At 36.0% G+C, this 57,671-nt stretch carries 44 protein-coding genes; 20 read left to right on the top strand and 24 right to left on the bottom strand.

Annotated features, from left to right (window positions below; all coding sequences use genetic code 11):
• Positions 1-205: 205 nt before the first annotated feature.
• Both eutC and AC07N0_RS20885 read right to left on the bottom strand, forming a co-directional pair.
• Positions 206-970, bottom strand: a complete 765-nt coding sequence (eutC, locus tag AC07N0_RS20890) for an ethanolamine ammonia-lyase subunit EutC (RefSeq protein WP_494590849.1) — start codon at positions 968-970, stop codon at positions 206-208.
• The gene (locus AC07N0_RS20885; protein WP_494590848.1) at positions 970-2,295 is read right to left on the bottom strand and encodes an ethanolamine ammonia-lyase subunit EutB; all 1,326 of its coding nucleotides are present in this window, start codon (positions 2,293-2,295) and stop codon (positions 970-972) included. Before AC07N0_RS20885 ends, eutC begins: the two co-directional genes overlap by 1 nt.
• Positions 2,296-2,573: 278 nt before the next feature.
• On the opposite strand from AC07N0_RS20885, the gene AC07N0_RS20880 reads away from it, so the two are divergent.
• Positions 2,574-5,384: a M16 family metallopeptidase gene (locus AC07N0_RS20880; protein ID WP_494590847.1), complete on the top strand. Its 2,811-nt coding sequence runs from the start codon at positions 2,574-2,576 to the stop codon at positions 5,382-5,384.
• Positions 5,385-5,625: 241 nt separating this feature from the next.
• Complete coding sequence (locus AC07N0_RS20875) at positions 5,626-7,164, top strand: YifB family Mg chelatase-like AAA ATPase (RefSeq protein WP_492801229.1); 1,539 nt, start codon at positions 5,626-5,628, stop codon at positions 7,162-7,164.
• A 54-nt stretch (positions 7,165-7,218) separates the two neighbouring features.
• On the opposite strand, the gene trpA is transcribed toward AC07N0_RS20875, so the two are convergent.
• Positions 7,219-7,998: a tryptophan synthase subunit alpha gene (trpA, locus tag AC07N0_RS20870; RefSeq protein WP_494590846.1), complete on the bottom strand. Its 780-nt coding sequence runs from the start codon at positions 7,996-7,998 to the stop codon at positions 7,219-7,221.
• Positions 7,999-8,075: 77 nt separating this feature from the next.
• Complete coding sequence (locus AC07N0_RS20865) at positions 8,076-9,437, bottom strand: UDP-N-acetylmuramate--L-alanine ligase (protein WP_494590845.1); 1,362 nt, start codon at positions 9,435-9,437, stop codon at positions 8,076-8,078.
• Positions 9,438-9,688: 251 nt separating this feature from the next.
• On the opposite strand from AC07N0_RS20865, the gene AC07N0_RS20860 reads away from it, so the two are divergent.
• The 3 genes from AC07N0_RS20860 (at position 9,689) to AC07N0_RS20850 (ending at position 13,407) form a co-directional block, all read left to right on the top strand.
• Complete coding sequence (locus AC07N0_RS20860; protein ID WP_492801225.1) at positions 9,689-11,176, top strand: type III PLP-dependent enzyme domain-containing protein; 1,488 nt, start codon at positions 9,689-9,691, stop codon at positions 11,174-11,176.
• A 614-nt stretch (positions 11,177-11,790) separates the two neighbouring features.
• Complete coding sequence (locus tag AC07N0_RS20855) at positions 11,791-12,444, top strand: HAD family hydrolase (RefSeq protein WP_494590844.1); 654 nt, start codon at positions 11,791-11,793, stop codon at positions 12,442-12,444.
• Positions 12,445-12,468: 24 nt separating this feature from the next.
• Positions 12,469-13,407 (top strand): glycoside hydrolase family 43 protein, encoded by a 939-nt coding sequence (locus tag AC07N0_RS20850; protein WP_492801223.1) that lies wholly within the window; start codon positions 12,469-12,471, stop codon positions 13,405-13,407.
• Positions 13,408-13,569: 162 nt separating this feature from the next.
• Here AC07N0_RS20850 and AC07N0_RS20845 read toward each other — a convergent pair whose 3' ends face one another.
• Entirely contained in the window at positions 13,570-14,712 is a 1,143-nt protein-coding gene (locus AC07N0_RS20845; protein ID WP_494590843.1) for a tetratricopeptide repeat protein, read from the bottom strand.
• Positions 14,713-15,055: 343 nt separating this feature from the next.
• On the opposite strand from AC07N0_RS20845, the gene AC07N0_RS20840 reads away from it, so the two are divergent.
• Positions 15,056-15,442 carry a MerC domain-containing protein gene (locus AC07N0_RS20840; protein ID WP_494590842.1) on the top strand — a complete coding sequence of 129 codons (387 nt, stop codon included), beginning with the start codon at positions 15,056-15,058 and terminating at the stop codon, positions 15,440-15,442.
• Between the two features lie 78 nt (positions 15,443-15,520).
• On the opposite strand, the gene AC07N0_RS20835 is transcribed toward AC07N0_RS20840, so the two are convergent.
• The 6 genes from AC07N0_RS20835 to AC07N0_RS20810 all read right to left on the bottom strand — a co-directional run bounded on the left by AC07N0_RS20835 (position 15,521) and on the right by AC07N0_RS20810 (position 19,697).
• Positions 15,521-16,129: a hypothetical protein gene (locus AC07N0_RS20835; RefSeq protein ID WP_494590841.1), complete on the bottom strand. Its 609-nt coding sequence runs from the start codon at positions 16,127-16,129 to the stop codon at positions 15,521-15,523.
• A 15-nt stretch (positions 16,130-16,144) separates the two neighbouring features.
• Entirely contained in the window at positions 16,145-17,434 is a 1,290-nt protein-coding gene (locus AC07N0_RS20830; RefSeq protein ID WP_492801218.1) for an LVIVD repeat-containing protein, read from the bottom strand.
• A gap of 157 nt (positions 17,435-17,591) precedes the next feature.
• Positions 17,592-17,975 carry a hypothetical protein gene (locus AC07N0_RS20825; RefSeq protein WP_494590840.1) on the bottom strand — a complete coding sequence of 128 codons (384 nt, stop codon included), beginning with the start codon at positions 17,973-17,975 and terminating at the stop codon, positions 17,592-17,594.
• Positions 17,976-17,980: 5 nt separating this feature from the next.
• Positions 17,981-18,523, bottom strand: coding sequence for a hypothetical protein (locus AC07N0_RS20820; protein ID WP_494590839.1), 543 nt, complete (start codon positions 18,521-18,523; stop codon positions 17,981-17,983).
• 5 nt (positions 18,524-18,528) lie between these two features.
• Positions 18,529-19,164 carry a hypothetical protein gene (locus AC07N0_RS20815; protein ID WP_494590838.1) on the bottom strand — a complete coding sequence of 212 codons (636 nt, stop codon included), beginning with the start codon at positions 19,162-19,164 and terminating at the stop codon, positions 18,529-18,531.
• Positions 19,165-19,166: 2 nt separating this feature from the next.
• Positions 19,167-19,697, bottom strand: a complete 531-nt coding sequence (locus AC07N0_RS20810) for an RNA polymerase sigma factor (protein WP_492801214.1) — start codon at positions 19,695-19,697, stop codon at positions 19,167-19,169.
• 365 nt (positions 19,698-20,062) lie between these two features.
• Here AC07N0_RS20810 and gatB point away from each other — a divergent pair, with 365 nt between their 5' ends.
• The 4 genes from gatB to AC07N0_RS20790 all read left to right on the top strand — a co-directional run bounded on the left by gatB (position 20,063) and on the right by AC07N0_RS20790 (position 27,515).
• Positions 20,063-21,520 (top strand): Asp-tRNA(Asn)/Glu-tRNA(Gln) amidotransferase subunit GatB, encoded by a 1,458-nt coding sequence (gene gatB / locus AC07N0_RS20805; protein WP_494590837.1) that lies wholly within the window; start codon positions 20,063-20,065, stop codon positions 21,518-21,520.
• Between the two features lie 33 nt (positions 21,521-21,553).
• Positions 21,554-22,693, top strand: coding sequence for a redoxin domain-containing protein (locus AC07N0_RS20800; protein WP_494590836.1), 1,140 nt, complete (start codon positions 21,554-21,556; stop codon positions 22,691-22,693).
• A 132-nt stretch (positions 22,694-22,825) separates the two neighbouring features.
• Complete coding sequence (gene proC / locus AC07N0_RS20795) at positions 22,826-23,647, top strand: pyrroline-5-carboxylate reductase (RefSeq protein ID WP_494590894.1); 822 nt, start codon at positions 22,826-22,828, stop codon at positions 23,645-23,647.
• Between the two features lie 463 nt (positions 23,648-24,110).
• Positions 24,111-27,515 carry a transglutaminase family protein gene (locus AC07N0_RS20790; protein WP_494590835.1) on the top strand — a complete coding sequence of 1,135 codons (3,405 nt, stop codon included), beginning with the start codon at positions 24,111-24,113 and terminating at the stop codon, positions 27,513-27,515.
• Positions 27,516-27,611: 96 nt separating this feature from the next.
• On the opposite strand, the gene AC07N0_RS20785 is transcribed toward AC07N0_RS20790, so the two are convergent.
• Positions 27,612-28,484 (bottom strand): glycerophosphodiester phosphodiesterase family protein, encoded by an 873-nt coding sequence (locus AC07N0_RS20785; protein ID WP_494590834.1) that lies wholly within the window; start codon positions 28,482-28,484, stop codon positions 27,612-27,614.
• Between the two features lie 224 nt (positions 28,485-28,708).
• Between AC07N0_RS20785 and AC07N0_RS20780 the strand changes: the two genes are divergently transcribed.
• The 4 genes from AC07N0_RS20780 (at position 28,709) to AC07N0_RS20765 (ending at position 35,390) form a co-directional block, all read left to right on the top strand.
• A complete protein-coding gene (locus tag AC07N0_RS20780; RefSeq protein ID WP_494590833.1) occupies positions 28,709-29,386 on the top strand; it encodes an alpha/beta family hydrolase in 678 nt (225 codons plus the stop codon).
• 73 nt (positions 29,387-29,459) lie between these two features.
• Positions 29,460-32,033, top strand: coding sequence for a circularly permuted type 2 ATP-grasp protein (locus AC07N0_RS20775; RefSeq protein WP_492801208.1), 2,574 nt, complete (start codon positions 29,460-29,462; stop codon positions 32,031-32,033).
• Positions 32,023-32,898 carry a transglutaminase family protein gene (locus tag AC07N0_RS20770; protein WP_492801207.1) on the top strand — a complete coding sequence of 292 codons (876 nt, stop codon included), beginning with the start codon at positions 32,023-32,025 and terminating at the stop codon, positions 32,896-32,898. Before AC07N0_RS20775 ends, AC07N0_RS20770 begins: the two co-directional genes overlap by 11 nt.
• Positions 32,899-33,002: 104 nt before the next feature.
• Positions 33,003-35,390 (top strand): ribonuclease R family protein, encoded by a 2,388-nt coding sequence (locus tag AC07N0_RS20765; RefSeq protein ID WP_494590832.1) that lies wholly within the window; start codon positions 33,003-33,005, stop codon positions 35,388-35,390.
• A 46-nt stretch (positions 35,391-35,436) separates the two neighbouring features.
• Here AC07N0_RS20765 and AC07N0_RS20760 read toward each other — a convergent pair whose 3' ends face one another.
• A complete protein-coding gene (locus AC07N0_RS20760; protein WP_492801205.1) occupies positions 35,437-35,946 on the bottom strand; it encodes a D-glycero-alpha-D-manno-heptose-1,7-bisphosphate 7-phosphatase in 510 nt (169 codons plus the stop codon).
• Positions 35,947-36,246: 300 nt separating this feature from the next.
• Positions 36,247-36,684: a hypothetical protein gene (locus AC07N0_RS20755; RefSeq protein WP_492801204.1), complete on the bottom strand. Its 438-nt coding sequence runs from the start codon at positions 36,682-36,684 to the stop codon at positions 36,247-36,249.
• A gap of 138 nt (positions 36,685-36,822) precedes the next feature.
• On the opposite strand from AC07N0_RS20755, the gene AC07N0_RS20750 reads away from it, so the two are divergent.
• From AC07N0_RS20750 to AC07N0_RS20730, 5 genes are all read left to right on the top strand, one after another.
• On the top strand, positions 36,823-38,481 hold the full coding sequence (locus AC07N0_RS20750; RefSeq protein WP_494590831.1) for an amidase: 1,659 nt from the start codon (positions 36,823-36,825) through the stop codon (positions 38,479-38,481).
• Positions 38,482-38,484: 3 nt separating this feature from the next.
• Positions 38,485-39,339, top strand: a complete 855-nt coding sequence (locus AC07N0_RS20745) for a YybH family protein (protein ID WP_494590830.1) — start codon at positions 38,485-38,487, stop codon at positions 39,337-39,339.
• A gap of 25 nt (positions 39,340-39,364) precedes the next feature.
• The gene (gene nagA / locus AC07N0_RS20740) at positions 39,365-40,498 is read left to right on the top strand and encodes an N-acetylglucosamine-6-phosphate deacetylase (protein ID WP_494590829.1); all 1,134 of its coding nucleotides are present in this window, start codon (positions 39,365-39,367) and stop codon (positions 40,496-40,498) included.
• Positions 40,499-40,609: 111 nt separating this feature from the next.
• The gene (locus tag AC07N0_RS20735; RefSeq protein WP_494590827.1) at positions 40,610-41,755 is read left to right on the top strand and encodes a methionine aminotransferase; all 1,146 of its coding nucleotides are present in this window, start codon (positions 40,610-40,612) and stop codon (positions 41,753-41,755) included.
• 115 nt (positions 41,756-41,870) lie between these two features.
• Positions 41,871-42,257: a hypothetical protein gene (locus tag AC07N0_RS20730; protein WP_494590826.1), complete on the top strand. Its 387-nt coding sequence runs from the start codon at positions 41,871-41,873 to the stop codon at positions 42,255-42,257.
• Here AC07N0_RS20730 and AC07N0_RS20725 read toward each other — a convergent pair whose 3' ends face one another.
• The 10 genes from AC07N0_RS20725 to AC07N0_RS20680 all read right to left on the bottom strand — a co-directional run bounded on the left by AC07N0_RS20725 (position 42,258) and on the right by AC07N0_RS20680 (position 53,308).
• Positions 42,258-42,758 (bottom strand): energy transducer TonB, encoded by a 501-nt coding sequence (locus AC07N0_RS20725; RefSeq protein ID WP_494590825.1) that lies wholly within the window; start codon positions 42,756-42,758, stop codon positions 42,258-42,260. It lies immediately after the preceding gene.
• 285 nt (positions 42,759-43,043) lie between these two features.
• Complete coding sequence (locus AC07N0_RS20720) at positions 43,044-43,388, bottom strand: phage holin family protein (RefSeq protein ID WP_492801197.1); 345 nt, start codon at positions 43,386-43,388, stop codon at positions 43,044-43,046.
• 32 nt (positions 43,389-43,420) lie between these two features.
• Positions 43,421-44,020: a bifunctional phosphoribosyl-AMP cyclohydrolase/phosphoribosyl-ATP diphosphatase HisIE gene (gene hisIE, locus AC07N0_RS20715; protein ID WP_492801196.1), complete on the bottom strand. Its 600-nt coding sequence runs from the start codon at positions 44,018-44,020 to the stop codon at positions 43,421-43,423.
• A gap of 126 nt (positions 44,021-44,146) precedes the next feature.
• Entirely contained in the window at positions 44,147-44,917 is a 771-nt protein-coding gene (gene hisF, locus AC07N0_RS20710) for an imidazole glycerol phosphate synthase subunit HisF (protein WP_494590823.1), read from the bottom strand.
• A 204-nt stretch (positions 44,918-45,121) separates the two neighbouring features.
• Positions 45,122-45,844 (bottom strand): 1-(5-phosphoribosyl)-5-[(5-phosphoribosylamino)methylideneamino]imidazole-4-carboxamide isomerase, encoded by a 723-nt coding sequence (gene hisA / locus AC07N0_RS20705; protein WP_494590822.1) that lies wholly within the window; start codon positions 45,842-45,844, stop codon positions 45,122-45,124.
• A gap of 172 nt (positions 45,845-46,016) precedes the next feature.
• A complete protein-coding gene (locus tag AC07N0_RS20700) occupies positions 46,017-46,379 on the bottom strand; it encodes a four helix bundle protein (protein WP_494590821.1) in 363 nt (120 codons plus the stop codon).
• A gap of 147 nt (positions 46,380-46,526) precedes the next feature.
• Positions 46,527-47,111, bottom strand: a complete 585-nt coding sequence (hisH, locus tag AC07N0_RS20695) for an imidazole glycerol phosphate synthase subunit HisH (protein ID WP_494590820.1) — start codon at positions 47,109-47,111, stop codon at positions 46,527-46,529.
• Between the two features lie 373 nt (positions 47,112-47,484).
• The gene (locus AC07N0_RS20690; RefSeq protein ID WP_494590819.1) at positions 47,485-48,393 is read right to left on the bottom strand and encodes a DUF72 domain-containing protein; all 909 of its coding nucleotides are present in this window, start codon (positions 48,391-48,393) and stop codon (positions 47,485-47,487) included.
• An 84-nt stretch (positions 48,394-48,477) separates the two neighbouring features.
• On the bottom strand, positions 48,478-51,039 hold the full coding sequence (locus AC07N0_RS20685; RefSeq protein WP_494590818.1) for a zinc-dependent metalloprotease: 2,562 nt from the start codon (positions 51,037-51,039) through the stop codon (positions 48,478-48,480).
• Positions 51,040-51,148: 109 nt separating this feature from the next.
• A complete protein-coding gene (locus AC07N0_RS20680; protein ID WP_494590817.1) occupies positions 51,149-53,308 on the bottom strand; it encodes a ComEC/Rec2 family competence protein in 2,160 nt (719 codons plus the stop codon).
• Positions 53,309-53,453: 145 nt separating this feature from the next.
• On the opposite strand from AC07N0_RS20680, the gene AC07N0_RS20675 reads away from it, so the two are divergent.
• The gene (locus AC07N0_RS20675; RefSeq protein WP_492801188.1) at positions 53,454-57,233 is read left to right on the top strand and encodes an SNF2-related protein; all 3,780 of its coding nucleotides are present in this window, start codon (positions 53,454-53,456) and stop codon (positions 57,231-57,233) included.
• Positions 57,234-57,671 lie beyond the last annotated feature (438 nt).

The following is a 57,671-nucleotide window of genomic DNA, read 5'->3' as shown; positions in this document are numbered from 1 at the left end:
ATTTTATTAATTAGTTTTTTTGATAATTAATTGCTTGTAAGCAACCCATCTTTACAAAACTATTTTCAGATTTAATATTGTATTTTCTTGTTTGCAATATTAACTTATGTTAATTCCCTGAAAAATTCTTTGTTATCCCTTTTTTTGCCCATCATTAGCATTTATAATTTTAGCCAATCTTTACTACACAAAAAGACTCAATTTTTTAAAGTAATTTATGATTACCCATCTCGTCTTTTAGTTGTACGCCGCTTATTTTTTTTCCTCTTATTTCATTCAAAAGATAAAAAATCTTTTCTGAGGCTAGCGCATAATTTAATCCTTCCGGACGAATATTGGAGACACAATTTCTACTTTCGTCAGTCAGTCCCAATTGAGGTTGGTAAGTAATATAAGCGCCCATACTATCTGATGAAGTAAGCCCTGGGCGTTCGCCAATTAAAATAACGACGATGTTTGCCTTTAATAAAAAGCCTATCTCATCAGCAATCGCTACTCTCCCTTGTTCAACAATACAAATCGGTGCAATCTTCCAATTATCAGCTTGAAGTTTCGGAAGTAATCGTTGTAGAAAAGGAAAGGAATGTTCGTTAATAGCTTTCGCCGAAAGTCCATCTGCAATGACAAAACAAATGTCAGATGCAGAAGCCTCTTTTTCAATCAATGTTTCTCTAGATAGTTGGCAAATAGTTCTTCCTAAGTCGGGACGTTGAAGATATTGTGAGCGAGATTTCACCTCACTTTGCAAGGGTAATACTTCTATCTTAAATTTTGACATAAAAGCCTCTTGCAAACTGCTTATCTGAATTTCAGAATAAACAGCATCTCGTGCCTGAGCATGGTCGGATTGAAATTTCAATAATTCAGCAGTGGGCAAACTATGCCCAGCTCTCCCACGAGCAATGCGAGCGGGTGTATAGTTTTGTAAAAATTGCCATTGGTCGGCAGATACTGTTTTATTTATTTCCATTATCCTTCAATAAATCCAGTTACACTGCTGATTAATTGTTTATTTCCTGATTTCAAGCTCATTTTTTTATCAAAAATATTCATTTTCATAAGCCAAGCTTCAAACTCTGGGGCGGGTCTTAAACCTAATAAATGTCTGATATAAAGCGCATCATGAAAAGAAGTACTTTGGTAATGCAACATCACATCGTCTGCACCCGGAACGCCCATGATAAAATTACAACCAGCTGCACCTAATAGCGTCAGTAAAGTATCCATATCATCTTGGTCGGCTTCGGCATGATTGGTATAGCAAACATCTACACCCATTGGTAGCCCTAACAGTTTTCCACAAAAATGGTCTTCAAGACCTGCTCGAATAATCTGTTTGCCATTATACAAATACTCTGGGCCAATAAAACCTACTACTGTATTGACCAATAAAGGATTGAAATGCCTCGCTACTGCATACGCACGGGTTTCACAAGTTTGTTGGTCTAAGCCATGATGCGCATTTGCCGAAAGCGAACTCCCCTGCCCTGTTTCAAAGTACATTAAATTATTGCCTATTGTACCGCGTTTCAGCGAAAGCCCTGCTTCATAGCCTTCTTGCAAAATATTCAGGTTTACTCCAAACGAAGTATTGGTGGCTTCTGTGCCTCCAATAGACTGAAATACTAAATCGACGGGCGCATTTTGTTCTATCGCTTGAATGGTCGTAGTGATATGGCTAAGAATACAAGACTGCATCGGAATATCAAAGCGTTGACGAACACCATCTAACATATCGAGCAACCGAATAACGGTTGGAACATTATCAGTAGCTGGGTTGATACCGATAACAGCATCACCACTGCCATAAAAAAGTCCGTCAATCATACTGGCAGCAATTCCTTTAAAATCGTCAGTGGGGTGATTGGGTTGTAAGCGAGTAGAGAAATGGCCTTTTATGCCGATGGTATTTCTGAACTGCGTAATTACTTCACATTTTGAAGCAACAGTCACTAAGTCTTGAATACGCATTAGTTTACTAACAGCCGCTACCATCTCGGGGGTTAATCCCTTTTGCAAAGCTTGGAGAACCTTGGTATCAGTGGTTTCTTCCAACAAAAAATTCCTAAAATCTCCGACGGTTAAATGACTGATTGTACTAAAAGCTTTTATATCGTGAGTGTCGATGATTAACCGTGTAATTTCATCTTGTTCGTAAGGGACTAGGTGTTCTGTCAAAAACGTTTTCAAAGGCACCTCCGCTAAGGCCATTTGTGCTGCTACACGTTCTTCCGCTGAATGGGCAGCAACGCCTGCTAGTTCATCCCCAGAACGCAAAGGACTGGCCTTTGCCATTAAGGTTTTTAGGGTTGCAAAGTGATAAATATGGTTTCGAATACAGGCTTGATACATAGATTATCATTTTTAGCTTAGTCAATACAAAGAAACGCTATTTTATCATTCGCTCCATGATAATTTTTTCATATCAACCCCGTTATTCTACATCGGTAATGCTATCTTGCATTTTTATTAAATCTTTCATCAAATTTGTGTTTATTATTTGTGTAGCCCCAAGATAGAATAAACATTAAAATAAGCATCTTCTCTACGGGGTTAGAGAATTATCTATTATCATGAAAAAAATTACAACCCTTATCGCTGTTGTAGCACTGAGTTACTTCTCGGGATTTACGGCGATAGCTCAAGAAGATTTGAGTAAAAAGCTCCTTCCCATGGACCCAAAAGTAAAAGTAGGGGTTCTTCCAAACGGACTTAAGTATTATATCATGAAAAACGCTGAGCCTAAAAATAGAGCACAGTTGCGTTTGATAGTAAAGGCGGGGTCTGTATTGGAAAATGATGCGCAACAAGGGCTTGCACACTTTATGGAGCACATGAATTTTAATGGCACTAAAAACTTTCCCAAAAATGAGTTAGTTGATTTCCTTCAAAAATCTGGTGTACGCTTTGGAGCAGACTTAAATGCTTATACAGGTTTTGATGAAACAGTATATATGTTGCCAGTTCCAACGGATTCTATAGAAGTATTTAAAAAGGGTATTCAGATTCTGGAAGATTGGGCTCATAATGCTACATTAGACCCTACTGAAATCGACAAAGAAAGAGGCGTAGTATTAGAAGAATCTCGTACAGGTAAAGGCGCTCAGGCTCGTATGCGTGATAAGTTCTTCCCTATCATTCTAAACAATTCGCAATATGCCAAACGTTTGCCTATTGGGAAAGATGATATCCTACAGAATTTCAAGTATGATGTGCTGAAACAATTTCACCAAGATTTTTATCGTCCAGATTTAGAAGCCGTAGCCGTAGTAGGTGATGTAGATGTCGCGATGGTAGAAAAAATGATTATCGAGAAATTTAGCGGTCTTCAAAATCCTGCCAATGAAAAACCAAGAACAAAGTATAAAATTGATTTGAACGGTAGTACAGATGTAGCCATCATCACCGACCCTGAGCAACCTAATACGATTGTTCAGATTATGAATAAGCAGGAAAAACGCAAAGACGTTACTTATCAAGACCGTCGCGAAGGAATGCTTCGTTCATTATTCAATCAAATGCTTTCTGGACGTATCCAAGAGCTTACGCAAAAAGCTGATCCTCCTTTTCAATATGGTTATGCAGGTTATAGCGGATTTTTAGGAAACCTAGATGCTTTCAACACTGTGGTTGTGGCAAAAGGTGGAAATATAGAAAAAGGCTTAAAGGCAATTTTAGAAGAAGTATCTCGTGCTAAGAAATTTGGTTTTAATGCCTCTGAATTACAAAGAGCCAAAACTCAGTACATGGTAGGTCAAGAACAGGCTTATAAAGAAAAAGACAAAACAGATTCTGAACAATTAGTAGAAGGATTAGTGGGTGCTTTCTTGGAAGATGAAAACCTCACTTCAACTGAATTTGGGTATGAGTTTACCAAGCAGTATTTGGAAGGTATAAAGCTAGAAGAAGTAAATGCATTGGGTAATTTATTGATTACTGATACCAACCGTGCTGTGATTTTGATGGCTCCTGAAAAAGACAAAGCTACCTTGCCTACAGAAGCTCAAATCAGAGAATGGTTGAATTCAGCTGGAAAAGATGTAACAGCCTATGTTGACCAAACTGTCAATAAGCCTTTGATTGCGAAATTGCCGACGGGTTCTAAAGTAATTGCTACTAAACTAATTCCAGAAGTAGGTCTTACAGAATATACTTTTGCGAATGGTGTAAAGGCTGTTTTAAAACCAACAGATTTTAAAAATGATGAAATTTTGATTGGTGGTTATAGCTTTGGCGGGTCAAATTTATATGGTGCCAAAGATGCTGATAATGCTCGTGTAGCTTCTGCTATTGCCACTATTGGTGGCTTAGGAGATTTCTCTACAGTAAATCTCCGTAAAGCCTTAACAGGCAAAGTAGCGAGGGTTAGTCCATTTGTTTCAGGAACGACTGAAGGCATCTCAGGCTCTAGTAATCCTAAAGATTTAGAAACGGCATTACAGTTATTGTATAGTTATTTTACTCAGCCTCGTTTTGATGCTGATGTAGTAAAAGGTTTCTTAGCTAATCAGCGTGATGCTTTGGCTAGTCAACAAAAAACTTTGACGCCCGAGAAAGTGTATAGTGACTCTTTAACGGCAATTTTAAGCAATTATGCTCCTCGTAACTTACCAATGACGGTGGAAAGAATGGAGAAAATTGATGCTGCTCGTGCTTTCCAGATTTATAAAGAACGCTTTGCAGATGCTTCTGACTTTACATTTTTCTTTGTAGGGAATTTTAAAAATGAAGAGGTTAAGCCTTTGTTAGAGAAATACTTGGGAGGATTGCCATCAACTAAACGCAAGGAAACTTATAAAGATTTAGGTATTCGCCCACCAAAAGGAAAGGTTGAAAAAACACTTTATAAAGGTACAGAATCTAAAGCACGTGTTACATTGGTATGGTCTGGTGATTTTGATGGTACTACCGAAAGTGAAACACAGGTTGAAGCTTTATCAGAAGTATTGGAAATCAAATTGATTGAAAAATTAAGAGAGGAAGAATCAGGTGTATATGGTGTAGGTGTAAGTGGCAGTACTGCTAAGATTCCTGCTAAACGTTATAATTTCCGTATTGCTTTTGGCTGTGCTCCTGAAAACGTAGAGAAATTGGTAGCACGTACTTTGGCTGAAATTGAAAAAGTAAAAGAAAAAGGTGCTGAACAAACAGATATCGATAAGTTTAAGGTAGAAACGAAGCGTCAGACGGAAACACAATTGCGTGACAATGGTTTCTGGATGGGCTATTTACAATCTCAGTATCAAGAAGGTGACGATGTAAAATACATCTTGAAGGAAGAAGAAGCCCTTAAAAAAGTAACGGTTGAAAGTACTAAGACGGCTGCTAAAAAATACTTCGCTGATAATGTCATTAAAGTAATTATGTTGCCAGAGAAGAAGTAATTTTTTGAAGACTAAAGATTATGAGAGTTGAGGACAAAGGAAGAAATTCTTTTGTCCTCATTTTTTTAGTTAAAATAGTAGCACGAGTTTTCAACTCGTGAAAGGACAACCTCACGAGTTGAAAACTCGTGCTACAAATCATTCATAATTATTACGAATAACACCATCAAACAACGTAAAACTATCTTATCTTTGTTTAGCCAATTATTTATTCAACTAAGTTCTATAAAAACCATATTCTATGCTTGCAAAAACCTTCGGTAGTGCCGTTCATGGTGTTGATGCTACCATTATCACTGTTGAAGTGAGCGAAGGCCAAGGACAAAACTTCTTTATTGTTGGGCTTCCAGACGGAGCAGTTAAAGAATCTACTCATCGGGTGGAATCCGCCATCAAACAAACAGATTTTTTCTTTCCTCGTACCAAAGTCGTTGTAAATCTTGCTCCTGCTGATATCCGTAAAGAAGGTTCTGCTTATGATTTACCCATCGCTTTAGGGATTATCCATGCATCTGGACAAAGTAATTTAAAAAGCCTTGAAGACTACGTCATTATGGGCGAATTAGCCTTAGATGGTACTTTACGACCTATAAAAGGAGTTTTACCCATTGCTATTGAAGCCCGAAAAAAAGGCTTGAAAGGATTCATTCTTCCTATTGAAAATGCTTCAGAAGCTTCTATTGTTAATAATTTAGACATCATCGGTGTCAATACGTTAAGCGAAGCGGTTGACTTTTTGAAAGGAACACTTCAGATAGAACCTTTAGTTACTGATACTCGTGATATTTTCTTTAACTCTCAGAACAATTACGATGCAGACTTTTCGCACGTGCAAGGACAAGAAAATATTAAAAGAGCCTTAGAGATAGCCGCAGCGGGTGGACATAATGTTATTATGATTGGTCCTCCGGGTGCTGGAAAAACCATGTTGGCAAAAAGGATTCCTTCTATCCTTCCTCCGCTTTCATTACAAGAAGCCTTGGAAACCACAAAGATACACTCTGTAGCGGGGAAACTAGGGACGAAAGCTTCATTAGTTTCTACACGCCCTTATCGTTCGCCACATCATACTATTTCAGATGCCGCCTTGGTTGGTGGAGGAGGAAATCCGCAACCTGGAGAAATTTCATTAGCCCACAATGGCGTATTGTTTTTGGATGAATTACCAGAATTCAAACGTTCGGCTTTGGAAGTAATGCGTCAGCCTTTAGAAGAGCGAAAAGTATCTATTTCTAGGGCAAGATGGGCAGTAGAGTTTCCCTCAAGCTTTATGCTGATTGCTTCGATGAATCCTTGCCCTTGTGGTTATTATAACCATCCTGAAAAAGAATGTGTTTGTGGGCCAGGTGTAGTGCAAAAATACCTTAATAAAATATCGGGACCATTATTAGATAGAATCGACCTTCATGTGGAGGTAACACCCGTAAAGTTTGAACAATTATCGTCTAACAGAAAATCTGAAAGTTCTGCTGATATTCGAGAGAGGGTAATTAAAGCACGAGAAATACAAACTATTCGTTTTAAAGACCATCCTGCCATTTATTGTAACGCCATGATGCCTTCGCAAATGGTGAAAGAGATATGCGAAATTAATACGGCAGGCGTTGCTTTATTGAAAAAAGCGATGGAAAGGTTACAACTTTCGGCACGTGCTTACGACCGTATTTTAAGAGTAGCCCGTACAATATCCGACTTAGCAGGCACTGAAGACATACGTGCCGAACATTTAGCCGAAGCAATACAGTATAGAAGTTTGGATAGAGAGAACTGGGCGGGGTAGGAATGTTAGCTTTGTCAACTTTGGAAAGTTGACAAAGCTCCTGTACTAACAATTTTATTCTCCCTTCACCATTTTCACAAAGGCTTTGGTATCTCCATCTAAATCTGTTGAAGTACTTAGCATTTTAATAAAAGCACTACCTATAATAGCCCCCGCTGCATGAGAGGAAGCCTTTTTAAAGGTTTCATTATCCGAAATACCAAACCCAATCAATCGTGGGTTATTTAAATTCATGTTATTTACCCGTTCAAAATACTCTTCTTGGACATCCGAAATGCCTGATTTTGCACCTGTAGTACTTGCCGACGAAACCATATAAATAAAACCATGTGATACTTCGTCGATATGTCTGATTCTACTTTCGCTAGTTTGTGGGGTAATCAAGAAGATATTCAGAATACCATATTTATCAAAAACAGCTTTGTATTCTTCTTCATACACACTAGCAGGCATATCTGGCAAAATCAAACCATCAACACCTACTTCTTGGCATTTTTGGCAAAAAGCTTCTACTCCAAATTGTAAGACTGGGTTAATATAACCCATCAATAAGATAGGCACACTAATGCCTTCCTGACGGATACCTGCTAGTTGTTCAAACAAAAGCTTTACCGTCATTCCATTGTCGAGCGATACTTGGTTAGCTTGTTGAATAGTTTCACCATCTGCCACAGGGTCTGAATAAGGCATTCCTATTTCCACTAAGTCTGCTCCCCCATCTTGTAATGATTTCAAAATCAATTTAGTATCATTGATTTTCGGAAAGCCTGCTGTAAAATAAACGTTAAGTAAATTATTCTTTTTTACTGAAAAAAGTGCTGTAATACGGTTCATGATATGGTTTACCTCACCCCCGCCCCTCTCTGAAAAGAGCGGGACGCGTAGTCGGGCTGGGGGTGAGGTGTTATTTTTTATTGTAAAATTCCTTGAGATAATTCTTTAAAATCAAGTCCATCGAAAGTCCCTGATGACATCATTAACAAATTACTGTTACGCCATCGCTCGGCTAATAGAAAGTCTTTGAGGGAAGCATTATCTGTGAAAACTAATAAATTAGGGTTATTGAAATGAGTCTTAATATCCTCTGGCGTAATTGCTGGCAGTTTTTTATGTGCTAGCGTCTTCGGACTAAAATATACAATAGCAACATCTGCCGCATTCAATTTGTTGGCATATTCTCCTAAAAAGTCTTTGTTCAAGCTACTAAAAGTATGTAGTTCTAAACAGGCTACCAATTTACGGTTAGGAAATTGTGCTTTTACGGCCTTGGTCGTTGCTTCTACCTTAGACGGTGCATGAGCAAAATCTTTATAGATAATCGTTTCCGCATTTTCAGCGACCAATTCTAAGCGTTTGGCAGCACCTTTGAAAGATGGAATAGCTTGATAAAATTCATCCTCTTCAATACCAATCTGTGAAAGTACTAACTTAGCGCCAGTCAAATTTTTAAGGTTATGCTCTCCGAATACTTCAATGGCTAATTCTTTCTTATCGGGTAAAATCAACAATGTTTTGCCGTCTTTTACTTTGTGTGGATGGGCTGAATAAGGGAATTTTCTAACGCTTTCGTATTCTTTTGCTCCGATTTTATTGACCAATTTGTCTGTTTCATCATAAATAAAACTACCTGCCTTGGGAAGCAAGTCTGCTAGTAATTCAAACTGATGTACATAATTGTTAAAATCTGGATAGACATTGATGTGATCCCAAGCAATACCCGACATTAATACTACGTGGGGGTGATAATGTAAAAATTTAGGCTGACGGTCGATAGGTGATGATAAGTATTCATCGCCTTCAATTACAATCACAGGAGCATCCGAAAGGCTCGCCATTGTATCAAAGCCTTCTATTCTGGCACCCACCATATAGTCGAACTTGCGATGATGGTATTTCAGTACATGCAAAATCATAGAAGTAATGGTCGTTTTCCCATGACTTCCTGCAATAACTACTCTTTGTTTATGTAAACTTTGGCTATAAATAAATTCAGGATACGAATAAATTTTTATGCCTAATTCTTGGGCTTTAGCTAATTCTGGATTATCTACCCGAGCGTGCATTCCTAAAATTACACAGTCTAAATCATTCGTGATTTTATCAGGAAACCAACCTATTTCGGCAGGGAGCAAACCTTTTTCCCCCAACAGGGTTCGTGAAGGCTCATAGATTTCATCATCCGAACCTGTAATATGATAGCCTTTATTATGTAAATCAATGGCTAAATTGTGCATCGCTGCACCTCCGATAGCAATAAAATGTATTTTTTTCATGAAACCTGTTTACGGAAAGTACTCCCCGTAGAAACTAATTCTAAAAACGGAACGTTAAATATAGAATAAATCCAATTTTTATGCTTGCAAAGGTCATACTTTTATTGCACTTTTGCACGCTTTTTATGTAGCAGTTTCGTTAATAGTAAACAACAAAAATTTACCTTTACTAAAAAAACTTCTGAGATTAAGTTTCACGAAGATATAAGTATTTTTAATCAAAACCCCGCATTTATGCTTTTCGCAGTAGGATGAAAAATTACATTGACCTAATTGACCAAACCATTGAATTCCCAACCTTGGAATTCAACATTGACCAAGACAATGAACTTTTGTTCAATAATGTTCCGCTCATGGACATTATCCAGCAATATGGTACACCCTTGAAAATTACGTACTTACCCAAAGTTGGCGAGCATATCGAGAATGCCAAAAGGATGTTTAAGAACGCCATCAAAAAGTACAACTATAAGGGAAATTATACTTATTGTTATTGTACAAAATCATCCCATTTTAAGTTTATTGTCGAGGAGGTTCTGAGTCACAATGTGCACCTCGAAACATCTTCTGCTTTCGACATTTCACTTATTCGTGATTTGTACAGAGAAAATAAGATTTCTAAGTCTACTTATATTCTTTGCAACGGATACAAGCTACCTCTTTATACGCAGTATATCAGCGAGTTAATTAACGAAGGCTTTAATTGTATTCCAATTCTAGACAACCTTAAGGAGATTGACTTTTACGACAAATTTGTAACGACTGAAACCGTAAATTTAGGTATCAGAATCGCAACGGATGAGGAACCAGACTTTGCTTTCTATACTTCTCGTTTGGGTTTACGCTATTCAGATGTAATGGAATTGTACAAAGACAAAATCCAAAATAGTGAGCGTTATAAATTAAAAATGTTACATTTCTTCATCAATACAGGTATTAAAGATAGTGCCTATTATTGGTCAGAATTGAGCCGTTTTATCTATAAATATTGTGAACTAAAAAAGGTTTGCCCTGAACTAGATTCTATCGATTTAGGGGGTGGTTTACCTATCCAAACTTCTTTACAATTCAACTACGATTATCAGGCGATGATTGACGAAATTGTAGAGTCTATCTCATGGATTTGTAATAAAAGCAACGTACCTGTACCAAATTTATTTACTGAATTTGGCTCTTATACTGTAGGTGAAAGTGGTGCGGTTTTATACGAAATCATCGACCAGAAGCTACAAAATGATAAAGAATTATGGTACATGATTAATGGTTCTTTCATTACACAACTGCCAGATTCTTGGGGTATGAACCAAAAATACATCATGTTGCCAGTGAATAACTGGGGAAGTCCATACCAAAAAGTAAATTTAGGTGGACTTACTTGCGACTCGATGGATTTCTATAATACCGAAGCCCATAGTTCAGATTTGTATTTACCAATCTTTGAAGAAGGACAAGAACGCCAGTTTGTTGGATTCTTCCATACGGGTGCTTATCAAGAATCTTTGGGTGGCTATGGTGGTATTCAACACTGTTTGATTCCAGCACCAAAGCACGTAATTGTTGACCGACTAGAAAACGGAACGATTACAACTCGCCTCTTTGCTGACGAACAGGGTAAAGAAGGCATGATGACAATCTTAGGATATGGTGAAAAAGCTAATGAAGAAGGAGAAGAAAAAGTTTTTATTCTTAGCCAAGATGAATTGACATTGGCCGAAAACCTTTCGATGGTTGAACAGTAGTTTTATAAGTGATGAGTTTTGAGTGTGGAATGAGGAGTATTTTGTAATGTTCATTTCCGATTCATAAAGATAAAAGCTAAATCTCTAACGATGGAATTAATTCCCTCGTTAGAGATAGGAGACGGCAAGCTTTTTTGATTCTATCAATTTCAATGATTGGCTTTTAATTAAAAGCCGAAATCTGATGACTGAGAACCGACAGCCATCTTCACAATCCTTTGAAAATTAATCATTTGCGAAACAATATTTATTCCTTTTTTTCGTAATTTAACGTAAGAGTACCTTTATGTACCACTTACATTCAAATATTAATCATGAAAAAAGCTACTATTATTATTGGTTTTATGGCAGTTTTGTCTTTAGCATCATGTGCAAGGAAAAATAATTGCCCAGCATATGGAAGCACAAGTATTGACAAACCAACTTATAAAGGACGAAATTAATACTTTCCGCTAACGCATTTGAAGCAACAGTAAAGGTTATTCTCTTTACTGTTGCTTTTTCGTTTATTGAAACTTTGTTCAACTCAATAAATCGTGTTAAGTTTACACGATTTATCTTTTCATAAGATTTTCCCTTCCAAAAGCATTATAATTTACTGTAAAACAATACGTATGCAAGCATTTATTTTTGATATGGACGGCACAATGGTGGACAATATGATGGTACACCACCGTGCATGGCAACTAAAATTAAAGGAATTAGGACTTGATTTAACTATCGAAGAAGTAAAGGAACGTTGTCATGGAAAGAACGAAGAAATCATAGAGAGACTCTTTCCTAATAAATATACACCCGAAGAACGCTACCAGATTTCTTTTGATAAAGAAGTGCATTACCGTAAAGTATTCAAAGATGATTTAAAATTGATAGACGGACTTGAGGGATTCTTAGAAGAGGCAAAGGGTGCTAATATCGCTATGGGAATCGGTACTGCTGCACCTATCGAAAACATCAATTTTGTATTAGATAATTTAGGTATTCGCGACTATTTTTCATGCGTAGTCCATGCTGGAATGGTGGATAAAGGCAAGCCAGACCCCGAAGTTTTTGAAAAAGTAGCCAAAGGATTAGGTGTTTCTCTTGCAGAAAGTCTTGTATTTGAAGATTCGCCAACAGGCGCTAAAACAGCAGAAAATGCGGGTTGTACAGCTATTATTCTAACTACTACTCATCAAGAAGTCGAATTTGAAAAGTTCTCAAACATTAAATTATTTATAAAAGACTATACAAATCTTACGATTGAGCAAGTCAAAAACCTTTTTTAACACCCTTTAGCATTATTACCTCACATGAAAAAAAGTATCTTTTTATTAGTACTCCTTTTTACAATTGTTTATTCAAAAACACAGGCTCAAGATAAATTCTTATTGTTTTCTTACTTTGTGGATAACGGACAAGACGGACTGCATTTTGCGGCAAGTACGGATGGTTTAACATGGAAGACCCTAAAAGCGGGTAAGTCGTTCTTGAAACCAAACGTTGGCAAAGATAAATTAATGCGTGACCCATGTATTATTCAAGGGGCAGATGGCGAATTTAAAATGGTTTGGACAAGTGGTTGGAACGATAGAATTATTGGCTATGCTTCGTCTAAAGACTTAATCAATTGGTCTGAACAACAAGCCATTCCCGTGATGGAACATGAACCTACTGCCAAAAACTCTTGGGCTCCAGAGGTTTTTTATGATGATAAAACTAAGAATTATTTGATTTTTTGGGCAACTACCATCCCAGGAAGACATTCAGAAATTGGAGAAACTGAGCGTGAAAAAGGCTTAAATCACCGTATTTATTATGTAAAAACACGTGATTTTAAGACTTTTAGTGAAACAAAGTTATTCTTTAACCCTACTTTTAGTGCCATTGATGCGACTATTCTGAAAGATGGGAAATGGTATTATATGTTTGTAAAAAACGAGAATCCGAAACCAGCAGAAAAGAATATCAGGATTACACGTTCTAAAAAAGCAGAAGGCCCCTATCCTACTGAAGTATCAGCACCAATCACTGGAAATTATTGGGCAGAAGGACCTACAAGTGTAAAAATCGGCGAATATACCTATGTATATTTTGATAAATATACACAGCATAAGTATGGCGCTATCCGTTCTAAAGATTACAAGACTTGGGAGGATGTTTCAGACCAAATGACTTTTCCTAAAGGACTTCGTCATGGAACTGTCGTTGAAGTATCAAAAGCTGTTTTTGAGAAATTACAAGCTGAATAAAATGTTGGTTTTAAGTCAAAGTATTTGACTAATACAGCCTACTCACAATATTATAAACATCTAATAATCAAACCCTTATCCATATCCATAGCGATGGACTTAAGTCCATCGCTATGGATATGGATAAGGGTTTGATTACCTCGCTAGCAATAAATCCTATCTTTACGGCTTAGCCTTTGCAATATTGACCGTCTCCAATTCTTTTATTCGCTCAGTAGCTAAAGAAATATATTCGTTATTTTTTTTATTTTTAGATAGTATATACTGTTTATACAGTTTCAGCGTCTTTGTCTTATTTGGTGACTTCCAGTCATTTACTCGTGCTATTAAATATAAATAATCTGCTTTTCCTGAATACTCAAAAGCCTTTTGATAAGCTTCTAACGCATTGCTATACCTAGTATTCTTTTCATCAATTAAGCCTATTCGTTCATAGTACTTTGGTAAATCATCTGACAACCCTGCATTAATAGCTTGTTGAAAGTATTGAATCGCTAAATCTTCCTTTTTTAGTTTAGTGTAACATAAGCCAAGGTAAAAAAAAGCGGGTTCCGACTCTATTTCTACTTTTAATACTCGTTCAAAACAAGCAATTGACTGTGGAATACTATCCAAATAAAAATACGCATATCCTAATAATTGTTGATAACCAATTGTAGAATCTCCTAAAGCCATTGCTTTTTTAATAGACGACACGACAGGCTTAAATTTGTTTTCTCGATAATTTACTCTGGCATTCAATTGCCAAAGGGATATATAAGTGGAATCTAAAAGGAGTCCTCTTTTGATTAGTACTTTTGCTTCGGACAAGCTATCGACTTTTACCAATAGCTTCGCTAGTTCTACCATACTCTCAGCATCGGACGGACTAATAGAGATAGCTTTTTTGAAATGTATTTTTGCGAGAGAATCTTTAGCCTGTTTTAAACAAAGCATAGCATAACTTTTATACACAAAGGCATTCGTAGAATCTATAAAAAGTAAAGACTCATAGCTTTTTTGGGCTTGATATAATTTCCCTGTCTTTTCATAGAGACTTGCCAAACTCAGCATTGCCAAAGTATTGTTTGGATCTTGAGATAAAACAGATTGATAATTTTCAATGGCTTCTTTTAGTTTACCAACTTTTACCTGACAAAATGCTAAATCTAAACGACAAGCAAGTGACGAACAGTTTTTTAAACTTATAATTGCCTTTTCAAATTGATATTGGCGAATTAAGTTCTGGCTTTCCATTTCTGCTTGAGCTAACACTGTCCTCAGGCTGATTACCATTAATAATAATACTAAGTATAATGTTCTCATTTTCATCTTTTAAAAACATAGTTATATAACTATAAAAATAGTTTATAAATTTATCCTTTCAAAGTGAAAACTAATATTTAAGTTGATTTTTTATTAATATTTTTCATTTTATTAATCATTAAAATAATCATCCAATAACAACCATAATTAATTGATTATTAGATAATTATATTTACAATTAAATACTATAAGGCTTCTGAGAAATCGATAAAATAAAAAGGATGGATATTGATGCGTAAATTTTAAATTCTCGTTTGCTTATTTCTCAGCCAAATAATAAAAAAGCGTCTATTTTATTTGCAATAACGTTGCATTGTATTACTTTTGCAACATGATTACAACAATGGAACATACTCATAGTCATACTCTAAAAATAGAGAAGGTTGGTTTTTACCTTTCTGTTCTTTGTGCGATACATTGCATAGCTACTCCTTTGTTAATTACACTGATTCCATTTTTGGGTGGAAGCTTATTTGCTGACCATACTTGGGAGTTATGGTTCATCGGTGGGAGTCTTGTTTTAGCAAATATTATTTTAATAAGAGATTATAAAAAACATTTGAATGCTATTCCACTTTTGCTTCTAATGTTAAGTTTACTGATAAAGCTTAGTGAAATAGTTTGGTTTGCAGACAAGTATGAACTTATCACTGGTGGCTTAGGTGGTTTATTAATTGCTTCAGCTTATTATATCAATTGGAAAACCAAAGAAAAAGCTTGCGATTGTTGATTTACAATTAATAATTCATAAAAAAATCCCTTTCAGTTTAACACTGAAAGGGATTTTTTTATGAGAAGATTATTTAACTTAGAAATTTACGCCTAATCTTACCGCCATTCTGTTTAATTCATATTCCTTTGTTCTGCTAGAAGGGTAATCGTCTGTACCAGTATTGTTAGTCGTAGTAAAAGCATTATGCTTATAACCGATACTCAATACAAAGTTCGCTTGTCCGCCCGTTGGAATCAATAATCCTAGGACGGGACTAATTGCCAACCCTCCTTTAGCAGTTTGGTTATCAGATGAATCATCATTGAGCCATGTAAAGCCATATCCAGCATCAACGCCAATGTATGGTTTTACTTTTTTGGATGATGATTTTCCATAAGTATTTCTTATCCCTAACGATACAGGAACAATCTGCATAGCATGAAACCAGTCGACCCCGACAGTAACACCTACTGAAAGCTTATCCGAAATTTTATATCCGTTATATGATTGAATGGTAAAATTGGTTCGTCCCTCAACGGGAGTAGAATAAGACATCTGTGTAATTTGATACGACTTACCAAACAACCCTCCTATTTCTGTATAGTTTACGTATTTATCTTTCAAGAAACCCTTGCTCGATTTTTCTTCTTGTGTATAAGCCACAGAAAATATGAGGCAACCTATTATTGTTAATATACTTTTCATGTTCTTCAGGGCTTATTAGTTTTCTCGTTTTACCAATATCTTACTCAACAATTTCAAATTATTGGCATCTTTATAATCATATTGATATAAACCGTCTTTGCCAATAAGCATTAGAGTGCCATTCAAAGGGATTACATCATAAGTATTCATGTCTGTAAAATGCTGTATTAGCTTAATATCCATTGAATTGGTAGCATTGAAGGTCTTTAGCCCCCCTTTACCCTCGCAGATAAATAATTTTTTATTATCAATTCCTAAGCCATAAGGGCTATCCATATTATATGATTTTAGCAATACGGGCGTAGCTGGATTTGAAACATTGATAACATCTAATTGATTGGCAATAGCAGCACCACAACGACTAAAATTGTTTACCGAACGAAGGGTAACATAAGCGATATCGTCTTCAACTACTACAGGGTCGCAAGCACGTACGTGGTCTAAACGTGATAAAAACGTTGGATTACTAGGGTTTTCATTGTTCCAGATTTGCATTCCTGTGGTAGTACCTAAAAACAATTTATTTTTATAAGGGAAGATTGTCTCGATACCAAAACCAAGTTTTATACTGGCATCTTTAGTCGGTTTTTCAGGATTAGCCAAGCTAAACAGTTTCATTTCATCTTGTGTGACAGCATACAGGTGATTATTCGTAATGGTGAATCTTGCTGTCGATCCTCCAACACCTGCTCCTTTAGCTACTGAACCTGTAGAACTGCTTGATGAAAAGCTTGAATATAGTCCCCAACTATCATAATACACAACTGGGTAATAGGAAGGGTCGCATGATACCTCTTGAGTCGTGGTATACCATTTCCATTTATAGTCATAGATGGTCTGATTATTCGGATTATAACTCCAACTAATACCATCGGCTACTCCATAAGTAAATACTTCGTTTACCCGCGATACCTCTTTGATAGCAGTAGGATTACTAATATCAAAAGCTACAAAATCGGTGTAACTATCGGCATATAGGATATTGTCTTGCACAGCAATATCAATATTACCTAATACTTGAATAAAAGCAATGGCTTTGGGTGATGATGGATTTGAATTATCTATTACATGGAATCCTTTCTTTATTTCATTGATAAACAGATAGTTATCTTTTACATAAATTTTTCCAGGATTCACTAAGTCTTGTGCAGGCAAAGCTTTTACACTATTTCTGAGTTCATTGAGTGAAATCAACACAGATTCAGTTCCTCTGTAAGTATTGGTTTCTTGACAATGGTCTTTACAAGAAACAAAAGCAATTAACAAAGCAAAGAAGTGAATTGCTCGGAGTAAAGTTTTTTTCATGAGCAAAAGGCCTAAAAAGGCGTTAAATAAGAGTGAAAAGTTGGAAGTTTTGAATTGTGAGTTGAGAATCTTGAATTTAAAATTGTGTATATCAACAATTTTAACTCAAAATCCACAACTCTTTTTATGAGGTTAAACAGCTTTACGCAATCAGATATTATTTAGTTGTACAAAGTCCGTTTACACAGTCGACAGTAGGCATAATCATCATAGCGCAATCAGAAAATCTGTTGTACTTTATATTCAATTCTTTTTGAAAGTCTGTATAAACTTTCACTTTCTCAGTCAATACCTTTTCATCTGTTTTCGACAAAGAATATACAATAAAACGGGTAGGCCCTCCGCATGCCTTTGCTCCCATTGGCATTACTCTACAGTCATCGCCAGCACAAGCTTTGTTGATAGCAAAGGCTTCCACCTCAGAAGCTATTTGTGCTAACTTCAAATTATCCTCCTCTTCGTTACCAAAGATGTCTTTATTCTTGCACGCAAAAAATAGTACAAAAGCAAGAATCATGTAAAGCATTTTCGATAATTTCATGGCTATTATTTAAATTTAAGGCTTGTAAAAGCTGTACCTAATGTCTTTCCATAGTTAGATAAATAGCTTGGAAATTTTTGCCCGATTACATCTGTCTCACTATAAAAAATATTATCATCAATCCTCCATGTTTTAATAGTCTTGCCTTTTTCTTTTCTTTGTATTAACAACATTCCTCCATCCGCACAACCTGGGCAACCATACGTTTTACCTTGTTGATTAGCCAAATCAACTGGAAATGCTGTAAGCAAATTTTTGACCTTAGCATACTCACTATCAGGCAATTGATAACCTACAAAGGAATATTTCTCTTGGTCTTTACAGAAATTACCACTTGTATCAGCATACACTCTTCCACTATTAGTTACCATATAAATAACAGATGCTCTGCATCCCCAGCCTAAGCCAACATGACTAAAAACTAGGTAGTTGTCAAGTTTTTCTGCACTGACATCTTCAGAAGATTTGGGTGTTTGTAGTTCATTTTCTGAACACGCTAGCATTCCTAAAGTCGTTAGGAAGACTAAAAATAAAGCTAATCTTTTCATGTTAATTATTGTTGATAGGTTCCTACTCCAACTGATACTTTTACATTTTTAAAAATTGACTTTTTAGGAGGTTTTGGTTTTGCTGGTTCATAATATGGTGTTGTCTCTACTGGCACAACAATATTAGGTTGTTGCCATGCATGAGTAGTATTTTTTGTTGATAACGGCGTTATCGTCTCAATACTATCTGCCAGTTTAGTTCTTTCGATAGGTTCTTCTGGCAAATTTTCCAAAGGTTGTTCTTCCGATAATTCTATCGGAAGAGGCTTGGTTTTAACTGGTAATTGTGGGTCTAGAGGTTGAATTTTTCTTACCTCGTTTTCATTGATAGTAGGCGTAGGACTTTTCACCAATATTTGTTTTTCTAACTTAATTTGTTCCTGCACAGCAGGTTCAATATCTTTGGTAATGTCAGTGTTGGCAATAAAAACCCAATATCCTATCCCTAGTAATGTTACCAGAACAGTACCTATGTAATAGAATGGAAAAGTATTTTTAGGGGTTTGAGGAGCCGTTGGCACAGCCTCAATGCTCAAGCCTTGCTCTATCTTATCCCAAACGGCGTCAGATGGAGTCAAAGAGGCATCGTCAAAGGCTTTTTGCCATTGTTCCTCAAATGAATTATTTGTAAAATCGTTCATCATTAGCTATTTACGGATAATTGACTTTGTAAAATGGCTCTAGCTCGTGCATATTGTGACTTTGATGTTCCTTCTGTAATATTTAGCATCTCAGCGATTTCTTTGTGTTGATATCCCTCTATAGCATAAAGGTTAAAAACAGACTGACAGCCCTTTGGTAATTTTCGAATCATTTCGATTAATTCTTGAAAATTAATGCCTTCAATACCTGTAAGTCCATCGCTAAATTGATTTTCATATTCCTGTACATTATCCATTCCTTGAAAATGTTGTTGTGCCCGAATATGATTGATAGCTACATTAATAACGATTCGCTTAATCCAAGCTCCTAATGTACTCTCACCTCTAAACTTACTTAAATTCTGAAATATCTTAATAAATGCCTCTTGCAATACATCCTCGGCCTCTTCTTTATTTTGCATATAACGAGCACAGACCACCAACATTCTACCAGCGTAAGCATTGTATAGCTTTCGTTGGGCGTTACGGTCATTTTGCAGACAGGCCTGTATGAGCTGTTCTTCGTTTTCCAAAATTTATTAATATTTAATTAAAGAGGCTTATGTATATTTTATTGTTGCTGTCGGCTGTCGGTCATCGGCTGTAAGCAGTCGGCTAAAAAGCTGTCTCAAAATGACTGACAACCGAAAGCTGAAGACAGAAAGCCAACAACAAATAATATCCGATAACCTCATCATACAAACACTTATTCTTCTACTTACTTTATAACTAAGTTTTATGGAGCTTTTGTATAAAGACGTTTATTCTTATTAAACAGTTGGAAAAGAACTAAAAAAAATTATATTTTTCTCTGTCACCACTTACTTATCTGTTCTAAAGCCACTAACTATTTGCTTTTTATTATCTTTGCATTCTAAAATTTGAAATTGTACCTTCTGTGAATCAAGAAATAAGAGATAAATACGAAGTCGTTATCGGCTTAGAAGTACACGCTCAGTTACAAACTGAGAGTAAAATTTTTGCAGCCGATGCTGCGTCATTTGGTGCTTCACCTAATACCCATATTTCACCAATTACCCTTGGGCATCCGGGCACGCTACCAAAGCTTAATAAAAGAGCGGTAGAATTTGCCATGAAAATGGGCATCGCTTGCCAGTCTGCAATAACTAATAATCAGTATTTTGACCGAAAAAACTACTTTTATCCAGATCTTCCAAAAGGTTATCAAATCACCCAAGACAAAACCCCTATCTGCATGGGTGGTGGTGTGCATGTGAAACTTTCGACAGGTGAAAAAACAGTTCGTTTTCATCATATTCACTTAGAAGAAGATGCAGGTAAATCATTACATACTGATGGTTCAAGCGATAGTTTATTAGACTATAACCGCGCTGGAACGCCATTGATTGAAATGGTAACTGAACCAGAAATTAAGTCAGCCGAAGAAGCCGCTACTTTTATGACCGAAGTGCGTAAACTAGTGCGTTATCTAGGGATTTGTGATGGTAACATGGAAGAAGGCTCGCTCCGTTGCGATGTCAATATTTCGGTCATGCCAGTGGGTAGTAAAGTTTTCGGGACAAAAGTCGAAATCAAAAACATGAATTCAATGCGTTTTATCCAAAAAGCCATTGAATATGAAATTGTCAGACAAATAGATGCCGTTGAAAATAACGAGAAAATCATTCAGGAAACCCGTAGTTTCGACCCTGCCACTGGACGTACATCAGGTATGCGTGAAAAAGAATCAATGAACGATTATCGTTATTTCCCTGAGCCAGACCTTGTCCCTTTAGTAATTTCGGAAGAATGGCTTTCGTCAGTAAAAGCATCAATGCCAGCTTTGCCTTGGGAACTTTTAGAGAAATTCACGAAGCAATACGGCTTGCCAGAATATGATGCTCATGTATTAACAGATACAAGAGAAGTTGCTGAATATTTTGAAGCGACTTGCCAATTTACCAAACATTATAAAGCAGTTTCAAACTGGATAATGGGTGCGGTAAAATCTTATCTGAACGACCATAATTTAGAAATCGGGCAACTAAGTATTACCCCAGAACAATTGGCTAAATTAATACAATTGGTTGATGATGGTAAAGTGAGTAATTCAACGGCTGCGCATCAGATATTTCCAGAAATGATTGTTGATACAACTAAAACGCCTTTACAAATTGCCGAAGCTAAGAATCTGATTCAACAAAGCAATACAGATGCACTTCAAACGTTAGTTGATGAGGTTTTAGCCAATAATCCAGCGAAAGTAAAAGAATACAAAAATGGCAAAAAAGGGCTTTTAAGTATGTTCATGGGTGAAATCATGAAGAAATCTAAAGGTTCGGCTGATCCTAAAGTAACCACTGCTTTATTGCAAAAAACTTTAGACAATTTATAACTAGTTTATAAATTGAGTTATCATACACAAAACATGAAAAAAATATCAATCATCATTTTATTTGTACTGACGAGTATCTCTACTTTTGCTCAGGATAAAGTGGTTAATATTACGGGTAAAGTAATGAATGTAGTACCTGATAAAAAGGTATTGCTACAGGTAATTAACGGACGAGGAACTGCTATAACGGTAGATTCTGCGGTAGTAGCTGCTGACAAATCATTCAAGTTTAATAGCAAAATACCTGATGGTGGTGGTTATTATTTAATCAATTTCTTTGGCATGGAACTCAGCCAGAAAGTATTATTGATTCTGGAAGGTGGAGAAACCGTAAACCTTATTGCTGATGGCATGGATACTCCTGCCAAAAGAGGAAGTTTTCAATTGACTGGAGATTCTAAAAATATTGAATATTTCAATAGAATTCTGAAGATTAGCCAAGAGTTACAAACCAAAGTAGAATCTTGGAATTTACAAGTAACTGCCGCACAAGCCAAGAAAGATGATGCCACTATTCAAAGAATTCAGAACGAATTTCAGGCAGCACAAGAGGCTAACCTTAACAAAATAAAGGCATTGATTCCTGAAATGGGTACTAATTTGGTGGCTTTATGGACGGCTGGAAATTTCCTAAATCCTGAGAACGATACGGAAACATTATTACAAGTAGCAGAAAAATTCAAGACTGAAAAAGGGAATTCTGCTAATGTTCATATCAAGACATTCTTGCAACAAGTAATGCGTTTGAAAGGGGTAAGTGTAGGGTCGGAAGCACCAGAAATTGCGATGAAAACGCCGAATGACAAAGTGTTGGCTCTATCGTCTTTGCGAGGGAAATATGTATTACTTGACTTTTGGGCATCGTGGTGTGGACCATGTCGCAGAGAAAATCCAAACGTTGTAAGGATATACTATAAGTTCAAAGATAGAAACTTCGATATTTTTTCAGTAAGCTTAGACCAAGAAAAAACATCATGGCTGACTGCTATCGAAAAAGACGGCATGGCTTGGAATCATGTTTCTGATTTACAGTATTGGAATTCAGCAGCAGCCGTAGCTTATGGCGTTCAAGGCATACCAGCTACGTTTTTATTAGACAAAGAAGGAAAAATTATTGCAAAGGATTTAAGAGGTGAAGCGCTTGAAAAGAAACTCGAAGAGATTCTAAAATAAGCAATTCTCAAAATATTATTCTGCATATTTCAATCCCTGACATTTTTTATAAAACTGTCAGGGATTTTTCATGTAATTTTGTTCTTCCAAACAATCAAAACAGAATGTTGAGAAAAACATCTCAGAGATTCTATCACACAATCAATTTTTGAAATGAAAGTAGCCATCATCGGAGCAGGAAATATGGGAATGGCATTTGCCAAATCGTTTATCCAATATGATTTAGTAAAAAAAGAAGACCTTTTTCTAATTGAAAAAAACTCAGAACGTGCCGAAGCACTACGACTGGAAAAAGCAGGAGTTGTTATTGACACCATTTCTTCTAAAATCGGAGAGTATGATTTAATTATTTTATCCGTAAAACCACAAGATTTTCCGTCTTTACAAGAAGAACTTCGTGCCGTAATTCAGCCTAAGCAATTAATATTAAGCATCATGGCAGGGATTTCTATTGAAAAAATCATTAGCACCCTTAACCATCCTTTGGTAGTACGTGCTATGCCCAATACGCCTGCATTATTAGGAATGGGTATGACTGCTTTCTCGGCTGCTGGCGATATTACTTTAAGTCAATTAAAAAAGGTAGAAAACCTTATTAATTCAACTGGTAGAGCGGTTTTCTTAGAAGATGAAAGTCTATTAGATGCTGTAACGGCATTGAGTGGTAGCGGACCTGCTTACTTTTTCTACTTAGTAAAAGCGATGATTGAAGCTGGAAAACAAATGGGCTTTGAAGAATCTATGTCAGCTTTATTAGTGAAACAAACCATGTTGGGTTCTTTCCACTTAATTAATAATGCTGAAAAAAGTTTAGATGAATTAATCAAAGCGGTGGCATCAAAAGGTGGAACAACCGAGGCTGCCTTGAAACGTTTTGAAGAAGGACTTTTAGCACAAAACTTACAAGAAGGAATTTACGCTGCTCAGAAAAGAGCGACGGAATTATCGAAATAGATACAAGCTTTAGGCTGTAAGCAAGAGGCTTTATGCTTTAAAAAAACCTGTAGGGACGAATTGCATTCGTCCTTATTTGTTTAACAATATTATTATCAAATCTTTTATTATCACTAGCGAGGGACTTAAGTCCCTCGCTAGTGATAAGGCTTGAATGTAAACGCTTTACTTTATGAATTAAACCATTAATGATGCTAAATGGTTAGTCAATTTCCAAGCATTCTCATATCACAATTCTTCTCAAATTTTAAACACTGAATTTTCTCAAATATCCAAAAGTCTATTTCCTAACACCAAAATCTGATGTACAAAAGCTGAAAGTTAAAAGCCTTCTTCAATTACTTTCACTTTTAAATAAACTATTTCAAGCAAAAATATAATTTTATAGCTATCCCCTTCATTTTAACACTAATTTTCGCTTTTTTTACATAAATCATAAAACTAACGTTCAATTTCAATCTATATGTCGATAAAAGTTGCCATTTCTCATAAGACGAAATACAAGTTTGATAGAAGCGTCAGTCTATCTCCACACATTTTTAGATTACGTCCTGCGCCACATTCACGAACAGTGATTGAGGGATACTCGTTTAAAATATTTCCTGAAAATCATTTCATCAATTGGCAACAAGACCCATTTGGTAATTATCAAGCCAGAGTAGTTTTCCCTGAAAAAACCACAGAATTACATGTAGAGGTAGAAGTTATTGCCAAATTACAGGTAATCAATCCTTTTGATTTTTTTGTAGAAGAATATGCTGAAAAGTTTCCCTTCAGATATGACGAACAGTTAAGAAGAGAACTAGGGCCTTATTTTGAACAAAGAGAATCTGGCGAAAAATTATTGAATTGGATTGAAAACAATAGAGTTTATACAAACATTAATACGGTTGATTTTCTAGTACACCTTAACCAAAGAGTATTTAATGGCTTACATTATAATATTAGAATGGAAACAGGTGTACAAACCTGTGAAGAAACACTAACTTCTCTAAGCGGTTCTTGTCGAGATTCGTCTTGGTTGTTAGTCCAAATTCTAAGAAAACACGGCATTGCAGCTAGGTTTGTATCTGGTTATTTAGTACAGCTTACGTCAGATATTAAATCTTTGGATGGGCCTTCTGGACCAATAGCTGATTTTACTGATTTGCACGCTTGGGTAGAAGCATACATCCCTGGTGCAGGCTGGATTGGCCTTGACCCTACTTCTGGGCTTTTTGCGGGCGAAGGACACATTCCTTTGTCGTGTACGCCAGACTATGCAAGTGCTGCCCCTGTAACAGGCGCTACCGATGTTTGTAATGTTACGTTTGAATTTGATAATAAAGTTACCAGAATTCATGAAGACCCAAGAGTAACGAAGCCTTATACTGACCAACAGTGGGAAGACATCATGCAAGTGGGTTATGATGTAGAAAAAGATTTACAAGAAGGCGATGTACGTATGACGATGGGAGGCGAACCTACCTTCGTTTCAGTAGATGATTATGAATCGCCAGAATGGAGCTCAACTGCGGATGGTCCTTTAAAAAGAAAATTGGCCTATGATTTAGCATTACGCCTAAAAAATCGTTTTGCTCATGGTGGATTATTACATTTCGGACAAGGTAAGTGGTATCCAGGCGAATTGATTCCACGTTGGCAATATGCCCTTTACTGGAGAAAAGACGGACATACTATCTGGAAAAATGATGCATTGGTTGCCAAAGAAAACGACCAAAAACTTACATTCCATGATGCTGAGAAGTTTACCTTTGAACTTACCAAATACTTAGGCATTAATACCAACAATATCATTCCTGCTTATGAAGACCCTATCTATTGGGCGTTAGAAGAAGGTAAGATTCCCGTTAATATTGACCCTCTAAAAGTAAATTTAAAAGATTCGGTAGAAAGACGCACCTTAGCCAAATTGTTGGAAAAAGGCCTGAATAATCCTACTGGTTTTGTATTTCCTTTGAAATGGGATAAAGGTATCAATACTTGGACAAGCTGTGCTTGGAGTTTCAGAAGGAATCATTGTTACCTGATTCCAGGTAATTCTCCGATTGGCTATCGTTTGCCACTAGACTCATTGCCTGCGTTATCAGACGACAGAAAAGAGTTTCCAGCAGAACGTAGCCCTTTTGAAGATTTAGCACCATTAGGTGACTTTAGCGGAATCGTGGAAAAACGCTATGGTGCTGTTGCTCCAGACTATCAGCTCCCTCCTGCTAAAAAAGCAAGCGGAGACGAGAAAGGAAATGAAAAGCAGATTATTTTCGAAGTACCTACGTTCACTACAGCGTTAACAATTGAAGAGAGAGAAGGTATTTTGTATGCATTCTTACCTCCTACTGAGTATTTAGAGCATTATTTAGACTTGATTGCGTGTATTGAGGCAACTTGTGAAAAGCTTCAACTACCGATTAGAATAGAAGGTTATCCTCCTCCGTCTGATTACCGTTTAGAAAAACTAAATGTTACACCAGACCCAGGAGTAATTGAAGTAAATATTCATCCAGCCAAAAGTTGGCAGGATTTAGTTGATAATATCACTGCTTTATACGAAGAAGCTTTCTTTGCTCGCTTGGGTACAGAAAAATTCATGGTAGATGGCAAACACACAGGTACTGGCGGAGGTAACCACGTAACAATTGGTGGTGCCAAACCAGAAGATAGCCCAATCTTGCGTCGTCCAGATTTATTACGTAGCTTGATTACTTATTGGCAACATCACCCTGTATTAAGTTATTTATTCTCTGGTCCTTTCATTGGTCCAACGAGTCAAGCACCACGTTTTGACGAAGGTAGAGAAGAGCGATTGTATGAAATGGAGATTGCCTTCGACCAAATTCCAGAGGGAGAAGAAGTACCATTCTGGATGGTTGATAGAATTTTCAGAAACCTTTTGGTTGATGTGACGGGCAATACACACCGTACAGAATTCTGTATTGATAAAATGTATTCTCCTGATTCATCAACGGGTCGTTTAGGAATTTTAGAGTTCAGAGGGTTCGATATGCCTCCTCATAAACACATGAGTTTGGTACAAACCTTATTGATTAGAGCTTTGATTGCTAAATTCTGGAAACAACCATATAAGAAAAAGTTAGTGCGTTGGGGTACAGAATTACATGACCGTTTCCTTTTGCCACATTACGCTTATTTAGATATGCTTGATGTTGTGAATGATTTGAAGGACGCAGGGTATAATTTTGACATCTCTTGGTTTGATGCTTTCTTTGAATTCCGTTTCCCTTATTACGGCGGTATTACTGTTGATAGTACTCAACTAGAAATACGTTCGGGCATTGAGCCTTGGCACGTACTAGGTGAGGAGCTCTCAAACTCGGGTACTGCTCGATTTGTAGATTCTTCTTTAGAGAAAATACAGGTAAAAGTAACGGGCTTTATAGAAGGTCGTCATATCTTAACTTGTAATGGTTGTAGAGTACCATTAAGAAGTACAGGCGTAAAGAGTGAATTTGTGGCAGGTGTTCGTTACAAAGCATGGAATCCGCCTTCGGCATTGCATCCCACTATTGGCGCAGATGCACCATTGGTATTTGATATTTTGGATACTTGGAACAATAAAGTAATTGGAGGTTGTACCTACTTTGTTTCGCACCCAGGTGGTAGAAGCTTTGATACGTATCCAATTAATAGTTATGAGGCAGAATCAAGAATGATTAGCCGTTTCTGGGGTTTTGGGCATACACCAGATGCACCAGAAACAGAAGAAGCAGCACCAATCAGAAATACGCCAACGATTTCTAGGTTTGTGGCAGAGAACAAGAAGGAACTCAAAGCCGATACGCCAATAGAAGTAATCAATCCAGAATATCCAAATACTTTAGATTTAAGAAAGTATTGGAAAAGAAGATAATATATAGTTTCATTCTTTCAATCCTCCTAAATATCACTAGCGATATTTAGGAGGATTTGAATTTAATCGTAAATTGATTTTCTTCAAAGTTAATTTTCATTTCAACAACTCCTGCACCGCAACAGGATAATCCGTTATTAATATAGCTACCTGCTTCGTTTTTAGAAATTCCGTATAATATCCTTTATCAAAAGCATCAGGATGTTTTTGAACATTTTCGCTAATATCACTTGTTAACACTATCTCATTTTTCTTGAGTTTTTCAATTAATGACACAGGCGTTTTAGCATTAATATAGGCTACCAAATTACTGAAAGGTATATTCAAGGTTTTTATTCTTTCCCAATCCTCCTCATTACTGATTAATGTTGAAATAGTAATAGAAGAAGAAAGCTGATATACTTTCTGTGTATTGATGGGTGAAAACGTCAGTATTAAGCATCGGTCTTCTAGTCCTTTTTGCTCTATTTTTTGAACCGTTTTTTGCCATAAGTCATCTTTTACATCTACCATCAGATAAACGTTTTTATGAGTTGATAACCAGTTTAACACTTCATCAAAGGTTGGGATGCGTTCTTGAGTAGGCTCTCCGTTTTGTGTTTTTAGAAATAAGCTTTCTAAATATTTTGAAGACAATTGCTTAATAGTCCCCACGCCGTTGGTCGTTCTATCGATGGTTTCATCGTGCATGATAAACAAGTCGCCATCAGCGCTTTGTCTGATGTCTAATTCTAGCATTACAGCTGATTTTTTGAAGGCATTCGCAATCATATTAAAACGAGCAAGACTATTCTCAGGTAAATTACTATCAAATCCACCACGGTGTCCACTAATAAGTGGCCCATTCTTCCATGATTTTTTAAAATGTTGATTAACGTAAATCGATGTGTCTTTTTTCTGGGCATGAATATTGGTTATACAAACCATTAATAGCAAAATGCCAGAAAATAAGTGAATTGATAATTTCATTTGATGATGGTTTTTTAAAATATGGTAATAGTCACCAATTTAACAATGTATTCCAACGCTTGCAATTGTCAATACATTAAATATTTGTAAAGTAGTCCTTTGTGAAAGCTGTTATATGAAGCTATTAAGGCAGAAACATTACAGGATAATACTAATATTTTTTTACATTTTTTTATTAATTTTATTCTAATAATAACCACTACTAACTGCTAATAATAAAGAAGATGAAAACTCAATCTCCTAAAAAGGTCGTTTTACTGGTAGGAAGAGACGATTGGCACAAGGACACTCATTTGAATCATATCTTAAGAAACTACCTAAAAAAGAACAACTACCAAATAATGTGGGAACACCCTGCAGGAAGTTTTATCTATAAACTTCAATCTATCGAAAGTCATCTAAAATGGCTACCCAAACCTGTCAAAGCATTAAATCTTAAGCTTGTTAAATTATTGTATATGCTTACTCATTGGAGCTATGTTGTATATTTATACAACCGTCCTAATGAGTTTATCGAATTTAGATGTCCCAGACTAAAAAAGCGGATACAAAACCTGAGTGCTAACAATGAATTAATTGTTTTTTCAAGGTCATCAGGAGGAAGAGCCGTGTCGCTCATCGCAGACGAATTGAAGATTAAACACATTGTGTGTTTGGGCTATCCATTTCAAAATCCTAATAATGGTGTAGAGCCCGAAAGGTATTTACATTTAGCAAACTTACAAACTCCGATGTTAATTATTCAGGGAATTAATGATGTATACGGAGGCACTGAGATTAAGGAAAAGTATCATTTTAGTCCACAAGTCAACCTATTTTTTGTAGATACAGACCATAATTTTAATATCGACGATAGCACTTGGAACGTTTTATATGCTAAAATTGATGAAGTTATCAAATGAGTAGTGCAAGGTTTTCCTACAAAAGCCTTAATTTTAATAAATTTTAAAATACTTCATTTTCAACCAATGAGCGATGATTACAGAAAAATCACCTAATTTACTTCAAGCCTATCAGCGAGAAATTAACTCTTATGATGAAATCTTGGGAGCAAACGGTCAAGTAAAACCTCATTGGCAAACACTTTTTTCTACTTTAGAAAAAATAGGCATGAAGGAACTCCATTCTCGAAATTTTGAAATTATCAACAAGCTTCGTGAAAATGGTGTTACTTATAATGTTTATGAAAACTCGGGAAGTTTAAATCGACCTTGGCAACTAGACCCTATCCCATTCCTTATCGAACAAAAAGAATGGAACGTTGTTGCTAAAGGACTTAAACAAAGAGCGTTAGTACTAGATTTGATGTTGAGAGACATCTACGGTCGCCAACGGTTAATCAAAGAAAACATCCTACCACCTGAATTAGTATATGGGAATAGAGGCTTTTTTAGATCTTGTAATGATATAAAGCTACCATCGGAAAATCAATTAACACTCTATGCTGCCGACATCGCTCGTGGGCCTGACGGCAGGATGTGGGTAATAGATAATAGAACACAAGCACCTTCTGGAACAGGATATGCCCTTGAGAACAGAAGTGTAATGAGTAAAATATTGCCTGAGCTTACCAAAGGAATGTATGTAAGTAGGCTTTCTCCTTTTTTTACCAGTCTTCAACAAACAGTAGCTTCTTTGGCTGTCAAAGCCAAAGACCATCCTAATATTGTTTACCTAACGCCAGGGTCAAATAACGAAACTTATTTTGAACACGCTTATTTGGCGGCTTATTTAGGATACACTTTAGTACAAGGTGATGATTTGTTGGTACGTGATGGTTTCGTTTGGTTGAAGTCTATAGATGGCTTAGAAAAAGTGGACGTTATCATCAGAAGGATTGATGATGAATGGTGCGACCCTCTGGAACTTAGACAAGATTCTCGTTTAGGAATTCCGGGGTTATTACATGCCATTCGTTCAGGAAATGTTTCCGTTATTAATCCCCCAGGGGCAAGTGTTCTCGAAAACAATGGTTTATTGCCCTTTATGAATGCCGCTTCAAGGTTCTTTTTAGGAGAAAGCCTGATTATGCCTTCTGTGGCTACTTGGTGGTGTGGACAAGCCAAAGAGATGAATCATGTATTGGCAAATTTGCCGAAATTGATTATAAAAAGTACCAATCGTAAACAAAAAATAAGGTCGGTTTATGGAAAGTTATTATCGGAAGCACAATTAAATGACCTCCGTAAGCTTATTATCCAAAACCCCACTGAATATGTTGCTCAAGAAGAAGTAAGTCTTTCTACTACGCCAGCCTTGATTGATGGAAAAATTGAACCTCGTTTTGCAGCATTGCGTGCTTATTTAGTGTCAGATGGTAAAGATTATCATGTGATGGATGGCGGTTTAACTCGTAGTTCAGCCGTAAGAGACCGCTTTGAGATTTCGCATCAGTATGGTGGTTTTTCCAAAGATACTTGGATCGTATCTGATACCGTTTTACAGCCTCCTCCGCGGATTATCATTCCAACAGCAGCATCGGTTCATCATCATACATCGTTACCTAGTAGAAGTGCCGAAAACCTATTTTGGGTAGGTAGATACTGTGAAAGGACAATGGCCGCTACAAAGTTTTTGAAAATTACGATTAATGCCTTACAAGAAAATGTCAACTTTGGAGGTTCTGTTAAATCAGAGCACATTGATATATTATTAAAGTCGCTTACCCACCTTACGCTCAGTTATCCTGGCTTTATTGATGAGGATAATCCTGAGTTATTGAAAAAGCCTTATCCTGGCATTCATGATTTAGTTTTTAATGCTAAAAAAGCAGGAACAGTCGCTTATAGTGTAGAGTCTTTTTTGAGGGGTGTAATTACAGTAAGTGATAAATGGAGCCATGATACATGGAGAATCATTAATTTAATAGAAAATAGTTTAAAAAAGATTAAGAGCTCGGACCCTGATGCCAACAATCCGAACATGATTCAAAAGATTTTAGACAAGCTCCATACGCGCTTATTTACTTTCTATGGAATCATTTCAGAATCTATGCCACGCGACAGCGGTTTTTATTTATTAGAAGCAGGGAAACTAATTGAAAGAATTTTATCAAGAATTAGCATTATTCGTTCTACTTTTAGTTTTAAAAATGACCTTAACGTAGAAAATGATTTAATTGAAGCCGTATTAATCAATCACCATTTATTGGTTCATTATCGATTATTGTATAAATCGCATATAAGTTTAGAATCCATGCTTGATATGGTTTTGTTGGAAGAAAGTTTACCTTATTCACTCAGCTATCAATTAGATGCCTTAGCCGAATGTCTCTCTAAACTGCCTAAAACATCAAGCAATGAAAGGCTAACTAAAGCTGAGAAAGCAGTGTTGGAGGCTTCGACCAAAATTAAGCTAACGGATATTGCAACACTTGGCGCTTATGATGCAGAGACTTTATACCGAGAAAAGTTAGATAACTTACTCGCCAATGTTTTTAGTTTGATTTCGTCTGTTACTGTTTGTCTGACAGATGTGTATTTTACGCATACTGTCATTCAACACTCATTAATGGAAAATCCAGAAAATAGTGATACCAATGAAATATAGACTCTCCCACCAAACAAAATATAAATATCATGATTCTGTAAACAGCTATCATAGTTTAGTGTGTTTAAAACCCCAGAACATATCTACACAGATATGTCATAGTTTTTCGTTGTTGGTCACTCCAAAACCGTCTGAAATTGTAGAAAGGGTAGACTTTTTTGGTAATACTATTCATTATTTTTCTATTCAATCGGCTCATCGAGAATTGATTGTTAAGACTGAAAGTAAAGTAGAAACCTTTCCTAAGTTTTTAAATACTAACTTTTCGGTATCTTGTAAAGAAGCCCGAGTGGCTTTTAAAACCAACAGTGCTTTAAAAATAGAGCTTTTACAGTATTTATTACCTAGTCCGTTTATTCAGTGGGACGAAGAAATCCGTGCCTTTGCAGAGGCTTCTTTTCCCGACAGCCAATCTCTTTACGAAAGTGTAAAGAACCTTTGTCATAAAATATTCACAGAGTTCGACTTTGTTTCTAATTTTACCAATATCAATACGCCTATTAAAACAGTGTTGAAAGAACGCAAGGGCGTATGTCAGGATTTTTCACATTTAGCCATTGCTTGTCTCAGAAGTATGGGCTTTGCGGCTCGGTACGTAAGTGGTTATTTAGAAACCTTGCCTCCTCCGGGCAAGAAAAAACTGCAAGGCTCAGATGCGTCTCATGCGTGGATTTCAGTATTTATTCCCAATATTGGTTGGTGCGAATTTGACCCTACCAATGATTTAGTTCCTCAAGAACGGCATATCATTACAGCCTATGGACGAGATTACAGCGATGTACCACCCCTAAAAGGCATTATTTTTAGCTCGGGCAAACATACTTTATCTGTTTCTGTAGATGTAATACCCTTATTTGAACCATGATATACATTTCATTTTAATCATTATACATAAATATAGTATTATTGCTATTCCTGAGAATTCGGGTTGTTTTTGCGTATATTTGAGAAAAACATATTAATTGCTAAATGATTAAACCAAAACAATCTAAAGAACAAACTTTTCGTGATAGGATAAAAGAAGAAATTCTTGAGTTCTTTCGCCTAAATGAAGATACAGCTTGGTCGTTAAACCAAGTACATAAAGCCTTTGCCGTTCGTGACCGTAGTACAAAAACTTTATATGGAGAATTGCTTGAAGAACTTCATAAAAATAAAAAAATCATTCGTCAACAAAACGGAAGTTATATAGTAGACACTGTTACAGAATTTGTAGTTGGTAGAATCGACCATGTAAATGCTCGTTTTGCTTTTGTAGTGGTTGAAGATAGAGAAGATGATATTTGGATTAATACCCGTGAACTAAACGGAGCCATAGATGGCGATACCGTAAAAGTATTAGTATTTCCAAAAAACAAAAAAGGAACAACTCGTGCAGAAGGCGAAGTAGTAGAGATTATAGAAAGAGGCAGAAAAGAATTAGTAGGTACTATCGAAATTTTACCAAACTATGCTTTTGTGACTCCTGATGCTAAGAAAATATTCCAAGACGTTTTTGTCTCAAAGTATGATGTTGGCGATGCTCAGAACGGCGATAAAGTAATTGTAAAAATTACTACGTGGGCTGAAAAAGAGCGCAAAATGGAAGGCCAAGTAATAGAGGTATTAGGAAAAGCTGGTGAGAATAATACTGAAATGCATGCTATTTTAGCAGAATTTGGCTTACCAATTAGTTTTCCTAAAAATATTGAAGAAGAAGCCGAAAATATTCCTGTAAAAATATCAGCCGCAGAAATCAAAAACCGTCGTGATTTTAGAGGAACTACCACTTTTACGATTGACCCCGTAGATGCCAAAGATTTTGATGATGCCCTCAGTTTTGCCTTCTTGGAAAATGGTAATTACGAAGTAGGTGTACATATTGCAGATGTTACTCATTATGTATTGCCAGAATCTAATCTTGAAGCGGAGGCTTTTAAAAGAGCTACTTCGGTATATTTGGTAGATAGAGTAGTACCGATGTTGCCTGAGAAGTTATCTAATGGGTTATGTTCTCTTCGCCCTAATGAAGATAAATTGACGTTCTCGGCTGTTTTTGAAATCACTCCTGATGCCAAAGTAGTTGGCGAATGGTTTGGTAGAACAGTTATCCATTCTGACAGAAGGTTCTCTTACGAAGAAGCTCAAGAGGTTTTAGATAAAGTAGAAGGCGGAACTATTGCTATAGAGGATGCAAAACCTATTGAAACATCCGAAGAAGAACCTAAGAAAAAAGGACGTAAAACGAAAACTGCCGACGTTGCCTCACTTCCTACTTTCCCAAAAGAGCTTTTAACGCTGAATCAATTAGCACATAAACTTCGTGACGAACGTTTTGCCAAGGGAGCCGTAAATTTTGAAACTGTTGAAGTAAAATTCAATTTGGACGAAAACGGGAAACCGCTAGGAATTTATCAGAAAATCAGAAAGGATTCTCATAAGCTTATTGAAGAATTTATGCTACTTGTCAATAAGAAAGTAGCGGAATATGTATTCAATTTGCGTAAAACAGAACCTAGAAATACGATGGTGTATCGTACGCACGACGCCCCAGACCCAGAAAAACTGAAAAACTTCTCGACATTTGCCAAACGTTTTGGATACAACGTACAAACGGAAGTGTCTCAGATAAGTACTTCGTTTAATGCTTTGATGCATGATGTAGAAGGAAAACCAGAACAGAATATTCTGGAGAATTTGGCGGTACGAACAATGTCTAAAGCAAAATACAGCACCGACCCAATCGGTCACTTTGGTTTGGCATTTCCTTTTTACTCGCATTTTACCAGCCCTATTCGTCGTTATCCAGATATGATGGCGCACCGAATGCTCCAACATTATTTAGATGGCGGACAGCCTTTAGAACGTGCTCCTTGGGAAGCTCGCTGTAAGCATAGTTCTGAGATGGAGAAAATGGCGGCTGAAGCTGAACGTGCCTCTATTAAATACAAGCAAGTAGAATTTATGAGCTTGATGGAAGAAGGCAAAGTATGGGACGGTATTATTTCGGGCGTTACTGAATTCGGAATTTTTGTAGAAATTACCGAAACTGCTTCGGAAGGCTTAATCAGAATGAATGATTTGAAAGATGATTTCTATGATTTCGACCGTGATAACTACAGAATTGTTGGACAAAGAAATGGACGAGTATTTACTTTTGGAGACAAATTACAAGTAAAAGTAAAAGAATGTAATTTAGGTCGAAGAAGCATGGACTTAACTTTAGTAGGCAATGACGGTGATGGTAAAAGAAAAACAAAGCCGTCGCACCGTGGAGACTCAAGACATAAATCTAAAAATGCTAAATCGGTACCAAGAGGCGATAGACGCACAAAAGGTAGCGGAGGAGAGAGCAGAGATAGAAAGAAAAAAAGATAAGATGATTGATAAAGCAAAGAGATAGCCATTGGCTATCTCTTTGCTTTTATTGTAAAACCAATTCACTTGCCGTTAACAAATTACTCGTTGTCAGCTCTGAAAATGACTCTTCTGGTTTTTCCGTTAAATGTATCGTTTTTACGCCTGCTTTTTTTCCTGCTTTAATATCACGATGAGCATCGCCAATCATCCAAGAGGAATCCCTATCTATTTTATATTTAGCAATCGCTTTTTCTATCATTAATGAATCTGGCTTACGCGTCAATGATGCCGAGTTAAATTTTTCATGATGTGGACTAAAGTAAATATCATCTAATAAATTCCCACATTGCTCTTGAAAATAGTTATGACATTTCCATACATCCTCGCGCGTATAAATTCCTTTGGCAATTCCTGATTGATTGGTAATCACAATTAATAAGTAGCCTGCTTCTTTAAATCTTTTCAATGCTTCAATGGCGCCATCTGGAATAATCAAATCCTCAAGTCGGTACACATAATCTACACGGTCTATGTTTAATACGCCATCACGGTCTAAAAAAATACATTTCTTCATCACTTATAAATTTAGTCAATAGATAACAAAACGGCTTTGAAAATCAGGATAATTTGGTTCAAAGCTAAAACTATCACACAATATAACTATTTTGTTATTTTTTTGCACAATTAGTTTTATTTTTTTATCTAATGAAATAGTATTCAGATTTTTCACAAAAAAACGCAGACTTTCTGATAAGTCTGCGTTTTTAACAAAAAATCTATTAGAAATATAAGAATTTATTGATTGCGGGTATCAGCTATCGGATTTCGGATTTCAGCAATTGATTATTTGAAAGCCGAAAGCTGACAGCCAATACTACAACTTATCCCATGGAATACGACTCAACAATAAAATTAAGCCTAAGCCAAAGAAAATCAATGCATTTTTATGACGAACGATTGAATCAGTAGCACGTTTATTCTTAGAGTACCCTACTGTAATCAAAGCAATCGCAATGATGTTTGTCAGGATATGTTCAACAGCAATTTTACGGTATTCAGCAATTTTCATTACTTCTGAACCAAAGTCTGTAAATGCTTTGATACCAAACGGACTCAAGAACAAATACAATACTAAACCGATTAATAGTTGAGTATGGTTCGAGATAAGGAAGAAAAGACCAAACTTACGGTCTGTGTCCGTGAATTCACTTTTTGAAGTGAGTCCCATCGCTGCACGTACTAAAACGACTAGCCCAAGAATGATTACGACAAAGAAAAGTGTCTTATGGATTAACTGAAAAATTTCATACATAAATTTTAGGATTTTGAATTGCCAATTTTTCCCAAAGATAATAAACAAAGATTTCGTTTATAGTGTAATTTTATAAAAACATCATTAAGAACTTTAGCTTACCCGTTTTCCTCACTTCATCCCACAAAATAATATTTCATGAAAAAAACTTTATTTATTTCAGCCCTTTGCCTCGGGAGTATGGCTTTAGGTGCATTTATGACTAAATCTCTTGAAAATGAAGCCATCACGATTGACATCGTAAAAAAAGCCGAAAAAATTATTGGTTTAGAGTTTACTCAGTCCGAAGCCGATTCAATGCTTGCTAAACTTACTACCACACGCAAAAATTTTGAAGAAAACAGAAAAGTGGAGTTAAAAAATGAGGTTGTTCCTGCCCTTATTTTTAATCCATTACCCCAAGGATTCGAGTTTGAAAAAGGTGCTTCCTATTTCAAAGCATCTAGTATTGCAAAAATCTCTTTGCCCAAAGATAAAAATGAGTTGGCTTTTTATTCGGTAAGGAAATTGGCTGCTTTGATTCAAAGTAAACAAATTACTTCATTAGAGCTGACCAAATTCTTTTTAGAACGTCTGAAAAAATATGACCTTCAGTTAGCCTGTGTAGTTACCCTTACTGAAGACTTGGCCTTAAAACAGGCTTCACAAGCGGATGCGGAAATAGCTGCTGGAAAATACAAAGGTTTATTACACGGCATTCCGTATGGAGCAAAAGATTTATTAGCAAAAAAGGGTTATAAAACCACATGGGGTTCTGTACCCTACAAAGACCAAGTATTGGATTACGACGCCACCGTGATTCAACGTTTAGAAAAAGCCGGAGCTGTTTTATGTGCCAAACTAACATTAGGAGAATTAGCCATGGGTGATGTTTGGTTTGGAGGAACTACCAAAAACCCTTGGGACTTAAAGCGTGGTTCTTCTGGTTCTTCGGCTGGTTCTGCTTCATCAGTATCTGTAGGGTTATTGCCCTTTGCCATTGGCTCAGAAACGTTAGGGTCTATTGTGTCTCCTTCTTCCGAATGTGGTGATACTGGTTTACGTCCTACTTTCGGACGCGTACCTCGCACGGGTGCGATGGCTTTAAGTTGGAGTATGGATAAATTAGGCCCTATCTGTAGAACTGTTGAAGACTGCGCCATCGTATTTAATGCTATTCTCGGAAAAGACGACCAAGACCAAAGTGTGATAGATGCTCCGTTTCAGTTTGATGGTAACAAAAAGGACTTGAAAGGCATTAAAATAGCCTACTTGAAAAAAGATTTTGAAGGAAAATATCCTAATAAGACGCAAGATTCACTTACCTTGGTCGTGATGAAAAAATTGGGAGCAGAATTAATTCCTTTAGAATTACCAAACTTACCATCCAGCGACATTAGTTTTTTGTTGACTGTGGAAGCCGCAGCAGCTTTCGATGAGCTGACACGTTCTGGTAAAGATGATTTAATGGTTCGTCAAGTTAAAAATGCTTGGCCAACGGCGTTTAGAGCAGCCCGACTCGTCCCTGCGGTTGAATATTTACAGGCTAATCGCCACAGAACTTTATTGATTCAAGAATTCAACAATAGGCTTAAAGGAATTGACGTTTACTTATCACCAGCTTTCGCTAGTAGAAATTTAACGATGACTAACCTTACAGGTCACCCATGTGTAGTATTACCTAATGGTTTTCGTGCGGAAGGTCGCCCTACAAGCATTACATTTATGGGTAAATTATTTGGCGAAGGCAAATTATTACAAGTAGCAAAAATTTATCAAGATGCCACAGATTTCCATCTGAAACATCCTAAATTATAAGATATGTACTTTAAACGATTGTTCTTATCAGTGGCTTTGGGTTTTCCCTTAGCCACCTTCTCGCAAGATGCGAAGCAAGAGGAGGCACTACAGAAAATGGTAGAAAGCGAAAAAGCCTTTGCTCAAACATCTATCGATAAAGGCACAAAAAATGCTTTTTTAGCCTTTTTAGGGAAAGATGCCATAGTTTTTGAGAAAGGTATGCCTATAAATGGACTGGAAAAATGGCAAAATCTGGATTTTCAGCAAGTGTTGACTTGGCAACCTAATTTTGCAGAAATTGCAGGCGCTGCCGATTTGGGTTATACGGCAGGGAATTGGCAAATTCATGATAAAACAACAGACGGAAAATCTTTTGGTTTTGGTACCTTCGTTACTTTATGGAAAAAGCAAAGTGATAATACTTGGAAAGTTGCCGCTGACATTGGCGTAAGCCATGCAGATAATGCGAGTAAAAGCACACAAATCATCAAGAATTATCCTGTTTTTAAACCCGCCGATTTAAAAAATCCTGCTACCTTAGCCGAACGTTTTGTTTTTATGCAGGATCATTTCTTTTGGAAAAATGCGAAGACAGCACTCAATCCATTTGAGCCTCATTTATCTCAAAATGTTAGGGTTTATAGAAATAACCAATTGCCAATTATAGGAAAAGATGTTGCTAGTGCCTTTCTGAAAAAAAGCTATGATAAAAAACTTATCTATACTGGCTTAAAAGCGATTGCCTCAGCATCGGGCGATTTAGTCTGTGTGTATGGAACAGTATCGGGAAAAGGCACCTCAGGAAGTTACCTAAGAATGTGGCGTCAAGAAGCAAAGGGCGTTTGGAAAATCACCTTAGAAATCGTTAGTATTTAATTTAGCATATTTCAATTTACCCATTATGTACGCTTTAAAAAATTGCCAGATATTTACTTCTGAAGAAATCCTTAACAATAAAATATTAGTGATAGAGGCTAATAAAATTGCAAGAATATTGGATGAAGAAGACATTGAAGACTTAGACAATCTTTTTCCTGAAATTCAACTTGTTGATTTAAAAGGCTTCAATATTGCTCCTGCTTTAATAGATATTCAAATTTATGGCGGTGGTGGAAGCTTGTATAATTCAAAAACAACGGAAGAGACCATTCATAATACTTATCTAGAAATTCGTAAAGCTGGTACTACGAACTTTCAGATAACGCTTTCCTCAACCCCTCTTGATAAAATTCTTGAATCGATAGAAGTAGCTAAAAGTTATATCAAAAATGGTGGACAAGGATTAGTAGGACTACATTTAGAAGGCCCGTTTTTTAGCTTTCCTAAAAGGGGTGCGCATGTAGCTGAATTTATCAGAAAGCCCACCGACGAAGAACTAACAACTATTATTGAAGCTTGTGTGGGTCTGCCTACCTACATGACCATCGCACCAGAAGAATTTACAGACACACAATTAGACTTACTCTTACAAAGCGATATTAAAATTGCGGCTGGTCATAGTTCGGCTACTTATCAGCAAGCTAAATATGCTTTCAACAAGGGAATTAATAGAGTAACTCATTTATTTAATGCGATGTCAGCTTTTCAAGGACGTGAACCTGGCTTGGTGGGTGCCACTTATGATTCTGAAGCTTGGGCAAGTATTATTCCTGATGGCATTCATGTTGATTTTGCCAGTGTGAAAATCTCTAAAAAAATAATGGGCAAAAGGTTATTCATCATTACCGATGCTGTAACGAATGATGTTTCGGGCGATTATAAATTTATTCACGCTGGTACACATTATACCGATACAAAAGGAACGCTCTCAGGCTCAGCCTTAACGATGATTCAAGCTGTTATCAATTGTGTTGAAAAAGTAAATATTCCATTACAAGAAGCCCTCCGCATGGCTTCTACTTATCCAGCCGAAGTCTTAGAACTAGACCATTCTTTGGGACAAATCAAAAATGGGTATCAAGCCAACATGATTATCTTTGATGATTCCCTCAATATTAAAGGCTTAGTTGAAAATGGGTGCTTAGAGTGGTTTTAGGGAATGGTGAATGAGTGAGTGAATTGTGAGTTAGTGATTATTGCCATTCTCTTTTGTATATCAAAACAAATAAGATAAAATCTGAAAGCCGAATACCGAAAGCATTTAAAAATGAATTTGATTTCTAAACAACCCAATACAGGTACTACTATTTTCACTGTAATGTCCAAATTAGCTTCCGAATACGGAGCGTTGAACTTATCACAAGGCTTTCCTAATTTTGATTGCTCTCCTAAGTTAACAGAACTAGTGAATCATTACCTTAAAAAAGGGATGAATCAATATGCGCCAATGGCGGGTATTCAAGCACTTCGTGAAGTAATTGCCCAGAAAGTAAGCGATTTATATCAGGTTCACTACCATACAGACAGTGAAGTAACCGTAGTTTGTGGTGCTACAGAAGCGCTGTATGCTGCCATTACGGCGGTAGTTCATCAAGGCGATGAAGTTATCCTGCTTGAGCCTTGTTATGACTCCTACGCCCCTGCCATTACTTTAAATGGTGGCGTTCCTGTGTATGTGACCTTAACTCCTGAAAATGGCTACAAGATTGATTGGAATATTGTAAAAGGAAAGATTAATGAACGAACAAAATTAATTATTCTGAATACGCCTCATAATCCTACAGGGACAGTTCTTTCTCAAGAAGATTTAAACAGTTTGGCTGAAATCGTTAAAGACACCAATATTTTCCTGATTGGCGATGAAGTATACGAACATATTATTTTCGATGGACTTGCTCATTGGTCTTTGCTTCGCCATCCTATCTTAAAAGAAAGAAGTTTTATTTGTGGTTCGTTCGGGAAAACATTTCATGTGACGGGCTGGAAAGTGGGATATTGTTTGGCTCCTAAACCATTGAGTGAAGAATTTAGGAAAGTACATCAATGGCTAACGTTCTCTACGGTAACGCCTATTCAATACGCTTTGGCTGATTTTTTACAAGAACCCCAAAACTATCTTTCGATTCCGTCATTCTACCAAGAAAAGCGTGATAAGTTTTTGACTTGTATTAAAGATTCTCGCTTTACCTTTACACCTGCGAATGGCAGTTTCTTTCAATGTGTAAATTATGAAAGAATTACGGATGAAAACGATTATGAATTAGCGATTAGGCTTACCAAAGAAATTGGTGTTGCTAGCATTCCAGTTTCTGTATTTTATAATCAGAAAAATGATTTTAAAATATTACGATTCTGTTTTGCGAAAGATGATGAAACACTAGAGAAGGCTGGTGAGAAATTATCGAAACTTTAAAAACCTACTCGGCTATAAAGTTCCGATAATTAATTAATGGGCATTGCACTTTTTTATAATTGGGCTGGTGATTAGATTGTGTTAAATTTTTAAGTTAAACTGATTTTCCAAAAACATGAAACATTCAATTTATATAATATTACTATTTATTAATTGCATTGCCTGTACCAAACAGCCTAAACTAGATGGTCTGGATCTTGAAAAATGGCGCGCTGATCGTGGTGGTTGTAAAGGCGACAGATTGAAAATGGTTGAAAAACTAAAATCTTTAAAAGACGAAATAAAAGGAGTAAGCTCTAATGATATTGATGATTACTTAGGCAAGCCCGATATTCAACAATTAGCAGACCGTAGCCAAGAATACTATATTTATTTCTTAGAACCTGGCAACCACTGTGATGACGTCAAAAAGAAATCTACTGCACAAATGATGGCCGTGAGGTTCAGTGCTATGGGCATGGCTACAGAAGTAAATTTTCAACGAGGAATGCCTGAGGAATAATTAAAACTTTATCGGCAAAACATAAAATGAAGCAACCGATATTCCTCGTATCTGAGCAGGAATCCAATTGTGCATTTTCTTCATTAGTTTTATTACCTCAGCACTTAATGTTGGAGAAATACCTGTATCCAACACGTGAATCTTACTGATTTCACCAAAACGTTCCACTTTAAATCTTACTAAAACAGTTTCTCCTTTAGCATCCGTTGGACGTACTAAGTTTTGATAAACAAATTTATTTAATTCATCATTACTTTCAGAGAATTTTGCAAGCGTTTCAACTTCATAATAAGTTGAGTCTAAATCAAGGGTCATATTCTCAAAATAAGACCTATTATCTCTGTCTTTTTTGTTGGCAAGACTTACATGTGTTTCTAAAACACTGGCAATAAGATTTCTATCTTTTTCTGAAAAAGAAGCTGACGAGATGGTACTTTTTTGTGCTCGGGCACTATTAATCCCTAATAAAAGGACTAATCCCAATAGTGTAAAAGTTTTCATAATTGTCTACTTAGGAATTTTATAATTTTAAAAACAGGCTAATCTCTATTAATTCTCAGGGTACTTTTTTGAACAAACAATCCAATAATACTTAATATTTAAGGCAGGCAAATTAAAGTCTCTCGTTCAACTGTTTTATTAACTTATGATAAGATTTGAGAGTACAAATTTAAATGTTTTTTTGATATTTCCAATTATATATAAATTTTTCTATGAAATTTTATATATAATTGGAAAACAAATGGTTATAGCATAATTCGGGTAATATAAAATACTTATATAATATTAATCTTTATCAAAAAACCACCCTAAAATTGTAGAGGTAATTGATAACACAAAACTAAAAATCAGAGGAGGAATAAAACCTCTTACTGTAAAGCCATCAATAAAATAATCTACTATATATACTACTATTACATTGATGACTAACAAGAACAAACCCAACGAAAGAATAGTAATTGGGAAACTTATAAGTTTTAAAATAGGCTTCACAAAGGTGTTGGCAAAACCCATTGCCAATACAACTATAAAGGAAGTCTGAAAACCATCAATAAAAATTCCATTTATATATCTAGTACTAAACATTATGACAATGGCAAGGACTAAATACTTGATAATGAAGTTTATCATTTTACAATTTAATTTGTTTTTAAAAAATTCATTTATCTTGAATGTCTCGAACGAAGTACATCAATAATTTCATCAAAGTCAAGTCCTCTTTGCTCTAATAGGACTAAATAATGAAATAATAAGTCCGCAGCCTCCCCTTTGAACAGCTCATCGTTGTTATCCATCGCTTCAATCACTAATTCTACTGCTTCCTCTCCTACTTTCTGAGCAATCTTATTTGTTCCTTTTTCGAATAAACTTGCAGTATAGGACTTATCTGAAGGGTTATTTTTGCGGTCACGAATTACAGCCTTTAGGTGATTCAACCATCCTGCTTGTCCAGGTTCATTTTTTTCACCCCAACAAGTGTCGGCTCCTGTATGGCATGTAGGTCCTGCAGGATTTACCTTAATTAATAAAGTATCTTCGTCACAATCTTTCAGAATTTCTACAACATGTAAAAAATTATCAGACGTTTCACCCTTAGTCCATAAACGTTGCTTAGAACGACTAAAAAAAGTTACTACTCCTTCACGCGCTGTTTTTTCCAGAGCCTCTTGATTCATATAACCAAGCATTAATACTTTTTCTGTCTTTGCATCTTGTATGACAGCAGGGATTAGTCCACCCTGTTTTTCAAAGTCTACTTTCATTTTTTTCAAACCAATTTGGTTCTTTATGGTTATTTTCTTGAAATAATAGCAATCTTAATTCCTAAAAGAATTAAAACAACTCCAGTTACTCTCTCTTGAACTTTAGTAAATAATGAATATCATTCATTATAATCTCATCGAAATACCTTTATCTCTCAAGTATTCTTTTAATGCAATAATATCAATTTCTTTGAAATGGAAAATACTAGCGGCTAATCCAGCATCAGCTTTACCGATAGTAAACACTTCATTAAAATGTTCCATAATACCCGCCCCGCCAGAGGCAATAATAGGAATAGAAGAATTACCTGAGACAGTCGCCGTTAATTCATTGGCAAAACCTGCTTTGGTTCCATCCGTATCCATTGATGTCAACAAGATTTCTCCTGCTCCACGATTTTCTACTTCTTTTGCCCAATTTAAAGTACGATATTCTGTTGGTTTTCTACCGCCATGCGTATGTACGATATGTTCAGTAATACCTTTATCCGTTTCAACAAAGCGCGTATCAATTGCTACGATAATACATTGCGAGCCAAACTGCAACGCTAACTCATCAATCAGTGCTGGTCTGCGAACAGCCGAGGAATTAATAGATACTTTATCGGCTCCTGCATTAAGTAATGCTGATACGTCTTCGATAGATGAAATACCTCCGCCTACCGTAAAAGGAATATTTACATTTCTGGCTACGTTCCTTACTAAATCTATTAATGTTTTTCGATTGTCCACGGTAGCGGTAATATCCAAAAACACCAATTCGTCTGCTCCTTGTTCAGCATAAATTGCTCCTAATTCTACGGGGTCGCCAGCATCACGCAGGTTCACAAAGTTGGTACCTTTTACCGTACGACCATCTTTTATATCAAGACAAGGTATTATTCTTTTTGTAAGCATTGTTATAGCTATCGGCTTTGAGCAATGAGCTTTGAGCCTTTTTTATTTAGATTTTAGGACAAAACAGGACTTTAAGACTAAAGGATATTAATAGTAATTTAGACTTATATAGTCTGCAACATCAGCGTATTTTTTCTGTGAAAATCTGCGGGTGGAAAATATTTCCTTCTTAAAAAATAAAGAAAAATTTGAAAGCTGACATCTCTATTGATGCAATGTTGCAATCTGTTTTAAGCTGATTCTTCCTTCATAAATTGCTTTGCCGACAATCACTCCGAAAATATTCATTTCGTCTAATTTCAAAATATCATCCATTACCGAAACTCCTCCACTAGCAATAATGTGTAAGTCTGGAAATTGGTCTTGCAAATTTTTATATAATTCAAAACTTGGTCCTTCCAAGAGTCCGTCTTTAGCCACATCGGTCGAGATAGCATATTTTGCTCCTTTTTCTATATAGTTTCCCACAAAGTCGTATACAGATGTTGTAGTAGCTTCTTCCCAACCTGAAATGGCAATTTTTTCATTGCGAGCATCGGCACCTAAAATAATTTTTTCGCCACCGTAGCTCTGTAGCCATCCTTCAAATAAAGTAGGTTTCTTTACGGCTACACTTCCGCCTGTTACTTGCTTTGCTCCTGAGTTAAAGGCAATTTCAATCATTTCGTCAGACTGTACACCTCCTCCAAAATCAATATGCAAATTGGTTTTGGTCGCTAACAGTTCTAACACTTTGTGGTTAACGATGCGTTTTTGTTTTGCTCCATCTAAATCAACTAAGTGCAAACGCTGAATACCAGCATCTTCGAACGACTTGGCTACTTCTAATGGATTTTCATTATAGATTTTCTTCTGAGCATAATCGCCCTGCGTAAGACGAACACATTTCCCATCAATTAAATCTATGGCTGGTATTATTTGAATCATTGTTTTTCTTGAGATTAAAGATACTAGACACAAGACATTAGACACAAGACATTAGACACAAGACATTAGATACTAGACGTAAGATACTAGACGTAAGATACTAGACGTAAGATACTAGATGTTAGATATATCATAAAATAATAAAAAAGATACCATTTTGAGTTATACTCTTCTAAATCTTATCTTGTAAACTTCTACCTAATCCTCGTAACATTTTCTGTATTTCTTGTATTTGACTTATTAGTTTTTCAAATTCAACTTCTGATATAAAATTGAGGTTTTTAGCAACTATTAATTGTGTTTCTACTTCAAAAGCAGAAGCAATGCTTATTGATAAAAACCGTATAAATTCTTTATTACTTCTTCCAGAGCCTTCTGCTATGTTTGACGGAATAGATAAAGTCGCTCTTCTTAATTGTGAAGTAAGCCCATAAATTTCATATTGTGGAAATGAAGAAGAGTATTCATAAATTTTAGTTACAAAATCTATCGACATTTGCCAAACTTTTAATTCTTTAAAATTGTGTAAAACCATGTTATAATAATTTAAACTCTCTTACTAATTATGTCTTCATAATTTAATTATCTTAAATCTTATCCCTCACTTTAATATTTTTTCTATTATTCCCCTCCTTATACTTTAAGTCTAATATCTAGTGTCTTGCTTCTAGCATCTCCCCATCTAAACCTTCAAAAAATTCTCAATAATCCTCTGCCCTTCCTTCCCACTGATTTCAGTGTGAAATTGGGCGGCGTAGAAATTATCTTTATGGAGCATTGCTGAAAAAGGCTGAACATAATCACATTCTGCCACAGTGTATTGACTGATTTCGGCATAATAGCTATGCACAAAATACATAAAAGCACTTTCCTTTAAGCCTTCGGTCAGCTCGCTTTTAAGATTGTAAATATTATTCCAACCAACATGAGGTACCTTAAAGGATGTAGCATCAAAACGTTTTACATCAATATCAAAAATTCCCATGCAGGTAGTATCGTTTTCTTCAGAATGGCGACACATCAATTGCATACCCACACAAGTACCTAAAACAGGTTGTTTCAATGAAGGGATGACCTTATCTAATCCTTTTTCACGCAGATAAGCCATCGCAGTACTTGCCTCGCCTACACCCGGAAAAATAACTTTATCAGCCGAACGGATTTCATCCTCATCATCTGTCCAGAGATAATTTACCCCTATTCTATCCAAGGCATACATTACCGACTGAACATTCCCTGCATTATATTTGATTATTACTGTTTTCATTTTTCAGAATTAAGGGTAAATCGCTGTTATTATCTCGTTAAACGCAGCGGTTAGCACGAAAAAAGCCTGACTCTTTTCAGGAATCAGGCTTCTATTTATATCGAATACTTGTGTCGTTGCTATTGGCACAATACTCATCAGCCTTCCCTGTTTAGGAAATTACATGATGGTAATGATGTGTGCCTTTGAAAATCATGATGCAAAAATAGTTATTATTTTGAAATTTACTTCCTAAACATTTGGTATTTAGTGTGAAATACGATAAATTTTTCTTTAGCTGTGAGCAATGAGCTATCAGCTATGAGTTTTTAATTTTAAATAATGGTTGAGTTAAAACAAAAAAGGCTCATTGCTGATAGCTCATTGCTCACAACTAAAACAAACTCATCTGTTCCACCTTCGGTAAGAACTTTGGTTCTTTTAGGGTTAAACCGCAATGCTTATTCAATTGCTGAATCCAATACAGCGCTAATTCTGGTGCAAAGGTACTTTCGCAAATATGTACAAAAATATAGGCTTCTTCTAAACCTTGATGAAACCACATTTTTAATTTTTGTATCCATTCATCTACTCGCTGACGGTCGGAAGAATGTTCATTACCAACCCAACGGATGGTTGCTATTTTGTTTGATAAACTCTGGTGTACTACATCTCTCCTACCTGCTACGTCCGTTATAACAGTGCCATGCCCATAATGATTTAACAATGACAAAGCATCTTGCCAGATTTTTTCATTTTTAAACCAATCCTCATGACGAAACTCTACTGCTATTCTCAATTCAGCAGGTAAATCTTTAAGATACTTTTCTAATGCATAAAATTGTTTTGGCGTAAAGTAAGGCGCTAATTGTAAAAATGGCATTCCCAGTTTTTCATCCAAATCCAATATTTTCCTACAAAAAGCCTCTGTCAAGCTTTCTGCTTTTTGAAGCATTTTATCGTGCGAAATAATTTGAGGAAACTTTGTACAGAAAGTAAAGTTGTCTGCTGTTTCTTCTTTCCATCGCTCAATTGTTTCTTCACTTGGAATTTGATAGTGAGTAACGTTCAGTTCAATCGTATTAAATTGTCTAGAATAAAGCGACAAATAGTCAGCCGTTTTGGCTGAGTGTGGGTAAATTTTTCCATTCCAATCTTTGTTTGACCAAACTGGACAACCAACGTGTACGATAGGTTTTTTGACAGGTGTATTACCCAATACTTTTTCATTGAAAGTATTGTCTGCCTGAAAGGTAAAATTTACTTTATCTATTTCTTGTATAGGAAGTTTACCGAAATCCATATGCTTAATTGTTAATTTTTAAAGGTAATAAAAAAATCCTGCCAGTACTGGCAGGATTTCATTATCAAGACAAATGGTCTATTCTTATTTCGGATCTAATCCCTTTTCTATTCTGAATAATACATCTTCATAGTGGTATTTCGTCATTTTGTCGGTTGTTAAAGGCAACGCTGCTTTCAACTCACTTTTCAATGCCAATAAATGTCCACGAGTTACTGAAGTAATATCCGTTTTACGAGGATCAACAGCAGCAGGAACAACAGTTCCTCTGAAGCTAAAGCCCGCTTGTCCACCTATAGCAGTACCATTTAAGATGCTAACCATTTTTTCAACATACACTTTTTGTAAGTTTCTACGTGTAACATCTGTTGCTTTGTGTGTACGTGCTTCAGACCAAATAGACGAACGAACATCTGTAAAGAATTCATCTAAGCCATAGCTCGCTGGGTTCTTAGCATTCATTTCAACCAAACGTTGCAGACGGTCTGAAGTAAATAAATTATTCAAAGTAGCTTCCTGAATACGGCTGATTGCATCAACACCATAGTCTGGACGAATTTTTGTAATAATTTTATCATCTAATAACCAAGCTGGCGTATCAAAAACCTGACGGTTCAACCATAATACAGCACTTTTCTGAACAGCCTTAGGCGTTGGTTCATATACTGCTCCTTGTTGATCCATCGTTTTAGGAGTTTCGTAAACACCGCCAATGTTTTTGCTTACATGACCAATATAACGACGATACTGCGTAACAATTTCGTTATAAGACTCCGCCAACATATCATAATCTTGCGCTTCTTCTTTTGTCCATTCTGTTAAGTTTGGTACAATTCTTTTCAAGTTTTTGATACCATAATCACTTGCCAACATATTGTCATCCCCCAAACATTCGCTTTGCGTACGAGGGTCATAAGGGTTTGTTTCTGTTCCGAACCAAATTCTTGGGTTTTTAGCAAACTCTTGAATATATTGTTTATTAAGAGTCTTTTGGTCTTCCTCAGGTGTTGCACCCTCTAATGTTTGGTATGCCCATTTGATAGCCCAAGTATCATATTCACCAATGCGTGGATATAAATCTTTCACACCATCTTCTGGTTGTGCTACATAGTTGAAACGAGCATAGTCCATGATTGATGGAGTATGTCCATGTTCTGCAATCCATTTCGGGTCACGAAGTTTTTCAACTGGTATAGTACTGCTTGAACCATAGTTATGACGTAAACCAATCGTATGACCAACTTCGTGTGACGATACAAAACGAATCAAATCACCCATTAGCTCATCATCAAACTTGTTTTTTCTAGCACGTGGGTCAACCGCCGCACCTTGAGTCATATACCATTTTTTCAATAACTTCATTACGTTATGGTACCAACCAATATGGCTTTCTAGGATTTCTCCAGAACGAGGGTCATTTACGTTAGGGCCATAAGCATTCTCGATATCAGAAGCGAAATAGCGAATCGCTGAATAACGAGCATCTTCTAAGCTAATCGTTGTATCTTTATCTGTCAAGATTTCTCCACGGATAGCATTTTTCCAACCAGCCGCTTCAAAAGCTTTTTGCCAATCGTCAACACCTAGCTTTAAATATTTACGCCATTTTTCTGGTGTTGCAGGGTCGATGTAATATACAATTGGTTTTTTAGGCTCAATCAACTCTCCTCTTTTTTGCTTAGCAGCATCTTCTGCATTTTTAGGCTCTAATCTCCAACGAACTGCAAAAGTTTGGTCGTCTGTACGTTGTGAATTATCATCAAACACAGTATATCCGGTAGCGAAGTATCCAACTCTGTTATCGAAATAACGTTTTTTCATTGGCGTACTTGGCAATAAAATCATCGACGTATTCAATTCTATCGTAACCGCTCCCGTGGCTGCTGCAGCAGGAATATTTACCGTAGGAATTGGGCTTGGTGCGCCCCCTGGCATTGGTGGAACAGCATTAAATGTTTTAACCGTTCTGATTTCCGTATTGATTGGATACGACTTGATTGACTGAATATAAGAACGATCAAGGGCTATTGATGTAAACTTATACGTTGTTTTTGCATAAGGAGGTAAAGAAAAAATCTGATTATCTCCTTTAAAAAAGTCTGTTACTTCAATAACCGAAGCACTCGTTTTGCTTGCAGAATCTTTTTTGATAGCTTTTAAATCAAAAGCCTGAGCGATAGGCTCTACGTTAGAGTTCTTAACAGCTTTGTAAAGTGGTGCTGTAGAATCTGCTGAGACATTGATGTACTGAACCGCACGCAAGAAAATTTTATTTTCTGGTGCTTTCTCGAAACGAATTACCTGACGGTTTAACATTTCACCACCATAAGTACCTGGAATCGTTGCTGTTTTAGCAAGACGCGTAATACTCATGATTTCTTTTCCCATCAATGAGTCTGGAATTTCGAAGAAATATTTATCCTCAATTTTGTGAACCGTAAAAAGCCCTTTTGAAGTTTTTGCTTTATCCGTAATTACCTCCTTATAAGGCTTAGGGCCAGTCTTCGGCGCTTCTGCTGGTTTAGGAGTTGTTGCTGTCGTGGCGGCCGCTGGGGCTTTAGTATCTCCTTTTTTGTCTTGTGCATTTACTGTAAAAGCAAAACATGACAAAGCAATCAGAGAAAGTTTTGTTTGAGTTTTTAGCATGATGACTTTAAATTATTAAGAATTTTAAGGGGTCTAAATTAAGTGATTAAGGTGTATTTTGGAAATTTTGTTTGATGAGTGGTAATACTTTACTTAATACTTTATCGTATTAATCGCCAATGCCCACTTGATAAGCATTATTTTTTCGCAAATTAATATAAGTTATCCCTAATTGTTTTGCCTGATTGCTCAGCTTATCAGCATACCAATCTGTATAAGAAGCATCAATGACTAAGTGCTTGAATTGCACTTTACCCACAAGCTGATTTAAATCAACTACAGATTTGTTGGCAAGAATCACATAATCGAAAAACTGATTTTGAACATCAAAGTCTTTCTTCTTTAAATTTTTCCCTATCCATAAAAAGGTCTTGTCGTGCCAAGCCATTATTGTTATTGAATCTTTGCTTTGGGAAATCATGTCGAAATCTTTTAAGTGCTGATTGTCCATTAAGTTTATTTTCATTGTATCCACTAATCCACATTTCGCCCAAAGGTTATTCAACCTGAAGCCAATGTCTTTTCTGCTCTCTAAAAGTGATTTGTCTGCCAATATTATTGCTTTTTTGCCTTTAATGATAGAAAAAGCACTATGTTTTGGAATAGCATGAATTATTAAAAAATCTTGACTTCGTTGTCTCATATTTTTACTGATAATAAACACTATTAATAAGCAAACGATTAGGCTACTGATGCGTACCCACTTAAACAACTGTGTTTTCCACAAAACTATCAGGGCAAAAATAAGCGCATATAATAAGTACGTTTCCCACTGTGAAATCCACAAAAACTTAGTAATGGCAAAAGGAAGACCTTCAAACCATAATACTGTTTTATTTAATGCTAAAATCAAAAACTTAAAACCTTGACCTAAAACATAGATAATTTCCTGTTGGTGAAAGACTAATAGCAATTTTGCTAAAAACACAAAGAATAGCCCAGCTATCAGCACGAATGAAGAAAGTAAGATTACTAACGGATTAGCCAACAGAAAATAATTAGGAAATTGGTGGAAATAGTAAATAGCAATAGGGAAAGTAGCAATCTGTGCGGCAATAGCTACGGTGCTTATTTGCCAAAGATGAAAACCAAGCCAATGTAGCCAACTTTCTGTTTTATCGATTACTATAAAAGGACTAAGTTTTGGCTGAAAATAAATCATACCAAAAACGGCTAAATACGATAATTGAAAACCTACATTAAATAAAAAAAGAGGATTTATCAACAACAAACAGAAAGCCGAGAAAGCTACAGTATTATAGGCATTATGCTTCCTTTGAAAAGTTCTAGCAACTAAAATCACCGAAAACATAAAGGTAGAACGGAGTACTGGCGACGACAATCCTGTAATGAAAGCATAAAACCATAGGGTGATTAAAGTAATACTTAGTATAAGGAGTTTTCCATTTTTGCCCCATCTCTTTAAAAAGCTAAGTATGGAAACCAAAACACCACAAATTATACCCACATGTAAACCTGAAACAGATAATACGTGTACTGCACCCGTAGCTGAATAAGCTTGCATTAAATTGCTATCGATATCATCTCGCTGACCCAAAATCATGGCATTCGCTACACCATATTGCTCTTTGCCTTCTACAAAGGTGGTTAAAATAGAATCAGCCAACACATTGGTTTTGATGGCTAAGGCCTTTATGATATTTTGTTCCAAGTGCCCTACTTGTCCAATCATTGAAGCACGGCAATATTGTTGAAAACCTATATTTTGCCAAGCCATGTATTGACGATAGTCGAACTCTTCTGGATTTCTAGGTGCTGAAATCGCTTGGGGTGTTCCTTTAATCAAAAAGATGTCTCCGTACTTTGGTTTTTCCACAGTTTGATTATCAAAATAGAGCAGTATTTTTCCAGAAGTTGATAATATACGCTTATCGATAATCACCGAACGAACCTCAGCGACAGCTTTCCATGAATTTTCTTTCTCTTCGACCAAGTTATCCACAATTATTTCATAGTAACTAAGTCTTGAAACATAGTGTGAATAATGCTGTGGATAATTATTTTCGGTTGAATGAAAAGCAAGCAGGTAGCCCGTGAAAACTAAGGTGGTTAATCCACAAATGCCTGTAAGTAGATGGTTCTTAATTTGTTGCCTGAAAAGATATAAGGCTATATAAACTAATATCAGCAAGAGCCAAAGCCCAAATATAAGCTTGATATTGAAAGGAGTAAAAAAATTGTAAATCACAATGCCAAAAATCAAGGCAATTGTAAAGCGAACAAATGGGAATGTGGAGAAGTAGTTCATCTATAGCGACTTAAGGTATAGTATCCTAAATTAATAAATTTATATGAAAAGTAAATTATTGACCTTTTCTCTTTTAATTAACTTTTCCACTTCATTTATCTGTATCTTTGCGGATTAGCCGATTTCAAACAAAGCATTCAGAAAAATGTCAATAATCCTTGCAGAAAAATTAAGAAAATACCTCAAATCAAATGCCTTACCGCAAAGTGTTTCTCGTGGTAAGATTATTTATCAAAAAGGGGGTACTACATTTGAAAAGATATCCTACACTGATAAAGGCGAAGCTACTATTAAAGTAAAAAGTGATTCTAGTTCAAAATTTTATACCGTTCATATTCGCAATTGGAACACAGCCATTGTAAGCTCAAGTTGTTCTTGCGACTACGACTGGGGTGGTATTTGTAAACACAGAGTAGCAGCCTTATTATTTTTAGAACAAGATTTACTTACCCGCAAACCAACCGTTATACAAACACTTCCTTTAAAGAAAACATACCCTACCTCATACCATATTATTCGAATCAGTACTTTCGACGATTGGTCATTGAAAAGCCATTCTAGTTTAGATGATTGGAAAAATAGGGCTAGTGTTCAAAATGTACAAATTATTTCAGCAATTGATGGCATCGCCATTGTAGATGTAGAATATAAAAAAGAGATTTTTCACCTAAAATTTGAAAAGCTCCGTTTCAATAGCGAAGTAGCCACCTCTTGTTCTTGTGCACAAGATATCGAAAACCAATTATGTATTCATAAAATTGGTGCCTTGATTGCTATTCGTGATACCTATGGTCCGAATAATCCATTCGATAGAATGCGTGATTATACCATAGAAAAAAACAAACTATTATCAGAATATGGCTTTACTTTAGAAGATGATTTACAAGATAAATTTGATTTTAAACTAAAGGCGGATGGTTCTGTTCAATTAGTTCGTATCGACCAAAGTATTCAAAAAATCAGTCAATTTCAGAACTGGAGAAATATCAATAATCGTATTTTTCGTACACCTGAGAATTCTTATTTAATCAACAACGATGACGTTGATAGAGAGCTTCGACAAATTTTATATGTCCTTCGTTTCAAGGGAATAGAGTTTGTAAACGATGTAGCGATTGATACTTATTCCTATAAAGCAGGAGCAAATGGCAAAATGGCCTATATCCGTTCGCTGAAAGATAGTGACTTTGAAAGTTTTCCAGTATTGACCGATGCTGATAGCCAAGTGATAGGCTTAATTAATAGTATTAAGGATGATGGACTAAAAGCTTTTGGTAAGAAAAAAGATTTACGTTTGCCTTATTTCTATGATTACCTGAATCGTGATGAAGTATCTGCCAACGATTTACCGATTGTAGAAGAATATATTAACAAAAAACTTGATAGAATTTTTAATTTATTAACAGACAAACAAGTTCATACTAGCAAGACTTCTTTTGTGAGCAGTCAAGTTGATGTTGAAGAAATAAAAATTGGTAGAGAACGTATATTCCCCGCCTTTACCTTGTCGGAAGAAGACGATTTTATTGTATTAGAAGGTTTTACTACCATTAATCAGAAAAAAACGAAGCTTGCATCGTTGGTCAATCCTAATAGTTATTGGGTGCGTAGTATCGGCAATGTTTTGTATAAATTGGCAAATCCTGAGGTCGCCAACTTATTAAGTTATCTTCCTAAAAATGGAGTATTGAAAGTAAAGAAATCTAATTTTGGTGGTTTCTTTCAAGACTTTGTGTTGCCTCTTGCTGATAAATTCACCGTTGATTTACAAATCAATCAGGAAATTGAAAATCAATACGTGAATTATCAGCAGATAAAAATCTACCTCAAAGAAGACGATGGTAATTTGCTCTTTGTACCTATGTATGAATATGAAAACGGGGTAGAGTTTTCTCATGATCAAAAAACAAACAAAATAAATTTTGAGAACGAAAAAATCACTATTCTGCATAGAAACTATGATGCTGAAAAAAACTATTATGGTCTTATAAAAGAACAGCATCCTTCTTTTGAAAATCAAAGTCAATATCCTTTCTTCTTCCTTTCTTTTAATAATGTGTTGAAAGACGGCTGGCTTTATAAGTTTTTCGAAGCCATGAAAGCCCATGATATTACGATTTTGGGTTTTAAAGATTTAAAGAAATTTAGGTATAATCCACACAAAGCAGCATTTAATATCAAAGCAGGTTCGGGTATCGACTGGTTTGATATGAAAATAGAAGTACAGTTTGGTGACCAAGTAATTGGTATCAAGGAAATTCAAAAAGCAGTTTTGAAAAAACAAAACTACGTTGAATTAAAAGACGGTTCTTTAGGAATGCTACCAGAAGAATGGTTAAAGCGATATGAAAGTGTATTGAAGCTAGGGAAAGTAAAAGGTGATCAGCTACAGCTTTCGAAAATGCACTTTTCATTGATTGATGAATTGAGTAAAGACATTGATAGCTTTGAGTTTGAGCAGGAATTGTATGAGAAAAAACAAAAGCTGCTCAATTTCAAAGAAATGGCAGAGATTGAGTTGCCTAAAAACATCAATGCTCAATTACGTGACTATCAAGTAGAAGGCTTTAAATGGTTAAATTTCTTGGATGAATTTTCTTGGGGTGGAATCCTTGCCGATGATATGGGACTTGGTAAGACGCTTCAAATGCTTACATTTCTTCAAGAACAACAAAATCGTAACCCACAAGGAGTAAATTTAGTAGTCTTGCCAACAACATTAATTTTCAACTGGCAAGCTGAAGCGCTAAAATTCTGTCCAGATTTAAAACTGTTTGTTCACCGTGGAGGTACTCGACAAAAAATCAATGATCACTGGCGAGAATATGACATTATTTTAACGACTTACGGAATGGTACGCTCGGATATTGAGCTTTTTCGTGAGTTTGATTTCAATTATATTATTCTTGACGAATCGCAAGCTATCAAGAATCCAGACTCCTTGATTTCTAAAGCGGTTAAATTACTTCGGTCACGCAACCGTTTAGTGATGACAGGAACGCCTGTTGAAAACAATACTTTTGATTTATATTCTCAAATGGAGTTTATCAATCCAGGTTTATTAGGTAGCGGCGAGTTTTTCAAGGCTGAATTTTCAAACCCTATTGATAAAAACCAAGACAAAGAAAAGGCCTCACAATTACGTAAAATTGTGTATCCTTTTATGCTCAAAAGAACAAAGGAGGAAGTAGCAAAGGATTTACCTGAAAAAACAGAAAGTATTATTTACTGTGAAATGGACAAGAAACAGCGAAAGGTATATGATACTTTCCGTGAGATTTATCGCCAAAAATTGGTGGATAAAATGTCTGTTGATGGCAGGGAAAAAGCTGCTTTCTTGATTCTTGAAGGGTTATTGAAACTTCGTCAGATATGTGATAGCCCTGCGCTATTAAACGATGATACCGAATATGATACAAATTCAGCCAAGCTAGAGGAAATAATCCGTGAGATTGAAGAGAATGCAGGAAATCATAAGATTTTGATTTTTAGCCAATTCTTAAAAATGTTGGATTTAATTAAACAGCATCTTGAAAAGCATAACATCAAGTACGAATATTTAGATGGTAAAACGACTGACAGAGCGGATAGAGTAAATCATTTCCAAGATGATGAAACTTGTAGGGTATTTTTGATGAGTTTGAAAGCGGGGGGGGTTGGTATTAACCTTACAGAAGCAGATTATGTTTATCTAGTAGATCCTTGGTGGAACCCTGCGGTAGAGCAACAAGCCATCGATAGAACGCACAGAATCGGACAGAAGAAGAGTGTATTTGCTTACAGAATGATTTGTAAAGATACCATTGAAGAGAAAATATTATTGCTTCAAGATAAAAAGCGAGACATTGCGAAAGATATTATTAGTACCGAAGATGGTTTCTTGAAAAAACTATCGCAGGATGATATTATTGATTTATTCTCATAGGTGTTTTTTTGAGGACTGTAGGACTAAATGACTGTAAGACTTAAGGATTTAGGATTGTATGACTAAAAGATATAGGACTTAAAGACTTTAGGATGATTATCATCTTATAGTTTTTAAGTCTTTTTCATTTAGGGGCTTACTTAAGTCAGCCCTTAAGTGAAAATAGCAGAGCCACACCATAAATAAGATGTAGCTCTGCTATTTTTTTGTTCTTCTTCCCAAAAGGGCATATGCAATATGCCCCTACATGTACTTACCTAGTCTTGTGTCTCTTATCTTGTGTCTTATAGTCTTTAAATCCTTTAGTCTTCAAGTCCTAAAGTCTCCAAAACAAGAAGAGCCACCATTTCTGGTAGCTCTTTTCTAATATTTTTGGGGTTTATTTACTTTCCCGCATGTGATTGCAGTATCATCAACGGAACTGGGCTTAACTTCTCT

It is taken from the genome of Arcicella sp. GW821-FHT09D11, from assembly GCF_059416265.1.
Note: the sequence above shows the minus strand (reverse complement) of the source record. Positions and strands in the feature narration are given on the sequence as shown.

Bases quoted from the DNA above. Each gene is read 5' to 3' on its own strand.
- AC07N0_RS20820 (WP_494590839.1), bottom strand. From the start codon at position 18,523: ATGAAAAGATTAGCTTTATTTTTAGTCTTCCTAACGACTTTAGGAATG.
- eutC (WP_494590849.1), bottom strand. From the start codon at position 970: ATGGAAATAAATAAAACAGTATCTGCCGACCAATGGCAATTTTTACAA.
- AC07N0_RS20815 (WP_494590838.1), bottom strand. From the start codon at position 19,164: ATGAACGATTTTACAAATAATTCATTTGAGGAACAATGGCAAAAAGCC.
- AC07N0_RS20865 (WP_494590845.1), bottom strand. From the start codon at position 9,437: ATGAAAAAAATACATTTTATTGCTATCGGAGGTGCAGCGATGCACAAT.
- AC07N0_RS20845 (WP_494590843.1), bottom strand. From the start codon at position 14,712: ATGAGAACATTATACTTAGTATTATTATTAATGGTAATCAGCCTGAGG.
- AC07N0_RS20780 (WP_494590833.1), top strand. From the start codon at position 28,709: ATGAAAACTCAATCTCCTAAAAAGGTCGTTTTACTGGTAGGAAGAGAC.
- hisH (WP_494590820.1), bottom strand. From the start codon at position 47,111: ATGAAAACAGTAATAATCAAATATAATGCAGGGAATGTTCAGTCGGTA.
- AC07N0_RS20800 (WP_494590836.1), top strand. From the start codon at position 21,554: ATGAAAAAAATATCAATCATCATTTTATTTGTACTGACGAGTATCTCT.
- AC07N0_RS20855 (WP_494590844.1), top strand. From the start codon at position 11,791: ATGCAAGCATTTATTTTTGATATGGACGGCACAATGGTGGACAATATG.
- AC07N0_RS20790 (WP_494590835.1), top strand. From the start codon at position 24,111: ATGTCGATAAAAGTTGCCATTTCTCATAAGACGAAATACAAGTTTGAT.
- AC07N0_RS20745 (WP_494590830.1), top strand. From the start codon at position 38,485: ATGTACTTTAAACGATTGTTCTTATCAGTGGCTTTGGGTTTTCCCTTA.
- nagA (WP_494590829.1), top strand. From the start codon at position 39,365: ATGTACGCTTTAAAAAATTGCCAGATATTTACTTCTGAAGAAATCCTT.
- trpA (WP_494590846.1), bottom strand. From the start codon at position 7,998: ATGAACCGTATTACAGCACTTTTTTCAGTAAAAAAGAATAATTTACTT.
- AC07N0_RS20725 (WP_494590825.1), bottom strand. From the start codon at position 42,758: ATGAAAACTTTTACACTATTGGGATTAGTCCTTTTATTAGGGATTAAT.
- AC07N0_RS20835 (WP_494590841.1), bottom strand. From the start codon at position 16,129: ATGAAAAGTATATTAACAATAATAGGTTGCCTCATATTTTCTGTGGCT.
- AC07N0_RS20785 (WP_494590834.1), bottom strand. From the start codon at position 28,484: ATGAAATTATCAATTCACTTATTTTCTGGCATTTTGCTATTAATGGTT.
- AC07N0_RS20770 (WP_492801207.1), top strand. From the start codon at position 32,023: ATGAAATATAGACTCTCCCACCAAACAAAATATAAATATCATGATTCT.
- AC07N0_RS20830 (WP_492801218.1), bottom strand. From the start codon at position 17,434: ATGAAAAAAACTTTACTCCGAGCAATTCACTTCTTTGCTTTGTTAATT.
- AC07N0_RS20690 (WP_494590819.1), bottom strand. From the start codon at position 48,393: ATGGATTTCGGTAAACTTCCTATACAAGAAATAGATAAAGTAAATTTT.
- AC07N0_RS20680 (WP_494590817.1), bottom strand. From the start codon at position 53,308: ATGAACTACTTCTCCACATTCCCATTTGTTCGCTTTACAATTGCCTTG.
- AC07N0_RS20880 (WP_494590847.1), top strand. From the start codon at position 2,574: ATGAAAAAAATTACAACCCTTATCGCTGTTGTAGCACTGAGTTACTTC.
- AC07N0_RS20765 (WP_494590832.1), top strand. From the start codon at position 33,003: ATGATTAAACCAAAACAATCTAAAGAACAAACTTTTCGTGATAGGATA.
- AC07N0_RS20750 (WP_494590831.1), top strand. From the start codon at position 36,823: ATGAAAAAAACTTTATTTATTTCAGCCCTTTGCCTCGGGAGTATGGCT.
- AC07N0_RS20720 (WP_492801197.1), bottom strand. From the start codon at position 43,388: ATGATAAACTTCATTATCAAGTATTTAGTCCTTGCCATTGTCATAATG.
- AC07N0_RS20860 (WP_492801225.1), top strand. From the start codon at position 9,689: ATGAAAAATTACATTGACCTAATTGACCAAACCATTGAATTCCCAACC.
- AC07N0_RS20730 (WP_494590826.1), top strand. From the start codon at position 41,871: ATGAAACATTCAATTTATATAATATTACTATTTATTAATTGCATTGCC.
- AC07N0_RS20875 (WP_492801229.1), top strand. From the start codon at position 5,626: ATGCTTGCAAAAACCTTCGGTAGTGCCGTTCATGGTGTTGATGCTACC.
- AC07N0_RS20700 (WP_494590821.1), bottom strand. From the start codon at position 46,379: ATGGTTTTACACAATTTTAAAGAATTAAAAGTTTGGCAAATGTCGATA.
- AC07N0_RS20685 (WP_494590818.1), bottom strand. From the start codon at position 51,039: ATGCTAAAAACTCAAACAAAACTTTCTCTGATTGCTTTGTCATGTTTT.
- AC07N0_RS20735 (WP_494590827.1), top strand. From the start codon at position 40,610: ATGAATTTGATTTCTAAACAACCCAATACAGGTACTACTATTTTCACT.
- hisIE (WP_492801196.1), bottom strand. From the start codon at position 44,020: ATGAAAGTAGACTTTGAAAAACAGGGTGGACTAATCCCTGCTGTCATA.
- AC07N0_RS20760 (WP_492801205.1), bottom strand. From the start codon at position 35,946: ATGAAGAAATGTATTTTTTTAGACCGTGATGGCGTATTAAACATAGAC.
- AC07N0_RS20885 (WP_494590848.1), bottom strand. From the start codon at position 2,295: ATGGCAAAGGCCAGTCCTTTGCGTTCTGGGGATGAACTAGCAGGCGTT.
- AC07N0_RS20775 (WP_492801208.1), top strand. From the start codon at position 29,460: ATGATTACAGAAAAATCACCTAATTTACTTCAAGCCTATCAGCGAGAA.
- AC07N0_RS20675 (WP_492801188.1), top strand. From the start codon at position 53,454: ATGTCAATAATCCTTGCAGAAAAATTAAGAAAATACCTCAAATCAAAT.
- AC07N0_RS20755 (WP_492801204.1), bottom strand. From the start codon at position 36,684: ATGTATGAAATTTTTCAGTTAATCCATAAGACACTTTTCTTTGTCGTA.
- AC07N0_RS20825 (WP_494590840.1), bottom strand. From the start codon at position 17,975: ATGAAATTATCGAAAATGCTTTACATGATTCTTGCTTTTGTACTATTT.
- hisA (WP_494590822.1), bottom strand. From the start codon at position 45,844: ATGATTCAAATAATACCAGCCATAGATTTAATTGATGGGAAATGTGTT.
- hisF (WP_494590823.1), bottom strand. From the start codon at position 44,917: ATGCTTACAAAAAGAATAATACCTTGTCTTGATATAAAAGATGGTCGT.
- AC07N0_RS20850 (WP_492801223.1), top strand. From the start codon at position 12,469: ATGAAAAAAAGTATCTTTTTATTAGTACTCCTTTTTACAATTGTTTAT.
- AC07N0_RS20840 (WP_494590842.1), top strand. From the start codon at position 15,056: ATGGAACATACTCATAGTCATACTCTAAAAATAGAGAAGGTTGGTTTT.